Here is a 57544-nt window from a genome sequence, read left to right as displayed (position 1 = left end):
TCTTGTAGTTCTTCATGCGTACTTGCTCCGTGTTTTAGCGATTGCTGGACATGAATTGTTTGCAACGCGCCGAGGTCGGGTTTTCGAACACCTGCTGCGGCGGACCCTGTTCCTCCACCAGGCCCTGGTGGAGGAAGACCACCTCGGTGGACACCTGGCGGGCGAAGTTCATCTCGTGGGTCACCAGCAGCATGGTCCGGCCCTCTTCGGCGAGTGCGCGGATCACGTTAAGCACTTCTTGTACCATCTCGGGGTCGAGGGCCGAGGTGGGTTCGTCGAACAGGATCACTTTAGGCTGCATCGCCAGCGTCCGCGCGATGGCCGCGCGCTGCTGCTGGCCGCCGGAGAGCTGGGCGGGGTAGGCGTGGCGCTTGTCGGCGATGCCGACCTTGGCCAGCAGGGCCTCGGCCACCTCGGTGGCTTCGGCCTTGCTCTGGCCGAGCACGCGGCGCGGCGCCTCGATGATGTTGTCGAGGACCGTCATGTGCGGCCAGAGGTTGAAGTTCTGGAAGACGAAGCCGATCTCGCTGCGCAGGCGATTGATCTGGCGGTTGTCGGCGGCCACCAGTTCGCCGGAGCGGGCGGCCTTCAGCTTGAGTTCCTCGCCGGCCACGATGATCTGGCCCTTGTGCGGGTTCTCCAGCAGGTTGATGCAGCGCAGGAAGGTGGACTTGCCGGAACCGGAGGAACCGAGGATGGAAATGACGTCACCGTCGCGGGCGGTCAGGGAAATGCCCTTCAGCACCTCCAGCTCGCCGTAGCGTTTATGCAGGTCGCGGATTTCTAGCGCGGGCGTGGCCTCGGCCATGGGGGTTCCTCTTATTGTTCGGATGCGCTCCGGCTGCGATCGGCCTTCCTGGCGAGGGGGCAACCTAGCATAGGCCCCAGGGGGCGCCAAGGGCGCTTCCGGGGCGTGACCGGGCGGTTTCGCTGGCTTGTCGCATCATTGCAGGCGATTGTCGCGCGGACGCAAGAAGGCCTGGAAAAGCGGGTGCGGCGCACCCTACGCGCAAACGCCTGGCAATTCCAGTGCCAGGCCGTCGCGGTCAGCGGGCGAGGAGGGCGCTGACCTTGCCGCGCAGTTCCTCGATGCCGAAGGGCTTGGCGATCACGTCCTGGAGGGCGGCGCGGGCGGGGTCGGGGCGGATCGATTCGGCGTAGCCGGTGGCGAACAGCACGCGCAATGCCGGGTGCAGGGTGCAAGCCCGCGTCGCCAGTTCCTGGCCGTTCATCCCGGGCAGGCCGACATCGGTGAGCAGCAGGTCCACCGACTCGTGCTCCAGCAGTGCCAGGGCCTGTGCCGCGTCGCCGGCTTCCAGCGCCTCGTAGCCGAGCTCTTCCAGCACTTCCACGGTGAGCATGCGGACCACCTCGGCATCCTCCACCACCAGCACGCGCCCCAGGGGCGGGGTGCCCTGCCCGAGGGCATCGGCGTGACGTTCTTCTATGGGCAAGGAAACCTCCGACGGGTTCATGGCGGGCGCTTGCCGGCGCCGGGCTGGGCGATATAGCACGGTTGGCGCCGTGGCGCCCCCGTGTCCGCGCCGCATCGGTGCGCGGGGCACCCGGACAGTGCGTGACCGGGTACGGCAGTTTAGAAGAACACGGGCAGAAAAAATTCCCACAATTTATGTGAACCTTTCCCACGCTTAAGGTGCTCCAAGCGAAGCGATAATGCGGCACCCCATCGTCGCCCAGGATTCGATTGGTTAATGCAAAAACTCGCATTACCATGCCGGACCCGCATTTTTACCCTTCATATCGGTGATTTTCGGCGCTAAGCCAGGGAAGCCAGATGACCAATGATCTGACAGACGAGACGCGTTTCCGTCGCATCCTCGCGCGCAACGTTGCGTTGCCGCTGGGGGTGGGCGTCGCCGGGGCCGCCCTGTTCGTGGCCCTGATCTCCTACCTGCTCTATGTCCTCAGCTGGGTCGAGCACACCGACCAGGTGATCAGCAATGCCAACGATGGCCTGCGCCTGTCGGTCGACCAGGAATCCGGCATGCGCGGCTACCTGATCAGCGGCAATGCAGCCTTCCTGCAGCCTTACGAACAGGCGCGGCCGCGGATCAAGGCCGCCATGGAGGGCCTGCGCGAACTGGTGGCGGACAACCCCGCCCAGGTCGAGCGGGTGCGCGCCATCGAAGCCCTGCAGGCCGAGTGGGACCGCTTCGCCACCCAGATGATCAGCCGCAAGCAGAACGGCGAGAACGTCTCCGATACCGTCAGCGAGGGTCGTGGCAAGCAACTGGTAGACGCCATCCGCGAGCAGTACCGCACCTTCATCAACATGGAGCGGCAGCTGCGCCACGAGCGCAACGAAAAGGCCAACTCCACCGCCATCTTCACCATCAGCCTCTACCTGCTGTTCAGCCTGACCTTCGCGGGGGCGCTGGCGTACTTCGGGCGCCGTGAGCTGGTGGCGCTGTCCAGCACCTACGGCGAGTCCCTCGCCCAGCAGCGTGCCCACAGCGAGCACCTCACCCAGCAGCGCTGGCTGGGGGACGGCCAGGCGGCCCTCTCGGAGCGCCTGCTCGGCCAGCAATCGCTGCCGGTGATCGGGCGCAACGCCCTGGAATTCCTTGCCGCCTACCTGGGCATGGCCGTGGGCGCCCTGTACCTGCGGGAAGAGGGTGGCACCCTGCGGCGCGTTGCCAGCTACGGCCTGGAGCGCGACGACCAGGCGCCCGACCAGATCCTGCCGGGCGAAAGCCTGGTGGGGCAGGCGGCCCAGGAGAACCGCCTGATGGCCCTCGATGACCTGCCCGCCGGCTACCTCAAGGTCGCCACCAGCCTCGGCCAGACCGACGCCGAAGGCGTGCTGCTGGTGCCCACCCACAGCGACGGCGTGGTCAACGGCGTGCTGGAGCTGGGCTTCCTGCGGCGCCTCTCCGCCCGCGACCAGGCGCTGATGCCGCTGATCGCCGGCAACCTCGGTACCGCCATGGACGCATCCCGCTACCGCCAGCGCCTGCAGGAAGTGCTCGGCGAGACCCAGCAGCTCAACGAAGAGCTGCAGGTGCAGCAGGAAGAGCTGAAGACCGCCAACGAGGAACTGGAAGAACAGTCCCGCGTGCTGCGCGAGTCCCAGGCCAGCTTGGAGGCCCAGCAGGCCGAGCTGGAGCAGACCAACGAGCGCCTGGCCGAACAGGCCCAGGAGATGGCCGCCCAGCGCGATGACCTGGACGACAAGAACACCGCCCTGCAGCAGGCCCGCCTGGAGCTGGAGGCCCGTGCCGAAGAGCTGCAGCGCGCCAGCCGCTACAAGTCCGAGTTCCTCGCCAACATGTCCCACGAGCTGCGCACCCCGCTGAACAGCTCGCTGATCCTCGCCCGCCTGCTGGCCGACAACCCCGAGGGCAACCTCAACGACGAGCAGGTCAAGTTCGCCGAGTCCATCTATTCCGCCGGCAACGACCTGCTCAACCTGATCAACGACATCCTCGACATCTCCAAGGTCGAGGCCGGCAAGCTCGACCTGCGCGCCGAGAACGCCCCCGTGCGGCGCCTGGTGGAGGGCCTGCGCGAGCTGTTCACCCCGCTGGCCGAGCAGAAGGCCCTGGCCTTCAGCGTCGAGGTGGCCGACGACGTGCCCGACCAGCTCTGCACCGACCGGCAACGGGTGGAGCAGATCATCAAGAACCTGCTGTCCAACGCCATCAAGTTCACCGACCAGGGCGCCGTGTCCCTGCGGGTCGAGCGGGTTCCGGAGGGCATCGCCTTCGCCGTGCGCGACAGCGGCATCGGCATCCGCGCCGACCAGCTGGACCTGATCTTCGAGGCCTTCCGCCAGGCCGACGGCACCACCAACCGCCGCTACGGCGGCACCGGCCTCGGCCTGTCCATCTCCCGCGACCTGGCGCAGCTGCTTGGCGGCAGCATCCAGGCCAGCAGCGAGCCGGGCCGGGGCAGCCTGTTCACCCTGGTGCTGCCGGAACACTGGACGCCGGCCGACGAGCCCCCGGCGCCCTTGCCAGCGCCCAAACCCAGTGCGCCGACTCCGCCGCCCGCCCGCCCGGCCGTGGCTGCGACCCTGGCACCGGCCACCCACGCGCCGATCCCCACCTTCCCCGACGACCGTGACCAGGCCCCGTCGGATGAGCGCTGCGTACTGGTGATCGAGGACGAGCCCAAGTTCGCCCAGATCCTCTACGACCTGGCCCACGAACTGGGTTACCGCTGCCTGGTGGCCCACGGTGCCGATGAAGGCTTCCACCTCGCCGAGCGCCATGCACCGGACGCCATCCTGCTGGACATGCGCCTGCCCGATGAGCCGGGCCTCTCGGTGCTGCAGCGCCTCAAGGACACGCCCCGCACCCGCCACATTCCCGTGCATGTCATCTCGGTGGAGGACCTCAGCGAGGCCGCGTTGCACCTGGGCGCGGTGGGCTACGCGGTCAAGCCCACCACCCGCGAGCAGCTCAAGGACGTGTTCGCCCGCCTCGAAGCCAAGCTCACCCAGAAGGTCAAGCGCGTGCTGCTGGTGGAGGACGACGCCCTGCAGCGTGACAGCATCGCCCGGCTGATCGGTGACGACGACATCCAGATCACCGCCGTCGAGTTCGGCGAACAGGCCCTGGAACTGCTGCGCAGCACCCTGTTCGACTGCATGATCATCGACCTCAAGCTGCCCGACATGCAGGGCAACGAGCTGCTGCGGCGCATGGGCAGCGAGGACATCTGCTCCTTCCCGCCGGTGATCGTCTACACCGGGCGCAACCTCTCCCGGGACGAAGAGGCCGAGCTGCTCAAGTACTCCCGCTCCATCATCATCAAGGGCGCGCGCTCGCCGGAGCGCCTGCTGGACGAGGTCACCCTGTTCCTGCACAAGGTCGAGTCGGAACTCTCCAGCGAACGGCAGAAGATGCTCAAGACCGCCCGCAGCCGCGACCGTGTGTTCGAAGAGCGGCGGATCCTGCTGGTGGACGACGACGTGCGCAACATCTTCGCCCTCACCAGCGCCCTGGAACAGAAGGGCGCGCGGGTGGAAATCGCTCGCAACGGACGTGAGGCGCTGGACAAGCTCGAAGCCGTGGACGATATCGATCTGGTGCTGATGGACGTGATGATGCCGGAGATGGATGGCTACGAAGCCACCCGGCGCATCCGCCAGCAGCCGCGCTGGGCCAAGCTGCCGATCATCGCCGTCACCGCCAAGGCGATGAAGGACGACCAGGACCTGTGCATCCGCGCCGGCGCCAACGACTACCTGGCCAAACCCATCGACCTGGATCGCCTGTTCTCGCTGATCCGTGTCTGGCTACCGCGTCTGGAGCGCATCTAGATGGCCGACCGCACCCAGGAAATCGAGCTGCGCCTGCTCATCGAGGCGATCTACCTCAAGTACAGCTACGACTTCCGCGACTACTCGGGCGCTTCCCTCAAGCGCCGGGTGCTCTACGCCCTGCGGCAGTTCGACTGCGCCACCATCTCGGCCCTGCAGGAGCGCATCATCCACGACCCGCAGGCCTTCCACGAGCTGCTGCAGTACCTGACGATCCCGGTCAGCGAGATGTTCCGCGACCCCTCCTACTACCTCGCCCTGCGCCAGGAGGTGGTGCCCATCCTGCGCACCTACCCCTCGCTCAAGGTGTGGATCGCCGGCTGCAGCACCGGCGAGGAAGTGCACTCCATGGCCATCCTGCTGCACGAGGAAGGGCTGCTGGAGCGCACCCTGATCTACGCCACCGACATCAACCCGCGCTCCCTGGAGAAGGCCCGGCGCGGCATCTACGCCCTCGACGACATGCGCAAGTACAGCGAGAACTATCGCCTGGCCGGCGGCCAGGGCTCGCTGTCGGACTACTACACCGCCGCCTACGACGGCGCCCTGTTCGACAAGCTGCTGCGCGAGAACGTGACCTTCGCCGACCACAGCCTGGCCACCGACAGCGTGTTCTCCGAGACCCAGCTGATCTCCTGCCGCAACGTGCTCATCTACTTCAACAAGCAGCTGCAGGACCGCGCCCTCGGCCTGTTCCACGAATCCCTCTGCCACCGCGGCTTCCTCGGCCTGGGCAGCAAGGAGAGCCTCGACTTCTCCGCCTATGCCGGCCACTTCGAAGCCCTCAACCGCCCGGAACGGGTGTTCCGCAAGCTATGAACGGGCCCGAGCGCACGGCCGTTGTGGTGGGCGCTTCCGCCGGAGGGGTGGAGGCCCTGCTGCAGGTGTTCGCCGGGCTACCGGCGGGCTACCCGCTCACCCTGGCCTGCGTGCTGCACCTGCCCGAAGGGCGCGAGAGCCTGCTGGCCGACCTGTTCGCCCGGCGCCTGGCGGTGCGCGTGCGCGAGGCCCGGGACAAGGAGAGCCTGGCCCCCGGCACCCTTTACGTCGCCCCGCCGGGCTACCACCTGTCCATCGAACGCGACGCCAGCTTTTCCCTCAGCCGCGAGGAGCCGCTGCACTTCTCCCGGCCTTCCATCGACATCCTCTTCGAGTCCGCCGCTGACTGTTACGGCGAGCGTCTGGTGGGGGTGCTGCTGACCGGCGCCAACGAAGACGGTGCCCGCGGGCTGGCCTATATCCAGCAACAGGGCGGCCTCAGCGTCGTGCAGGACCCGCACGACGCCCAGGTGCCGACCATGCCCGAGGCCGCGCTGGCCACCCACCGTCCCGACCACATCCTCCCGTTGCGGGGCATCCGCGACCTCCTGGCACGACTGGACCCATCCCATGCCGAGTAATCCACCAAGCAAGCTGCTGATCGTCGACGACCTGCCGGAGAATCTGCTGGCCCTGGAAGCCCTGATCAAGGAGGCCGGCCGCGAGGTGCACCAGGCCGCCTCCGCCGACGAGGCCCTGGCCCTGCTGCTGGAGCACGAGTTCGCCCTGGCCATCCTCGACGTGCAGATGCCGGGCATGAACGGCTTCGAGCTGGCCGAGCTGATGCGCGGCACGGAGAAGACCAAGCACATCCCCATCGTCTTCGTCAGCGCCGCCGGCCGCGAGCTGAACTACGCGTTCAAGGGCTACGAGAGCGGCGCGGTGGACTTCCTCTACAAACCGCTGGACACCCACGCCGTGCGCAGCAAGGTGGCGGTGTTCGTCGAGCTGCACCGCCAGCGCAAGCTGATGGCCCAGCAGCTGGAAGCCCTGGAGGCGGCGCGCCGCGAGCAGGACACCCTGCTGGCCGAACTGCGCGCGACCCAGGCCGAGCTGCAGCGCGCGGTGCAGATGCGCGACGACTTCATGTCCATCGTCTCCCACGAGCTGCGCACCCCGCTCAACGGCCTGATGCTCGACACCCAGCTGCGCCAGAACCACCTGGCCAAGGGCAACATCGCGGTGTTCACCGAGGCCCGCCTGCGCACCCTGTTCGACCGGGACGAGCGGCAGATCCGCAGCCTGGTCCGGCTGATCGAGGACATGCTCGACGTCTCCCGCATCCGCACCGGCAAGCTCTCCATCCGCCCCGAGCCCTGCGAGCTGGGGCAGCTGGTGCGCCATGTGGCGGAGAACTTCGCCGCGCAGATGGAAGCCGCCGACTGCGCGCTGGACCTGCAGGTGGAGGACGGCGTGACCGGCGTGTGGGATGCCTTCCGCATCGAACAGGTGGTCAGCAACCTGTTCAGCAACGCCCTGCGCTACGGCACCGGCAACCCGGTGCAGGTGGTGGTGCGGCGTGACGGCGAGTGGGCGCGGGTGGAGGTGCGCGACCAGGGCATCGGCATTTGCGCCGAGGACCAGAAGCGCATCTTCCAGCAGTTCGAACGGGCCGGCGGCGCCGACAAGGTGGCGGGGCTGGGGCTGGGGTTGTTCATTTCCGAGCAGATCATGCTCGCCCACGGCGGCCGCATCGAGCTGTGCAGCACGCCGGGGGTGGGTTCCACCTTCAGCCTGCTGCTGCCGACTGCCTGAGGCGGTTCAGGCCGGCAGCGGCCGCGCCAGGGGCAGGTGCAGGGTCGCTACCAGGCCGCCTTCCGGCTTGTTGTGCAGGCTGGCGTTGCCGCCCAGGCGCTCCATGATCATCGCCACGATGGACAGGCCGAGGCCGGCGCCGTGGCTGTTGCCCTCGCTGTAGAAGCGCTGGAATACCCGCTCCAGCTTGTCCGGCTCGATGCCCGGGCCCTGGTCGTCCACGGCCAGCAGCAGTTCATCCCCTTCGCGCCGCAGCGACACCCGGATCAGCCCGCCGGGGGGCGAGTGGTTGACCGCGTTGGCCACCAGGTTCTGCACGGCGATGCCGATCACCCCGGCATCGCTGTCCAGGTGGTAGTCGCCGGGCTCGATCTCCATGGCCGGCTCCATGCCCTTGCCGATGATCCAGGGGGTCAGTTCGGCCAGGGTGTCGGTGACCACCTTGGCCAGGTCGATGGGGGTGCAGGGGCGCTGGGCCAGCAGCGGCTCGACCCGGGCCATGGTCAGCAGCTGGTTGACCACCCGGCTGAGCCGGTCCACCCCGCCGATGAGGAAGTCCAGCGCCTTGCGCCGGTCCTGTTCGTTCTCCGCCTGCAGGGCGTTCTGCGCGTGCAGCCGGAGGATGGCCAGCGGCGTGCGCATTTCGTGGGCGGCGTCGGCGATGAAGCGGTGTTCACGGCGCAGCAGCGCGTCGATCTGCCCGAGCAGGCGGTTCAGGGCTGCCTGCATGGGTTCCAGCTCCCGGGGCAGCGGCACCAGTTGCAGCGGTTCGAGGGATTCGGCGTGCCGTGCGCGGATCACCCGGGCCATGTTCTGCAGCGGCTTCAGGCCCCAGCCGATGGCCAGCCAGACCAGCAACGCCAGGGCCAGGCTGCCCACCAGGAAGGGCGCCAGGGTGTGGCGGACGATGCGCGAGACCAGGTCGCCGCGCACGTCATTGCGCTCGCCGACCCAGATCAGCACGTGCTGCTCCGGCACCGGCAGGAGGAAGCCGCGCCACTGGCGGCCGTCCAGGGTCAGGTTGCTGAAGCCCGGCTCGCGCAGCGGCTGGTCGAACTGCGGGGCGCTGGGGGTGCGCACCAGCACGTCGCCGTTCTCCCGCCACACCAGGAAGGCCAGCTTGCTCTCGTAGGGGTGGCCGACACGGTGCTTGCCGGCCTTGGCCAGGGCGTCGTTGTAGGCGGCGTAGAGGGCCTGCCGCTCGGGGTCGGCCAGCGGCATGCTCATCACCCCCTGCAGCAGGCGGGCGTTCTGCGCCAGGTGGGCGTCGTAGATCTCGGCGATCTCGTGGCTGCTGTCGTGGTGGTTGTACAGGGCGAGCAGGCCGGTGCCGAGCAGCAGCAGCGCCATGACCCGCCACAGCGTGCGCTGGCGCAGTGAACTCATGCCTGCCCTTCCACCAGGTAGCCGATGCCACGCACGGTGCGGATCAGCTCGCTGAAGAGCTTCTTGCGCAGGTGGTAGATGTGCACTTCCAGGGTGTTGCTCTCGGCCTCTTCCTCCCAGCCATAGAGCAGCTGGGTCAGGCGCTCGCGGGTGAAGACCTTGCCCGGCTGGGCCAGCAGTTCGTGCAGCAGCAGGTATTCCTTGGGCGTCAGCACCACGGTCTGGCCGTTGTAGGTGACCTGCTGGCTGGAGGGGTCGAGGGTGATCCCGGCGTGCTCGATCAGCACCGTGGCGCGGCCGGTGCTGCGGCGCAGCAGGGCGCGCAGCCGGGCCTTCAGTTCGTTGAGGTCGAAGGGCTTGACCAGGTAGTCGTCGGCGCCCGCGTCGAGGCCGGCGATGCGGTCCTCGGTGGCGTCGCGGGCGGTGAGGATGAGCACCGGCAGGGTGGCGCCGCCGCCGCGCAGGCGCTTGAGCAGCTCGATGCCGTCCAGGCGCGGCAGGCCGAGGTCGAGCACCACCAGGTCGAATTCCTCGGTCTGCAGGGCGTGCAGCGCGCTGGCGCCGTCCTGCAGCCAATCGATGGTGTAGCCCTCCTGGCGCAATCCGGTGCGCACCCCTTCGCCGAGGGCGGGGTCATCCTCTACCAGCAGCAGACGCATGCTCAGTCCTGTTTGTCCTTGATGTCCTTGAGTAAAGCATCGATCTCGGCGCGGCGGCCCTTGTCGGCCAGCTCGCGGCCGGGGCGCGGCGCGGCCTGCAGGGCTTTCTGCAGGGCAGCGCGGGCCTCGCTGTAGCGGCCCTGGCGTGCCAGGTGGTCGCCCCAGAAGTAGAGACTGTCGATGCCCTCGGGGTTGATTTGCAAGGCCTTGTTGAGCAGCGCCTCGGCCTTGTCGGCATCGCCGAAGCCGATGGGCCAGCCGGGCACGCGGTCATACAGGGCGGCGAGGCTGGTGTAGGCCGAGCCCTGCAGGGCATTGGGGTCCACGGCCAGGGCCTGTTCCAGGCTGGCGCGGGCGTCCTTCACCTTGCCGAGGGCGCCGAGTCCGCCCTGGGCGCCGGCCCAGCTGCTGGTGACGATGCCGTTCCAGATCCACGCTTCGGCGTCCTTGGGCTGCTCGCGGGTGAAGGCCTGGGTCTCCACCGCCAGCTTCTCGAAGGCGTTGGCGCGCTCTTTCTCGGGCAGGTTGTACTGGATCTCCGCCCAGCGCTGCTGGATGGTGGCCAGGCGCTGGGTGCTGGCGGGGTCGAGGGCCCAGGCCAGCGGGGTGGCCAGCAGCAGGCCGATCAGCATCAGGCGTTTCATTTCGCGTGTTCCTTGTGGTTGGCGTCGCTGTAGCGGCGGATCAGGGGAAGCTGCTTGCGCAGGGCACGGTCGACCAGGCCGGGCAGCATGCCGTTGAGGCGCACGAAGAGCTTCTCCGGCCAGCCCAGGTAGAGCTCGCTGCGGTTGTTCTGGATGGCCTGCAGCACCGCCGAGGCGACGTCGCGCGGGTCGTCCATGCCCACCTTCAGGGCATCGTTGAGGGCCACGGCGGCATCGCTGTTCATGCTGGTGCGGGTGGCGCGCGGGGCAACGTAGAGCACGTCCACCGGGGTGTCCGCCAGTTCCCGGCGCAGCGCTTCGGAGAAGCCGCGCAGGGCGAACTTGGTGGCGCAGTAGGTGGCGTAGCCGGGGTAGCCGATGGAGCCGTAGGTGGAGCCGACGTTCACCACCAGCGCCTGGCTCTGCTCGCGCAGCAGCGGCAGCATCTGCCGCGTGAGGTGCAGGGTGGCCTTGAGGTTGAGGTCGATCAGGTCGTCCAGGGCGGCTTCGTCGAGCTGGTCGAGCAGGGCGAAGCGGTTGATCCCGGCGGCGTTGATCAGCAGGTTGGCGCCGCCCATGGCGCGCGCCTTCTCGACGATCCGCTGGCGGGCCTCGGGCTCACGCAGGTCGGCGCCCAGCCAGCGCAGCTTGTTGGGGTAGCGCTTGAGCAGGTCGGCCAGCGCGTCGCTCTGACGACTGACCGCGATCACCAGGGCACCGGCGGCGCACAGTTGCTCGGCCAGCTGCAGACCGATGCCACCGCTGGCACCGGTCAGCACCACGCGGCACTCAGGCAAGCGCATGTCGCACCTCGTTCGGGCTCACCTGGGCACGCGGCAGGCCGAGGAACATGTCGGTGTAGAGGCGGTAGACCACCTTGGCGGCGTGGATCACGGCGTCCTGGTCTTCCGCGCGGTCCAGGCGGTTCATCAGGCTGCGGTAGGTGGCCATGTGGTCGATGTCCAGGGCGCCGTGGGAGCTGAGGTAGCTGAAGGCGGTGGGCGGCAGGCTCAGGCTCTCGCGGATGGTGCCGGCCGCCTGGGTGGCCAGGGCGATGCTGGTGCCTTCGAGGACGTTGACCATGCCGAACAGGCCCACCGGGTTGTCACGGGCGATCAGGTCGTAGAGGAAGGCCACCATCAGTTCGATGGACAGGGCCGGGCGGCTGTTGCGCACCTGCTCGGCGTCGCCGCCGCAGGCGGCGATGTCGTTGAGGATCCACTGCTCGTGGCCGTACTCCTCCTCGATGTATTCGCATACGGCACCGCGCAGCCATTCCAGGCGGCCCGGCAGCTTGGCGCCGCAGGCCATCATCAGCGGTACGGTGTGGCGCACGTGGTGGTAGGCCTGGGTGAGGAAGGCGACGTAGCCCTCCAGGCTGACGACGCCGGAGAGGGCGTCACGGATGACCGGGGCATTGAACAGGGCCTGGCGTTCCTGGGCGGTGGCGTCTTGCAGGGTGTCGAAGAAAGACATGGTGTCGAACCTCATTCGTTGACGAGTTCAAAAAGGGAATCGCGGTAGTGGGCGAGGATCTCGGCGCGGCGTGGGCGGCCGTTGGCGGTGAGCATCCCGTTGGCGGTGCTGAAGGGTTCCGGCAGGCGCTGCCAGCTGTGGATCCGGGCGTAGTCGGGGAGGGCGGCGTTGCTGCGCTGCACGGCCTGCTCCAGGGTGTCGTCGCTGGCCTTCGGGTCCAGCGGCCAGAGCAGCGCCAGGTTGTGGTCCAGGCCTTCGCCGTAGACGAATGCCTGGAGGATCACGCCGCCCTGGGTCAGCTCGGCCTCGATCCACTCGGGGTTCACGTTGCGGCCGAAGCTGGTGATGAACTGGTTCTTCTTGCGCCCGGCCAGGTACAGGTAGCCGTCTTCGTCGAAGCGGCCGAGGTCACCGGTGGGCCACCACTGGCCCTGGAACGGCGGCTCGCCCAGGTAGCCGAGCAGGGTGCTGCCGCTGACCAGCACTTCGCCGTCCTCGGCCAGCATCACCTGCACGTGGGGCAGCGGGCGGCCGACGCTGCCGGCACGGTGGGCTTCGGGGCGGTTCAGGCACACCACCGAGGCGCATTCGGAGAGGCCGTAGCCCTCGAACACCGGCAGCCCCACGGCCTCGGCACGCTCCAGCAGGCTCGGGGCGACCCGGGCACCGCCGACGGCGACGAAGCGCAGCGGGCCGACCTTCATCAGGCCGCGCTCGATGGCGGTGACCAGGCCCAGCAGCAGTTGCGGCACCAGGATCATGCTTTCCGCGCCGCTGAGGGCGATGCAGCCCAGCAGGCGCGTCCAGTCGACGCCGCTGGCGCCGTTGATGCCCATCTGTGGTTGCGGCAGCACGGTGAGGCTGGCCCCGGCGATCAGCGCCGCGTAGAGCCCGAGGTTTTCCAGCAGCACCGCCAGGGGCAGCACCGCCAGGTACTTGCCCGGCTCGGTGGAGCGGCTGGCCTGCTCCAGCTGATGGGCCACCCGCAGCATGGCTTCGGCCGAGAGGCACACGCCCTTGGGCGAGCCGGTGCTGCCGGAGGTGTAGGTGATCTTCGCGGTGCCGGCCGGCAACTGGCTGGCGCCCGCAACCGGGCGGTGCCAGAACGGCTGGCCCCAGGTGAAGCCGGCGCTGCGCAGCTCGTCGCTCAGATCGTCACCGGCGAGCACCAGGCTGGCCTGGCTCTGGGCGAGGCAGTGGGCACGCTGGGTGGCGCTGAAGAAGGGCGGCAGGATCACGCAGGGACGCTCGGCGAACAGCGCCGCCAGGTCCCAGAACAGCGCTTCGGGGCCGTTATCCAGGGCGAAGGCGAAGACACCAGCGGGCTGCTCGTGCAGCAGTGCGACGCGGCTGTCCACTTCGTCCAGCAACTGGGCGTAGCTGTAGCTGCGCTTGATGCCGCGCACTGCCACCTGGTGCGCCCGCTCGTGGGCGTGCTGGCTCAGGAGGTCGTGGAACTGTCGGACTTCAGGCTGCATGGCCGGCCTCCGCGAGGAGCAGGGGAAACCCCAGGCGCTGGAACACCCCCTGGCGCTCCAGTTCGTCGTGGCCGTAGCGGATGTCGCCGGCATAGACGCGGGGCTGCAGGGCGTAGTAGCTGCCCCAGGCAGCTCCGTCATCGCCCAGCCGTTCGGGGTCGGCTTCGGCCAGTTGCACCGGCTCCAGACCGAGGCGGCGGAAGCTGTTGATCAGCCCGGCGGCCCCGGTGAAGGAGACCCAGCGCAGGTCGCGTGCGGCCAGCAGCCAGGTGACGGCGATGATGATCAGGCGGGCGTTACCGGCGTTGAGCGAGCTGAGGTTGCCCACCTCCACCAGTTCGACGCGGTCGATCGGGCGGCCGACGGCCTGGGCCACGGATTGCTCCAGGGACGCATCCAGGTAGCGCTCGAGAAACAGCGGCCCGCTGGCGGCGACGCGCATGCCGGCCACGGCGGTCAGTTGGCCGGCGCCGTCACGCAGGGCCAGCAGCTCGGGCAGGAAGTGCTGCACGTCGGCATCGTGGGCCTGCTCGAAGCGGTCGTGGACGAAGGCTTCCAGTTCGGCACGGGCCGGGTCGCCGGCCTGGTGCAGGGTCAGGCTGTAGCGGCGCTCGCCCAGCCCGAAGTGAAGGGGGAACAGGGCATTCCATTCCAGCTCAGTCATGTGGCGCACCCATCGGTTCGTTGGATGGTGCGCAGTATCGGCAGGGATTCTGAAGGCAGTCTTAAGGTGGCTTAAGGCTGGAAGAGGTTTTTTCGAGGGCGGGGAATGGGTTGCCGGGCCAAAACGCAGACAACAAAAAACCGGCGCTAGGGCCGGTTTTCCGTGTGTTCCTGATGATGCCTGGCACCACCTGGAACTGAATGGTGGTGCCCAGGGACGGAATCGAACCGCCGACACGGGGATTTTCAATCCCCTGCTCTACCAACTGAGCTACCTGGGCAACGGGGCGCTATTAAACGGATTTCGAAGGGGGGAGTCAAGCGTGTCCTGAAAAATTTTTTCAGCCTTTACGGGCGCTTACGCGCTCGGGGGGACATAGCCCTCGGCCTGGGCGTATTCCTCGCCGGAGAGGAACTTGTCCATTTCGGCCTGGAGGAACTTGCGATCCTCGGCATTCATCATGTTCAGGCGACGCTCGTTGATCAGCATGGTCTGGTGCTTCTGCCACTCTTCCCAGGCTTTCTTCGAGACGTTGTTGAAGATGTCTTCGCCCTTGGCGCCGGGGTAGGGCGGTTTGTCGAGGCCGGGCAGTTCCTCGTGGTACTTGCGGCACTGGACGGTACGGGTCATGGCGAATCTCCTGCATTCAATACGTCGGCGGCGCGCTTGAGCAGCTTCTTGACCGGAGCGGCCAGGCCCAGGCGCGGCGGGGTGGCGAGGTTATACCAGAGCCAGTCGGCATCGGCCATTTCGCGGTGGCTGCCCTCGACGGGCACCAGCCAGGGTTCGATGGCGAGCTGGAAGTGGCTGAAGGTGTGGGTCAGGCCGGGCAGTTCGCGGGCCTGGCCGAGCTGCAGGGCGTGCTGCGTGGCCAGGGGGGCGAGGGCGTCGAGGTCGTCCAGCTCGGGCAGGCTCCACAGGCCGCCCCAGAGGCCGCTGGAGGGGCGCCGGTAGAGCAGGATGGCGCCCTCCTGGTTGGCCAGGATCGGCATCAGGGTGCGCTTCTGCGGCAGGGCCTTGCGCGGCTTGGGCACCGGGTAGCGGATCTCCAGCCCCAGCAGGTGGGCCTGGCAGCCTTCGCGCAGGGGGCAGAGCAGGCAGCTGGGCTTGCTGCGGGTGCAGAGGGTGGCGCCCAGGTCCATCATCGCCTGGGTGTAGTGGTTGACCCGTTCGTGGGGGGTGAAGCGCTCGGCGACGGCCCACAGCTGCCTGGCCACCTTGGGTTCGCCGGGGTAGCCCTCCTGGGCGACGTAGCGGGCCAGGACGCGCTTGACGTTGCCGTCGAGGATCGGGGCGCGCAGGCCCATGGACAGGCTGGCGATGGCGCCGGCGGTGGAGCGGCCGATGCCGGGCAGCTCGGCGAGCTGTTCGACGTCGCGGGGGAATTCGCCGCCGTGGCGCTCCATGACGATCTTCGCGGTCTTCTGCAGGTTGCGTGCGCGGGTGTAGTAGCCGAGCCCGGTCCACAGGTGCAGCACTTCGTCCTCGGGCGCCTCGGCCAGGTCGCGCACGGTGGGCAGGGCGGCCATGAAGCGGTCGAAGTAGCCGAGCACGGTGCTGACCTGGGTCTGCTGCAGCATGATTTCCGAGACCCACACCCGGTACGGGGTGATGCCCTGTTGCCAGGGCAGGTCGTGGCGGCCGTGGAGGTCGTACCAGGCGAGTACGGCGCTGGAGAACTGCTCGGGTGTCATCGCTTGAACAGCCCCTTCAGTGCGTCCTTGAGTTCCGGGCTGACCTTGTCACCGAGCTTTTCTTCGAGCTTCTCGCTGAGCTTGTCGCCGGCCAGCTTGGCGGCGATCTTGCCCATGCCGTCCTTGTCCAGGCGGCAGGCCTTGGCGCCGATCTCCAGCGGGCCACGGCAGTGCAGCGGCCATTCCAGTCCGACGTAGCGCTGGTTGACCTGGCAGGCCGGGTCGGCCATGGCGCTCTTGTCGCCTTCGATGACGATGCCGGCGCGGTAGTCCATGCCCAGCACGCGCAGGTCGACGTCGCCGTTGCCGTTGAGGGTCAGGCCGGGGATGCGCGCCTTGAGGTCGGGGTTGCTGGCCACGCCATTGGTGAAGGTGAGGCTGCCGCGCAGTTCCTGGAAGGGGGTTTCCTTGCCTTCGTAGCTGGTGGTGAGGGTCTTGCGGTTGAGCAGGGCGATGCCTTGGCAGAGCTGTTGCTCCAGGTTGGCGTCGAGCAGGGCGCCGTCGTTGAGGACGAAGCTGGCGGTGCCGTTGAGGGCGTCGATCCAGGCCTTTTCGCTGTTGCCACGGGTGCGCAGGTCGGCGTTGAGGTCCAGGGCGCCGCGAACCGGCGGTTTCTGATCGAGGGCCTTGAGGATCTTCTCCACCGGCACGTGGCTGATGCGTTTGCGGGCGCTGAGCTGGGGCACGTCGCTGCGCACGTCGAGCTGGGCGCTGGCGTCGAATTCACCGCCATAGAGGCCGCCGCGCAGCTGCTCCAGGGTGATCTGGCCGGCCTTGCCACGGGCCTTGAGGCGGGCGTCGGTGATCGGCAGCTTGTCCAGCGTCAGCTGGCCGAAGGCCAGGTCGGCTTCCAGGTCGAGCTTGCGCAGGCTGTCGAGGGGCAGCAGCGGGGCTTCGCTCCAGGCCTGCTGGGTGGGCTTCTCGGGCAGCGGGGTGGTGCCCTGGCCGGCGCTGGCAACGGTGCCCTGGATTTCGGCCTGGCGGGCGCTGGCGTCGTCCTTCTTCTTCGGCGGCAGGTAGCGGTCGAGGTCGAGCTTGTCAGCCTTGAGCTGGGCGCGCAGGGCCTGGCGCTCGATGTCGGCCACGGCCAGGCGGCCGTTGAAGCTGCTGTCGTCGAGCTTGAGGGTCAGCTGTTCCAGGGCGAGGTCGCTGGGGCTGCCCTTGAGCTGGGTGGCCAGTTCGAAGCGCTTGAGGGTGTTGGCGTCCTGCATGGCCGGCAGTTCGACGCCGAGGCCGGTGAGGAATTCGCGCAGGTCGAGCTGGGCGATGGACAGGCCGCCTTCCAGGCGCGGGGTCTTGTCCAGGTCGTGGACCTTCAGTTCACCCAGTGCGCGCAGCTGGTTGGCGGAGAGCTTGAGGCTGTTCCACTCGGCGATGTTGGCGCCGAGGTCGGCCAGCAGCTGGCCCTGGGCGCTGAAGGTGAGGGTCTTGCCCTTGAACGGCTCGCCCGAGGCTTCGCCGCCGAGCTTGGCGTCTTCCAGCTGGTAGCGCTTGAGGGCGCGGTCGAAGCGCAGGCTGGCGGTGAGTTCGGTCTTGGCGCGCAGCACCGGCTTGTTGGTGCCGAAGAAGGCGCTGAGCTTGAAGGGGATGGCGGCGCCTTCGCGGATGGCGCCGGTGGTCAGTTCGATGCCTTCGGCGCTGTACTGCTGGCCGGTCTTGGCGTCGGTGTAGTCCACGCGGGCGTTGTTGACGGTGAGGCTGTCGATGTCCAGCTTCAGCGGCCGTTCGTTGCCGGCGGGCTTGGGCTGTTCCGCCGGTGCGGGGGTGCCTTCGGCGGCGGGGGCCGGCGTGCTGGCGGCCTGGGCCGGGCGGCCGATGTCTTCCCAGTTGCCACGGCCCTTCTCGTCACGGGCCAGGGTCAGGTCGAGGCCTTCGACGCGGATGTCGCTCATCTGCACTTCCTTGCGCAGCAACGGCATGACGCGCACGGAGAGGCCGAGCAGGGCCAGGTTGGCGAAGGGCTTATCGGGGCTGGCGGCGCTGGCCAGGGTGGTGTCGTGCAGTTCCAGGCCGAGCCAGGGGAACAGGCTCCAGCCGATGTCGCCCTTCAGGTCCAGCTCGAGGTTGGCCTTGTCGCGGGCGATCTGGCGGATTTCATCCTTGTAGTCGTTGGGATCGAACAGGTGGGTCAGGGCGAAGCCCAGGGCCACGATGATCAGCAACAGCCCGAGGAGCAGCAGGCCCAGGAGTTTGCCGATGGATTTCATGGACGAGTCCTTGTGATGAGTGCCGGAGGAAGGGCGCGAGTATAGCGCCAGCGGTTGTGCTGTTTGATGGCCAAACGCGGCGGCGGTTCACCGGGCTGGCGCCTGCGGCCCGTCTGACTGGCGCGTGCCGTCGCGTGACGGGGGCGGCGGCTGGTCTAGGCTGCGCTGCACAACGACAAGAACGGGAGATGCGCCATGAACGTGGCGGTGCTGGCCTTTCCGCTGTACATCCTGCTGATCCTGCTGGAGCTGGCCTACGAGCGGCACAGCGGGCGCTCCACCTACCGCCTGGCCGACGCGGCCACCAGCGTCAACACCGCCGTGCTGCGGGTGGTGCTGGAGGGGCCGCTGCGCCTGTTGCTGGTGCTGCCCTACGCCTGGCTCTACGAGCACGCGCGCCTGCTGGAGCTGGACCCGACTTCGCCCTGGGTGTGGCTGGGGGGCTTCGTGGCGGTGGACTTCTGCTTCTACTGGGCGCATCGCACCCTGCACCGCTACAACCTGCTGTGGGGCGCGCACCAGCCGCACCATTCCAGCGAGGACTTCAACCTGTCGACGGCGCTGCGCAAGGGCGCGTTCCAGACCGCCTTCGACTGGCCCTTCTACCTGCCCCTGGCACTGCTGGGGCTGCCGTTGCCGCTGTTCCTGGTGCTGCTCGGGGTGCAGCTGGCCTACCAGTTCTGGATCCACAGCCAGCACATCGGTCGCCTCGGCTGGCTGGAGAAGGTGCTGGTGACGCCGTCCCTGCACCGGGTGCACCACGGGCAGAACCCGCGCTACATCGATCGCAACCACGGTGGGGTGTTCATCTTCTGGGACCGCCTGTTCGGCACCTGGCAGGAGGAGGACGAGCCGGTGGTGTACGGGGTGACCACGCCGGTGCGCACCTTCGACCCGCTGCGCCTGCAGTTTAGCTGGTGGCGCCTGCTGTGGGCCGATGCGCGGGCGACCCGCTCCTGGTGGGACAAGCTGCGGCTGTGGTGGATGCCCACCGGCTGGCGCCCGGCGGACGTGCGCCAGCATCCCTGGCCGTCGATGGACGGGCCCCGTCATGAGCCGCGCCACGGGGCGAGCCTGACGGGTTATGCGCTGGCGCAGTTCCTGGTGATCAACCTGCTGGCGCTGGCGTTTCTGCTCAGTGTGCGCCAGGCCCTGGCCTGGGAACCCTGGCTGCTGGTGCTGGCGATCCTCTGGGGCTGCGTGAGCTTGGGGCTGCTGTTCGACGGGCAACGCCTGGCCCCCCGGCTGGAGGGCGCGCGGCAGCTGGGGCTGGCCGTGCTGGCGATGGGCTGGGCGCTGTGGGCGGGCGGCCCGGCCTGGGTCGGCTGGGCGCTGGCGGGGTTCCACCTGGCCAGCCTGCTCTGGCTCGGCTGGCTGCTGCGGGAGCGCCCGTCGGGGGTGCCGGCCTAGCAGGCCGGGTCGAGGGGCAGGTGCAGCCGGGCGGCCAGGGCCTGGGCTTCCAGATGGTCCTGGGGGCCCTGTAGGCGCAGTTCGCAGCCGGCCTCGCGGGCCAGGCGGGTGGCCTCGTCCAGCAGGCGGCGGGCTACGCCCCGGCGACGGGTGACGCTGCGCACGCACAGGTGGGAGAGCCGCCAGGCGTCACGTTCGCAGCGCAGCAGGGCGGCGCCCAGCAGGCGGTCGTTGAAGCGGCCGGTCAGCAGCCGGCCCTCCGCCAGGCCTTGCGCCACCAGGTCCCCGGCGTCGGCATAGGGCGGCAGCAGCCAGGCCGGGGCGTCGGCATAGATGCGGCCCAGGTCGGTGCGGTCCTGCTCGCTGAGCTGGGTGGGGCGTTCGACGATGACAGGCATGGGTGTCCTTGTTGAGGCCAGGGGGTGGGGTCCGGATAATACGCGCCGCAGGCCGAATCATCGTGGGATTGTTTCGCCTGCTAGTGTGAGTTTGTGGGCGGTGCGTGGGGAGACTGTGCGCACTGCCCGACCCACCTGCGTGCATATCAAAAAAACAGGATAACGACACAATGAGCAGTACCCTGAGCTTGGGCGGCGATGCCGTCCGGCCCGCGTTCCTTTCCAAGGAACGCACCATCGCCCGACCGGGCTTCAACCGCTGGCTGGTGCCGCCGGCGGCCCTGGCCATCCACCTCTGCATCGGCATGGCCTATGGCTTCTCGGTGTTCTGGCTGCCGCTGTCCAAGGCCATCGGCATCACTGCGCCGGTGGCCTGCTCCCCGGAGATGAGCTTCATCGCCCAGGTGTTCTCCAGCAACTGTGACTGGCCGATCTCCATGCTGGGCTGGATCTACACCCTGTTCTTCATCTTCCTCGGCTGCTCGGCCGCCATCTGGGGTGGCTGGCTGGAACACGCCGGCCCGCGCAAGGCCGGCCTGGTGTCGGCCTTCTGCTGGTGCGGTGGTCTGCTGATCTCGGCCTTCGGCGTCTACATCCACCAGATCTGGCTGATGTGGGTCGGCCTGGGGGTGATCGGCGGCATCGGCCTGGGCCTGGGCTATATCTCGCCCGTTTCGACCCTGATCAAGTGGTTCCCGGACAAGCGCGGCATGGCGACCGGCATGGCCATCATGGGCTTCGGTGGCGGTGCCATGGTCGGCGCGCCGCTGGCAGCCGAGCTGATGAACCACTTCGCCAGCGCTGAAAGCGTCGGTGTGTGGCAGAGCTTCGTGGTGATGGCAGTGGTCTATTTCATCTTCATGGTGGGCGGCGCCCTGGCGTACCGCGTGCCGCCGACCGGCTGGAAGCCCGAGGGCTGGACCGCGCCGGTTAAGAAGGCCAACAACGCGATGATCACCAAGGGCCACGTCCACGTGAACACCGCGTGGAAGACCCCGCAGTTCTGGCTGGTCTGGGCCGTGCTGTGCCTGAACGTCTCCGCCGGCATCGGCATCATCGGCATGGCCTCGCCCCTGCTGCAGGAAGTTTTCGGCGGCAAGCTGATCGGCAACCACCTGAGCTTCAACCAGCTGGACGCCGCGCAGCTGGCGCAGATCGCCGCCATCGCGGCCGGCTTCACCGGCCTGCTGAGCCTGTTCAACATCGGTGGCCGCTTCTTCTGGGCGTCCTTCTCCGACCTGATCGGCCGCAAGGCGACCTACTTCGTGTTCTTCGCCCTGGGCTTCCTGCTCTACGCGCTGGTGCCCTGGACCGGTCACCTGGGCAGCGTGGCGTTCTTCGTCTTCTGCTTCTGCCTGATCCTGTCCATGTACGGCGGCGGCTTCGCCACCGTGCCGGCCTACCTGGCGGACCTGTTCGGCACCCAGATGGTCGGTGCCATCCACGGCCGCCTGCTGACGGCCTGGGCCTTCGCCGGCATCCTCGGCCCGGTGCTGGTGAACTACATCCGCGAGTACCAGCTGAGCGTGGGTGTCGAGCGCGCTGCCGCGTACGACATCACCCTGTACATCCTCGCCGGCCTGCTGGTGCTGGGCTTCCTGTGCAACCTGCTGGTACGCCCGGTTGCGCCGAAGTACTTCATGACCGACGCCGAGCTGGCCGCCGAGCGCGCCATCGGCCATGACGCCAGCCAGAGCACCCAGGTGCTGGAGTGGTCGGCCGACCCGTCCAGCCGCCCGCTGGTGATCGCCGCCTGGCTGGCCGTCGGCCTGCCGCTGGCCTGGGGTGTTTGGATCACCCTGCAGAAGACCGCCGCGCTGTTCGGCTGATCGTCCCTGCACCGGGCGATGTCGGCGTCTTGCCGGCATCGCCCGGCTTCCTCCGCCGATCGGCTTCAAGCCTGTGGAAAACTCGGCCTATAATGTCGCCCCTTTCGCCCAATGATTTTGCGGAGTTGGTGATGGCCGAACGTAAGGCATCCGTTGAGCGCAACACCCTGGAGACCCAGGTCAAGGTCTCGATCAACCTGGACGGCACTGGCAAGGCCCGCTTCGACATCGGCGTGCCCTTCCTCGAGCACATGCTCGACCAGATCGCCCGCCATGGCCTGATCGACCTCGACATCGAGTGCAAGGGTGATCTGCACATCGACGACCACCACACCGTGGAAGACGTCGGCATCACCGTCGGCCAGGCCTTCGCCCAGGCCATTGGCGACAAGAAGGGCATCGTCCGCTATGGCCATGCCTATGTCCCGCTGGACGAGGCGCTGTCCCGCGTGGTGATCGACTTCTCCGGCCGCCCCGGCCTTCAGATGCACGTCCCCTTCACCCGCGCCACCGTCGGCGGTTTCGACGTGGACCTGTTCCAGGAGTTCTTCCAGGGCTTCGTCAACCACGCCCTGGTGACCCTGCACATCGACACCCTGCGTGGCCACAACACCCACCACCAGATCGAGACCGTCTTCAAGGCCTTCGGCCGCGCCCTGCGCATGGCCATCGAGCTTGACCCGCGCATGGCCGGCCAGATGCCGTCCACCAAGGGCGTGCTCTGATGCAGACCGTCGCAGTCATCGATTACGGCATGGGCAACCTGCACTCGGTTGCCAAGGCCCTGGAGCACGTTGGCGCCGGCCGTGTGCTGGTCACCAGTGACGCCAGCGTGATCCGCGAGGCGGACCGCGTGGTGTTCCCCGGCGTGGGTGCGATCCGCGATTGCATGGCCGAGATCCGCCGCCTGGGCTTCGACAACCTGGTGGCCGAGGTCAGCAAGGACCGCCCGTTCCTCGGCATCTGCGTCGGCATGCAGGCGCTGCTGGAGCACAGCGAGGAGAACGACGGCGTCGACTGCATCGGCCTGTTCCCGGGCCAGGTGCGCTTCTTCGGCAAGGACCTGGCCGAGGCCGGCGAGCCGCTGAAGGTGCCGCACATGGGCTGGAACGAGGTGCAGCAGAGCGTGGCCCACCCGCTCTGGCACAACATCCCGGACCTGGCGCGCTTCTATTTCGTGCACAGCTACTACATCGAGGCCGGCAACCCCAAGCAGGTGGTCGGTCGCGGCCACTACGGCAAGGACTTCGCCGCCGCGCTGGCCGAGGGCTCGCGCTTCGCCGTGCAGTTCCACCCGGAGAAGAGCCACACCCACGGCCTGCAGTTGCTGCAGAACTTCGCCGCCTGGGACGGCCGCTGGTAAACCCATGAGCCGCGGGAAGAAGGCCCCCAGCCTGCAACTCGACGCGACCCAGACCCAGGACGCCGTGCTGGCCATCAAGCGTTTCATGGCCGACCGCTTCGAACTGGAGCTGGGTTCCTTCGAGGCCGAGGAAGTCCTGGACTTCTTCGCCCGCGAATTCGCTCCGCATTTCTACAACAAGGCGATCTCCGACGTGCAGGCGCACCTGAAAGACAGGTTCGACAGCATCGAGAGCGACTTGTGGGCGCTCGAGAAAGCCTGAGCGCACCGCCGACCCCACTGACTTCGAACAGGTTGAACCGATGCTGATTATCCCCGCTATCGATCTGAAGGACGGTGCCTGCGTGCGCCTGCGCCAGGGCCGCATGGAAGACTCCACGGTGTTCTCCGACGACCCGGTGAGCATGGCCGCCAAGTGGGTGGACGGTGGCTGCCGCCGCCTGCACCTGGTGGACCTCAACGGCGCCTTCGAAGGCAAGCCGGTGAACGGCGAGGTGGTCACCGCCATTGCCAAGCGCTACCCGAACCTGCCGATCCAGATCGGCGGCGGCATCCGCTCCCTGGAAACCATCGAGCACTACGTCAAGGCCGGCGTCAGCTACGTGATCATCGGCACCAAGGCGGTGAAGGAGCCCGAGTTCGTCACCGAGGCCTGCAAGGCCTTCCCCGGCAAGGTCATCGTCGGCCTGGACGCCAAGGACGGGTTCGTCGCCACCGACGGCTGGGCCGAGGTGAGCAGCGTGCAGGCCGTGGACCTGGCCCGCCGCTTCGAGGCCGATGGCGTCTCCGCCATCGTCTACACCGACATCGCCAAGGACGGGATGATGCAGGGCTGCAACGTCGAGGCCACGGCGGCCCTGGCCGCTGCCAGCCGCATCCCGGTGATCGCCTCCGGCGGCATCCACAACCTGGGCGACATCGAGAAGCTGCTGGCCGCCAAGGCCCCCGGCATCATCGGTGCCATCACCGGTCGCGCCATCTACGAAGGCACCCTGGACGTCGCCGAGGCCCAGGCCTTCTGCGACAGCTACAAGGGTTAATCACGCGCAACGGTGCGCGCGGCGCAGCCGGCACCAGAGGATTCCAGTATGGCTTTGGCTAAACGCATCATCCCCTGCCTCGACGTGGACAACGGCCGCGTGGTGAAGGGCGTCAAGTTCGAGAACATCCGCGACGCCGGCGACCCGGTGGAGATCGCCCGCCGCTACGACGAGCAGGGGGCTGACGAGATCACCTTCCTCGACATCACCGCCAGCGTCGACGGCCGCGACACCACGCTGCACACCGTCGAGCGCATGGCCAGCCAGGTGTTCATCCCGCTCACCGTGGGCGGTGGCGTGCGCACCGTGCAGGACATCCGCAACCTGCTCAACGCCGGTGCCGACAAGGTCTCCATCAACACCGCTGCGGTGTTCAACCCCGAGTTCGTCGGCGAGGCGGCCTCGCGTTTCGGCTCCCAGTGCATCGTGGTCGCCATCGACGCCAAGCGGGTCTCCGCACCGGGCGAGACGCCGCGCTGGGAAATCTTCACCCACGGCGGTCGCAAGCCCACCGGGCTGGATGCAGTGGCCTGGGCGGCGAAGATGGAAGAGCTGGGTGCCGGGGAAATCCTCCTGACCAGCATGGACCAGGATGGCGTGAAGAGCGGTTACGACCTGGGCGTTACCCGCGCCATCAGCGAGCGTGTGCGCATCCCGGTGATCGCCTCCGGTGGCGTCGGCAATCTCGAGCACCTGGCCGCCGGCATCCTCGACGGCAAGGCCGATGCAGTGCTGGCCGCGAGCATTTTCCATTTCGGCGAATACACTGTTCCGGAGGCGAAGGCCTACTTGGCCAGCCGGGGCATCGTGGTGCGCTGAGCACGATTCTTGCCTTCATTTATGCTTTGGCTGCAACCGTGATCCGGTTCGCAGCCTGGGCAGCCGAGGCCGATACCCTGTACCCGGGGTCAGGCCCGTTGGTTTTACCCATCCTCCTTACAAGGTAGTTGCATATGTCGAAACGCCTCCTGCTCGCCCTGGCGAGCACTCTCCTGGTGCTCGCCGGGACCGTTCGCGCCGAAGTGGACGAGAACTACACCGTGGTGCTCCTGACGGAGAACTTCCCGCCGTACAACATGGCGATCAATGGGAAGAACTTCGCCCAGGAAGACAACATCGACGGGATCGCTGTCGACATCGTGCAGGCAATGTTCAAGCGCGCCGGGGTCAAGTACACCATGACCCTGCGCTTCCCCTGGGACCGCATCTACAAGCTGGCGCAGGAGAAGCCCGACTACGGCATCTTCGTCACCGCCCGCCTGCCGGAGCGCGAGGCCTCCTTCAAGTGGGTCGGCCCCATCGGCCCGGACGACTGGGTCCTGCTGGCCCGTGGTGACAGCACCATCAGCGTCAGCAGCCTGGACCAGGCCAAGCAGTACAAGGTGGGCGCCTACAAGGGCGATGCCATCCACCAGGCCCTGACCGAGAAGGGCATCGAGGCGCAGGCCTCCCTGCGTGACCAGGAAAACGCCAAGAAGCTGGAGAAGGGCCAGATCGACCTCTGGGCCACCGGCGATCCCGCTGGCCGCTACCTGGCCAAGCAGGAAGGCATCACCGGTCTGAAGACCGTGCTGCGCTTCAACCAGACCCCGCTGTACCTGGCGCTGAACAAGAACGTGCCGGACGAGGTGGTCAAGAAGCTTCAGGACGCCCTGGAGCAGTTGCGCAGCGAAGGCTTCGTGGACAAGACCATCAACAGCTACCTGTAAGAACCTCGCGACCGGCCCAACAGCCGGTCGCTTGCCATTGGATGGCGGGACGGGCTGAGTGAACGTCTGTGGGACCGTGCCCACGCAGGGATGCCGCTGGCCATAATCACAACACCAACGCGAGCGGTAGAACGATGCACAAGCTATTCAGACCTCTTCTGGCCCTGGGCCTGATCACCCTCTCCCTGGCGGCTCGCGCCGAGCTTCCGGCCGACTACAAGGTGGTCCTGCTCACCGAGAACTTCCCGCCCTTCAACATGGCGGTCGATGACAAGAACTTCGCCCGTGACGACGGCATCGATGGCATCAGCACCGATATCGTCCGCGAGATGTTCAAGCGCGCCGGCATCTCCTACAGCCTGACCCTGCGCTTCCCCTGGGACCGCCTCTATCGCCTGACCCAGGAGAAGCCCAACTACGGCCTGTTCTCCACCACCTACACCGAAGAGCGCAAGCCGCAGTTCAAGTGGGTCGGCCCGCTGGCCAAGAGTGGCTGGGTGCTGCTGGCCGCGCCGGGCAGCACGCTGAGCGTGAAGGACCTCAAGAGCGCCGGGCAGTACCGCATCGGTGCCTACAAGAACGACGCCGTCAGCCAGTACCTGGAGACCCAGGGCCTGAGCCCGCAGAACGCCCTGCGTGACCAGGAGAACGTGAAGAAGCTGGAGAAGGGGCAGATCGACCTGTGGGCGACCACCGACCCGGTGGGACGCTACCTGGCCAAGCAGGAAGGCGTGACCGGGCTGCAGACCGTGCTGCGCTTCAACGAGGTCGAGCTGTACCTGGCCTTCAACAAGGACACCCCCGACGAGGTGATCGAGCGACTGCAGAAGGCCCTGGACCAGATGCGCGCCGAAGGCTTCGTCGAGGAAGCGACCAAGAACTACCTCTGAGTAGCACCTCCCAGCCGGCGCGCCGTAATGGTGCGCCGGCTTCGCCTTACTTCAGTCCGTAGCGATAGATGCGCCGGTCGTTGCTGTCGTACCAGTTGCCCTTGGCCCAGAACACCTGGTCCTGATTGCGGTCCAGCCCGAGCACGCCCAGGTAGCCGGCGATGGCCAGGCGCGACCAGGAGCGGCCGCCGTCGCGGGAATAGAACACCGCATCCGCTGAAATACGCGCCGACTCGCCATCCTCCGTGGGGTACAGCCACTGGGGCACTTCGTAGCGGCTGTCGGTGTTGGCCAGCAGCACGCCGTTACCCGCCAGGAACCCCCGCAGCCCGCTGGACGCCGGGAGCGGCCAGAAGGGTGTGGGCAACGTGCCGTTGACCTGCCAGGTGCCGCTGTCCCGCTGCCACTCGGCCACCTCCGTGGCCCGTTCGCCCTCCCGGCTGATCACGCCGTACACCTGGCCCTGGCCGGTGCCCACCAGCTCTTCCACCAGCACGCCGGTGTCCCGCCGCAGCGGGCCGATGCGCCATTGCCCGCCTTCGCGGACCAGCTCCGCGCGGGTGGTGACGAACAGCGGGGTGTCGAGGTAGCGCCCGCCGGGCTTGCCATAGAGGAAGGACTGCCCGATCCACAGCGCCGCGTGGTCGTCGTCGTACTGCCAGACGTGCGGGGTGATGGTGCCGAAGGTCCCGGCGCTGTCGCCCCACTCGGCGTCGGCGGGCGCGCGTTTGCGGATCTCGTCCAGGCCTACCAGCAGGTTCTCCGAAGCGGCCAGGGCCTGGCGGGTGTGCCCGCGATCGGGGGAGTAGTAGAGGCCGGCACGGTTGTCGGCGACGGTGTCGGGCTCGTAGTCGTACGCCGCGCTGGGGGTGGCGCTCTGCGGCAGGGTGGCCCAGGTCCAGACCTGGTCGGCATCGTGGAAGTAGGGCTTGAGGGACCAGGCCAGGTTGTCGGCCTCGGGGAAGAAGCCGTCCGGCAGCACCTGCCAACTGGCGCCCTGGTCATCGCTGCGCAGCACCACGGTCTGCTGCAGGCCTTCCAGCGGGTCCTTGCCGGGGCGATCCACGCCGGTCAGCAGGAACAGGCTGCTGCCGTCGGCATTGGCCACCAGGCAGGCGGTCTCGTCCAGGCGGGCGACCTGGACGAAGCGGCCCTGCTCATCCAGCCGCGACAGGTAGGTGGTCTGTGCTTCACGGGAAAGGCCGCCGAAGAACGGGGTGAAGGTGCTCGGTTCGTCGCCGTCGTCGGGCTTCTTCTCGCCACGGATCAACTGGCCGAGGTCCTGGCCTACTGCTTCGTCCTCGGAGCGGTCGCCTTCCATGCGCCCCACCAGCCAGGTGTTGCGCGGCGTGGCCACGACGCCGGTGCAGTACTGCTCCATGGCGCGCTGCTCGATGCGTTCGACGCTGCCGACCACGGCCTCGTCGGGGCTGGCGCCGCCCAGTTCCAGCTTGGCGCTGGTGATGATCCAGATGAAACCGAGGGGCACCACGGCGGCAAGGGCCACGGCGGCGAGCGGTACGAAGTGGTCACGGCGGAGGGGCATTGGTGGGCTTCCATTCAGGGCGGGCGGCCAGCCTATAGCCCTGGCGCGCGCTTGCCCAGGCTGGCGCGGTGCTAGCGGTACTGGCCGCCCTTGCCGTGGGCGGCCATGGCGCGGTTGCTGCGCAGGGCGATCATCTGCGGCACGCTCACCAGCTCGAAGCCGCGGGCGGCCAGGCGCGGCAGCTCGCGTTCGAGCAGGGCGAGGGTGGCCGGGTGAGGGTGACCGATCATCACGGCAGTGCCCTGCTTGCGCGCCAGGCTGAGGGCGGCCTCGAACTGCCGGGCGATGGCCTCGGGGTGCTGGTCGTCATCGAGGAACACATCCCGGGAGAGGCTGGCCAGCCCGACCTTCTGCGCTTCGGCGGCGGCGACGGTGGTGGCGCTGGTGCGGCTGTCGACGAAGAAGCGGTGGTCGGCCTGCAGGCGCTTCATCAGCCAGGCCATGGCCCCGGGCTGGGCGGTCATGCGGCTGCCCATGTGGTTGTTCACGCCCTGGCTGTAGGGCACGGCGGCGAAGGCTGCGTCCAGCCGCCGGGCCAGCTCGGCCTCGGGCAGGCCGGGGTGCCAGGCGAAGGGACCGCCGGCGGGGTCCATCGGCAGGTGCAGCATCACCGTGCGGCGGGCGTCGTGGGCGCGCCGGGCCAGGTCGGTGGCGTGAGGGGTATCGGGGATGATCGCCAGGGCGACGGTGGCCGGCAGGGCGAGGACGCGGCGGTCGCGCTCAGGGGTCTGCCCCAGGTCGTCGATGATCAGCGCCAGGCGGGGGCGTGCGTGACTGGCCGGTGCAGCGGGCTTGGCCGAGGGTTTGGCCGGAGGTGGCGTGGGGTTTGCGGGAGCGGGAACAGGAACAGGTGCGTGGGCGGGTGCCGGTGAGGCACCGACAGCGGGAGCCCGCGGATTGAGGACCAGCGGGCCCGGCCGGATCGGCTCCGGCTGGGCCATCGGCGCCTGCTCCGGCGCCGCCAGGGGCAGCCGGGGCAGGGGTGGCAACGGCTCGCGGGCCTCGGCCACCAGCGCGCCGAACAGCAGCGCGAGCAGCCAGGCACGGCGACGCACCCTACTCTCCGCGGGTGACGTTGAGCCCTTTGAGCAGGTTGAGGGCCTGGTTCAGCTGGAAGTCGTCGTCCTGCGGGCGCGCGGCGGCAGCCTTGCCCTTGCTGGAGCTGGGACGGTCGGCGCCGCCGTTGCCGTTGCCGAGGTGGCCGGCCAGGTCCGCTTCCTTGAAGTTCTCGGTGTCCTGCTCGCGGGTCACCTTGGCGCGGCTGACCTCGATGTCCGGGACGATGCCCTGGGCCTGGATGGAGCGGCCGTTGGGAGTGAAGTAGAGCGCGGTGGTGAGCTTCAGGGCGCGGTCGTTGTTCAGCGGCAGCACGGTCTGCACCGAGCCCTTGCCGAAGCTGTCGGTGCCCATCAGCACGCCCCGCTTCTGGTCCTGCAGGGCGCCGGCGACGATCTCGGCCGCCGAGGCACTGCCGCCGTTGATCAGCACCACCAGCGGTACGCCTTCGCTGGCATCGGCCGGGTCGGCGGAGAAGCGCAGCTCGGAGTTGGCGATGCGGCCCTTGGTGTAGACGATCAGGCCCTTGGTGAGGAAGTGGTCGGCCACTTCCACCGCGGCCTGGAGCACGCCGCCGGGGTTGTTGCGCAGGTCCAGCACGAGACCGGCGAGCTTCTTGTCGCCGTTGTCCTTGCGCAGCTTGGCCAGGGCCTTGCCCACTTCCTCGCCGGTGTTGACCTGGAACTGGGTGATGCGGATGTAGCCGTAGTTCTTGTCCAGCAGCTGGCTCTTGACGCTCTTGACCTTGATCACCGCGCGCTTGAGCTCGACGTCGAAGGGCTGGCCGCCCTCGCGCACGAGGGTCAGGACGATGGGGCTGCCGGCCTTGCCGCGCATCTTGTCGACCGCTTCCATCATCGACAGGCCCTTGGTGGGCTGGCCGTCGATCTTGACGATCAGGTCGCCCGGCTGGATGCCGGCCTTGGAGGCGGGGGTGTCGTCGATGGGCGAGACGACCTTGATGAAGCCGTCCTCGGTGCCCACTTCGATGCCCAGGCCGCCGAATTCACCGCTGGTGCTCTCCTGCAGCTCCTGGAACGCCTCGGGCTCGAGGTAGGCGGAGTGCGGGTCGAGGTTGCTGAGCATGCCCTTGATGGCGTTCTCCAGCAGGGTCTTGTCGTCCACCGGCTCGACGTAGGCCGATTTGATGCGGTCGAGCACCTCGGCGAAGGTGCGCAGCTCGTCGAGGGGCAGGGGCGCCTTGCCGGGGGCCGGGGCCGGTGCGGCTGCAGCGGGCGCGGCGGCTTTGGACTCCTGGGCGGCGTGGATGAGCGGCGAGCCCACGAGCAGCGCCAGGGCCATGGCCAGGGGGGTAAGGCGGGACAGATGCGGCATGCGTATCAACTCCTACGGGATTGGGTGGCGCTTATCCTTGCGCTCGGCACCACTGCGCGGGGTCGCTGGGGCGCCCCTGCTGGCGGATGGCGAAATACAGCGCGGGTGTGTCCTGGCCGCCGGTGGTGCCGACGGTGGCGATGGACTCACCGGCTTTGACGACGTCGCCGGCGTTCTTCAACAGGCTCTGGTTGTGGCCATACAGGCTCAGGTAGCCGTTGCCGTGGTCGAGGATGACCAGCAGCCCGGCGCCGCGCAACCAGTCGGCGAACACCACGCGCCCGCCATGGATGGCGCGCACCTGACTGCCGGCGGAGGCTCCGATGAGCACACCGTCCCACTTGGTTCGTTCGTCTTCGCCGCGCGGAGTTCCAAATCTCGCCACCAGGCGACCATTCACCGGCCAGGGCAGCTTGCCCCGGGCGCTGGAGAACGGGCCGCCGTAGGAGGTGCCGGCGCTGGAGACCAGCGGGCCTTCGACGGTGCGCGGCGGGGTGCCGGGGGTGCGCTTGAGGGCTTCTTCCTGGCGCTGGCGCTCGGCCAGTTCGCGCTTGCGCGCTTCCTCGGCTTCACGGGCCTGGCGGGCCAGGGTTTCCTCGATGGTCTTGAGCACGCGGCCGAGCTCGGCCTGTTCCTGCTCGCGGGCCTTGAGCTTGCGGTCGCGGTCGCTGACGTCGCGGTTGAGCTTGGCCAGGGCCAGCTGGCGCTCCTTGCGCAGGGCAGCGAGCTGCTCGCGGCGGCCGTCCAGGGCGCTTTTCTGCTCGACGAGGGCGGCCTGCTGGGTGGCGATGTCGCGCTCGACGTTGGCCAGCTGGCGCAGGGTCTCGTTGAAGGTGGCCAGCTGCTCCATGCGCGCCTGGCTGAGGTAGTCGTAGTAGGTGAGGGTGCGGGCGAACTTCTCGGGGTTCTGCTGGTTGAGCAGCAGCTTGAGGTATTCCTGCTGGCCGCTCTGGTAGGCGGCGCGTGCCTGGATGCCGATCAGCCGCTGCTGTTCAGCGCGCGCGCCCTGGAGTTTTTTTTTCTCCTGATCCAGGCGCTTCACCTCGCCTTCGCCCTTGTCCAGCTCCTGCTGGAGGTCCTTGACCTGCTTCTCCAGCTGGCCCATGTCGGACTCGGTCTTCTTCAGGTCGGCCTGGACGCCGGATTTCTCCTCCTGCAGCTGCTTGAGCAGCTTCTTCAGCTCGGCGACGTCCTTGGCGGCCTGGTCCAGCTGCTGCTGGGTCTGGGCGCGTTCGTCGGCGAAGGCCGGTGCCAGGAGGCAGGCGCAGAGGAGGAACGTGAAGGCGCGGAACATGAGGGGTGCGTCACCAGGCGGGAGGACCGGCCTAGTATGCCCGTCACGCTCTGTAAAAAAAACGCCCCGGGGCCTGCGCACCGGGGCATTCGGACCAATCCGAGGGGCCGGCGGTCGGCCCCGGGGTCATTTCAGCTCGACGATCGGGGTGCCGGTCATCTCGGGTGGCACCGGCAGGCCCATCAGGGTCAGCACGGTGGGGGCCACATCGGCGAGGACGCCGCCTTCGCGGATGCGGGCGGGGCGCTTGCCGTAATAGATGAAGGGCACGGGCTCGCAGGTGTGTGCGGTGTGGGCCTGGCCGGTGGCTTCGTCTTCCATCTGCTCGACGTTGCCGTGGTCGGCAGTGATCAGCGCTTCGCCGCCGACCTTGTCGAGGGCGGCGGTGATGCGGCCCAGGCACGTGTCCAGGCACTCGACGGCCTTGACCGCAGCCTCGAACACGCCGGTGTGGCCGACCATGTCGCCGTTGGCGTAGTTGACGATGATCACGTCGTAGCGCTGGTGCTCGATGGCGTCGACGATGCGGTCGGTGACCTCGGGGGCGCTCATCTCCGGCTGCAGGTCATAGGTGGCGACCTTCGGCGAGGGGATGAGGATGCGCTCTTCGCCGGCGAAGGGCTCTTCGCGGCCGCCGGAGAAGAAGAAGGTGACGTGGGCGTACTTCTCGGTCTCGGCGATGCGCAGCTGGGTCTTGCCGTTGTTGGCCAGGTATTCGCCGAGCACGTTGTTCAGGGATTCGGGCTTGAACGCGCTGGGGGCGGGGATGCTGGCGGCGTACTGGGTCAGCATCACGTAGCCGGCCAGGGCGATTTCGCGGGCACGGGCGAATTCCTTGAAGCCCGGCTCGACGAAAGCGCGGGACAGTTCGCGGGCGCGGTCGGCGCGGAAGTTCATGAACACCACGGCATCGCCGTCTTCCACCCGCACCGGCGCGCCGATGGTGGTGGCCTTGACGAACTCGTCGCTCTCGCCGCGCTCATAGGCGGCGGCCAGGCCTTCGGCGGCGGTGGCGGCGGTGAACTCGCCACGGCCTTCGGTGATCAGGTTGTAGGCGGCTTCGACGCGGTCCCAGCGGTTGTCGCGGTCCATGGCGTAGTAGCGGCCGATCAGGCTGGCGATGCGGCCCTTGCCGAGGCGGGCGAAGGCGGCGTCGAGCAGTTCGATGGAGGGCTGGGCGCTCCTAGGCGGGGTGTCGCGGCCGTCGAGGAAGGCGTGCAGGTAGATCTTCTCGGCGCCGCGCTGGGCGGCCAGTTCGGCCATGGCGACCAGGTGGTCCTGGTGGCTGTGCACGCCGCCATCGGAGAGCAGGCCCATGAAGTGCACGGCCTTGCCGGCGGCGACGGCCTTGTCCACGGCGTCGACGATCACCGGGTTGGCGAAGAACTCGCCGTCGCGGATGGCCTTGGTGACGCGGGTGAAGTCCTGGTACACGACGCGGCCGGCACCCAAGTTCATGTGGCCCACCTCGGAGTTGCCCATCTGCCCGTCGGGCAGGCCCACGTCCATGCCGGAGCCGGAGATCAGCCCGTTGGGCTGGGTCGCGCGCAGGTGGTCGTAGACCGGGGTGCGGGCGGCGTGGATGGCGTTGTAGTCCGGGCTGTCACTGTGACCGAAGCCGTCCAGGATGATCAGGACCAGGGGTTTGGGCGTGGCTGTCATGGCGTCCGACTCGCAAGGGGGCGTGAGCAAAAAGGGAGCGGCATTTTACGTACAAGTTCCTTGTACGTCACCGCTGGCCGGGGTTTGGTGGACCTGTGGCGCTGTGTATACTGGCCGGCATTTTACCGCCCCGGGACCCGTCGATGCTTGCCCACCTGATTGAATTTGCCACTAACCACTATGTGCTGAGCGCTATCTTCGTCGTCCTGCTGGTGTTGCTGATCGCCCATGAACTGCGCCGCAGCGGTCGTGCGGTGAGCACCCGCGAGCTGACCGCGCTGGTCAACGCCGGCCAGGGCCTGGTGCTGGACGTGCGCTCGGTGAAGGACTTCGGCACCGGCCACATCGTCGACTCCCTGAACATCCCCTTCGAGAAGCTCGCCGCCCGCATGGCCGAGCTGGAAAAGCACAAGGACAAGGCCATCATCGTGGTCGATGCCATGGGCCAGCACGCTGGCACCGTTTGCCGTGACCTGAAGAAGGCCGGTTTCAATGCGCTCAAGCTGTCCGGCGGTATCGGCAGCTGGCGCGGCGAAAACCTGCCCCTGGTGAAGTGAAATGCCGAACGTCGTCATCTATTCCAGCGACTGGTGCCCCTACTGCATGCGAGCCAAGCAGCTGCTGCAGAGCAAGGGCGTCCAGTACGAAGAGATCAAGGTGGACGGGAAGCCCGATGTACGCGCCGAGATGACCCGCAAGGCGGGCCGCACCTCGGTGCCCCAGATCTGGATCGGCCCGACCCATGTGGGCGGCTGTGACGACCTCTATGCCCTGGAGCGGGCCGGGAAGCTGGATGCCCTGCTCGAGGCTTGACCCTCCGGTAACGGACGAACAAGAAGGTTCTGCCAAATGACTGAACAAGCAAACGGCGCTTCCCAGGAAGCCGCACCGCAATTCTCCCTGCAGCGCATCTACGTGCGTGACCTGTCCTTCGAGGCCCCCAAGAGCCCCGAGATCTTCCGCCAGGAGTGGTCCCCCAGCGTCGCGCTGGACCTGAACACCCGCCAGAAGAACCTGGACGGCGACTTCTACGAAGTCGTGCTGACCCTGTCCGTGACCGTGAAGAACGGCGAGGAAACCGCCTTCATCGCTGAAGTGCAGCAGGCCGGCATCTTCCTGATCAAGGGCCTGGATGCGGCCTCCATGAGCCACACCCTGGGCGCCTTCTGCCCGAACATCCTGTTCCCCTATGCTCGCGAAACCCTGGACAGCCTGGTGGTGCGCGGCTCCTTCCCGGCGCTGATGCTCTCCCCGGTCAACTTCGATGCCCTGTACGCCCAGGAAATGGCGCGTATCCAGGGAGGCGAAGCCCAGGCCTGAGCCGTTCCGGCTCCATGAAAAAGCGCCCTTCGGGGCGCTTTTTTGTTGGCGGCGACCGGCCGGGGTCAGTCCAGGCAGAAGCCGTGCTGGCGCCAGGCCTCGTAGACCGCCACGGCGACGCTGTTGGAGAGGTTCAGGCTGCGGCAGCCCGGGCGCATCGGCAGGCGCAGGCGCTGGGATTCGGGCAGTGCGTTGCGCACGTCGTCCGGCAGGCCGCGGCTCTCCGGGCCGAAGAGAAACGCGTCGCCCTTCTCGAAGGCGACATCGTGGAACAGCCGGCTGCCCTTGGTGGTGAAGGCGAACACCCGGGGGTGGCCGAGGCTGGCCAGGCAGCTGTCCAGGTCGGGATGACGCCGCAGGGTGGCGTACTCGTGGTAGTCCAGCCCGGCACGGCGTAGGCGCTTGTCGTCCAGCTCGAAGCCCAGGGGCTCGATCAGGTGCAGGTCGCAGCCCGAGTTGGCACACAGCCTGATAATGTTGCCCGTGTTTGGCGGGATTTCCGGTTGAAAGAGGATGACGTGGAACATGCGTGGCCCCGAGCCCGAAACAGGGCGGCATTCTAGCGCCGAAAAGGACGAGCGTAGGCGTCTGTTGCCGCGCTTCATCGGCTCGCTGGCGATCTTCGGCCTGCTGCTGGGAATGATGATCGGCCGCCTCACCGAACCCGAGCCCACCCGCCTGGAGCGCATCGAGGTGGCCGAGGGTGGCCTGGTGCTGTGGTTCAACCGCACGCCGCGCCAGACCGCCGAGCACCGTGACGGCGCACTGGCCTTCGTCTTCGAGGCGCGTGCCCAGTCGGCCCAGGGGCGCCTGCAGATGGCGGGGCGACCGGTGAACTGGCGATTGCAGATGACGCCCGCCGGGGCGGTGCTGCACTTCGTGGCCATGCGCCCGTTGAAGGGCGAGTGGCAGGGGGCTTGGGTGGACGGCCAGTGGCGCCTGTCCATCGACCTGCACGAAGGGTAGGGAAAAGAAAAGGGCTCCGGGCCTGCCTGTACCCGAAGCCCCTGAAGGCTGCTCGCCACGGTGCGTGGCTGGAGCGCTACAAGAAAGGGGATTCCCCGGCCTGCCTGTACCAAGGTCCCCGAAAGGGTCTGCCCGTTGTCGCGCCTGGGGCGGCGGCTGCGAGCGGCTGTAAGAAGGGGGATTCCCCGGCCTGCCTGTACCAAGGTCCCCGAAAGGGTCTTGCCCGTTGCCGTGCCTGGGGCGACGGCGGCGAGCGGTTGTAAGAAAGGGGAATCCCCGGCCTGCCTGTACCTGGGCCCCCGAAAGGGTTTGCCGCTGTTCGGTCGCGGAGCGGGGCTCGACGCGGGACCGGGCAGCGGGTGGTGCATATAAAGAGGGGGCTTCTCGGCCTGCCTGTACCAAGGGCCCCTGAAACTGTACGTACCAGGAACAATGCAGAGGCTGTGCCAAGTTGCGTTCCGGCGTGGCTCTGTTGGCTGTGGATAACGCTGAAAGCCAGTGGATACGCGGCTTGTAGCCTTTCAGGCAGTGCCTTTGCGGAGGGCTGAAAGGGGTTCTGACAGGTAGACGCTGAGCCCGCGCTTCGGCACAGGGCTGGGGCATCCGATCGAGCGGTTGCACAGGTGCGGGGCAAGGGCCTGTTGCGCTGAAAGACCTGTTGCAGAGCGATTGCCAATGAAAAGGCCGCCCGCAGGCGGCCTTGGAGGCGGGGAGGGGTCAGGCGTCGTCGCCGTCGTCCTCGTCGGCACCGTCCACTTTCATGCCCAGCTCCTTGATCTTGCGGGTCAGGGTGTTGCGCCCCCAGCCCAGCAGCACGGCGGCGTCGCGGCGGCGGCCGGCGGTGTGCTTCAGGGCGGTCTCTATCATGATCCGCTCGAAGGCGGGTACGGCGGTGTCCAGCAGGCTGGACTGGCCACGGCCCAGGGCCTGGTCGGCCCATTGGCGCAGGGCCTGCTCCCAGTTGGTGACCGGGGCGGCGTCCTGGGGCTGGGTGAGCAGTTCCGGCGGCAGGTCGTCGACATGCACCTCGCGGCCCGAGGCCATCACGGTGATCCAGCGGCAGGTGTTCTCCAGCTGGCGCACGTTGCCCGGCCAGGGCAGGTTCTTCAGGTATTCCTCGGTCTCCGGCTTGAGCAGCTTGGGCTCCACGGCCAGCTCCTGCGCTGCGCGGGCGAGGAAGTGGCGGGCCAGGGCGGGGATGTCCTCGCGGCGGTCGGACAGCCGGGGGATGTGGATGCGGATGACGTTGAGGCGGTGGAACAGGTCCTCGCGGAACTTGCCGGCCTGCACCAGGTTTTCCAGGTTCTGGTGGGTGGCGGCGATGATGCGCACGTCCACCTTCACCGGGGTGTGGCCGCCCACGCGGTAGAACTCGCCATCGGCCAGCACCCGCAGCAGGCGGGTCTGGGTGTCGGCGGGCATGTCGCCGATCTCGTCGAGGAACAGGGTGCCGCCGTCGGCCTGCTCGAAGCGGCCACGGCGCTGGTTGGCCGCGCCGGTGAAGGCGCCTTTCTCGTGGCCGAACAGCTCGGATTCCATCAGGTCCTTGGGAATCGCCGCCATGTTCAGGGCGATGAAGGGCGAGGCGGCGCGTGGGCTGTGGCGGTGCAGCGCATGGGCCACCAGCTCCTTGCCGGTGCCGGATTCGCCGTTGATCAGCACGGTGATGTTGGAGTGGCTGAGGCGGCCGATGGCGCGGAACACCTCCTGCATCGCCGGCGCTTCGCCGATGATTTCCGGGGTGCGCGGCTGGTTGGCCGGGGCCACCAGGTTCTGCTGTTCCTGGGCGTGCTGGAAGGCGCGCTTGACCAGGGAAACGGCCTCGTCGACGTCGAACGGCTTGGGCAGGTACTCGAAGGCGCCGCCCTGGTAGGAGGCGACTGCGCTGTCCAGGTCGGAATGGGCGGTCATGATGATCACTGGCAGGCGCGGGTGCATCTCGCGGATGCGCGCCAGCAGGTCCAGGCCGCTGGCTCCGGGCATGCGGATATCGGAGATGATCACGTCCGGCTGCTGCCGGGTCAGGCGGCTGAGCACGCTGTCGGCGCTGTCGAAGCTCTGGGTGGTCATGCCTTCCTGCTGCAGGGCCTTTTCCAGCACCCAGCGGATGGAGCGGTCGTCGTCGACGATCCAGACGGTTTCACTTCGGGTCATGAGGATGCGGCTCCTTGTTCCAGCGGCAGGAAGAGCGAGAAGACGGTGTGGCCGGGGTGGCTCTCACACTCGATCAGGCCCTGGTGCTGGCTGATGATGTTCTGGGCGATGGCCAGGCCGAGGCCGGTGCCGTCCGGGCGCCCGCTGACCATGGGGTAGAAGATGGTGTCCTGCAGCTCGGGGGGGATGCCCGGGCCGTTGTCGATGATCTCGACCTTGGCCACCAGGCGATGGCGGGTGTGGCCGATGGTGAACTGGCGCAGGGTGCGGGTGCGCAGGGTGATGCGGCCCAGGCGCAGGTCGTTCTGGCCGGACAGGGCCTGCATGGCGTTGCGCACGATATTGAGCACGGCCTGGATCATCTGTTCCTTGTCGATGAACACGTCCGGGATGCTCGGGTCGTAGTCGCGCACCAGGTTGACGCCGCCCTGGCTCTCGGCCTCCACCAGGCTGCAGACGCGCTCCAGCACCTCGTGGACATTGGTCATGGCCAGCTGCGGCAGCTTGTTGGAGCCGAGCATGCGGTCCACCAGGTTCCGCAGGCGGTCGGCCTCTTCGATGATGACGTTGGTGTAGTCCTTCAGGCTTTCCTCGGGCAGCTCCCGGGCCAGCAGCTGGGCAGCGCCACGGATGCCGCCCAGGGGGTTCTTGATCTCGTGGGCGAGGCCGCGCACCAGCAGCTTGGTGGTCTCCTGCTTGGAAAGCTGGGCCTCTTCCTTGGTGATGCGCAGCAGGCGGTCGCGGGGGTGCACTTCCAGCAGCAGCAGGGTGGCGCCCTTGTTGAGGATGGGCGTCACCGCGTAGTCCACCGTGATGGTCTGCCCGGAGAGCGAGGTCAGCATGGCCTCGCGCTTGGTGAAGGGGTGGGCCTGTTCCACGGCCTGGCGCAGGGACGCCAGGGCCTCGGGGGACTCGGTGAACAGCTCGCTGATGAACTGGCCGTGGCTGCGCTGCCCGCTGACGGCCAGGAGCATTTCCGCCGCCGGGTTCATGTACTCAAGGCGCAGGTCGGCATTGAGCAGGATCACCGCGGTGGTCAGGTTGTCGAGCAGCAGTCGATGCAGGGCGTCGTTGATGGTCATGGGTCGGTCATCTCGGCGATGCGCGGGAAAATGCAAGAAGCAAACCAAGCCCTGAAAAGACGCGCGGAATGCCGCCCACAGCGGTGCCCGGCCACGCGACGGCGCATGCCGGGGCGCAGCGGGCGAACCAAAATGGGGAGAGTATAGAAAGTGGTGCGCCTGCTCGCACCGAAATGGTGCGAGGTGCGATCAGAGGAACGGCAGGATGCCGATGATGCCCTTGTCCGGCTCTTTCGGCTTGTCCTTCAGCGGGCATTCGGGGCGCACGCCCCAGTCGGCTTTCTTGCAGGGTTTCACGCGGCGCTTCTGGTCGAGGGACACGCGCTTCACGTGCACCGGCTGGTTGGGGGTGCGCTCCACCACGCGGCCCTGCGTGTCGATGATCTCCACCGCCAGCTGGTGGGTGCCCCGGTCCAGGTTGCTGAGGGGGAAGACCGGGCTGCGACCGGGTTCGCCCTGGACGTTGCCGTCGAGCACCAGGCGGTAGTTGTGGCCGTCGCGCAGTACCGGATCGCTGGTGGCGGTGACGATCAGGCCGCCGTCGCCGGTAACGGTGGCATCAGGCTCGGGGATCAGGATGCGCAGCACCTGGTAGCCCTGTTCGCGGGGGATGGGGGCCGGCGGCGCCACCAGCGGCGCGCCGCGCTGCGGGGTCATGGCGTTGGAGGGTGCCAGTTCGATGCGCTTGGCATTGCCGGGCTTGGGCTGGTCGGTGAAGACGCGGTTTCCCTCCTCGTCGACGTAGGTGTAGACCTGGGCTACGGCGGGCAGGCTGGCGAGAAGCAGGCAGAACAGGAGCGTGCGCATGACTAGGGTTTGGGAGTGGGTTTGGGAATAGGTTTCGGGCGAAGGGCCGGGCTATGGGTATTGACCCGCTGCAGGGTGAAGGTCTGGGCATCGCTCTGCTGCACCACCTTGTCACCCTCCAGCACCTGGACAGCCAGGCTGTGCTCGCCCCGGTCCGCGCTGACCACCTGCAAGCGGGGCACATTGGCTGGCTCGCCGTAGGGTTGTCCGTCCATCACCAGGCGCAGGCTGTGGCCAGGCTGCAGGCGTGGCTTTATGCGTACCGGAACGCTGAAGGTACCGTTATTGGCGCGCAGGGCCTCTTCATCCGGCAATTCAAGGCTCAGTTGTTCGTAGGCGGCACTGGCCTTCTTCTCGGGCGTAACCGGCGGCGGGGCAACGGGTTTCTGGGCCTCGACGGTGTTGGTCGGCGGCAGGTCGACCGTTTCCACCTTGCCCCCTTCCGGCGGCTGGTTGGTGAACACGGTGTGGCCGTTGGCGTCGGTGTACTTGTAGATCTGCGCGCTGGCGGGCAGGGCGAGCGTCAGCAGCAGGCAGGCGAGCATGGGGCGCATGGCCGGTCTCTCCGGATGGGAATGGCGCTAAGCCTTGCACCGGTGGGCGGTGCTGGCAAGTTCGGGCTGCCGGTGCTGTGCGGTGTCGCTGAAAACCCGGGCCGGGAACATGGTTGCAGGGATGAAAAAAGGCCTCCCGAAGGAGGCCTCTCGAAACGTGCCGCTGGTGCGGCACGCTGCCTGGGCAGGCGACTGGATCAGACGCTGTAGTACAGGTCGTATTCCAGCGGGTGCACGAAGGTGCGCACCTTGATCTCTTCTTCGCTCTTCAGCTCGATGTAGGCATCGATGAAGTCGTCGGAGAACACGCCGCCCTTGGTCAGGAAGGCACGGCCCTTGTCCAGCTCTTCCAGGGCTTCCTTCAGGCTGCCGCACACCTGCGGGATCTCTTTCGCCTCTTCCGGCGGCAGGTCGTACAGGTTCTTGTCGGCGGCATCGCCGGGGTGGATCTTGTTCTGGATGCCGTCCAGGCCGGCCATCAGCAGGGCTGCGAAGCACAGGTAGGGGTTGGCAGCCGGGTCCGGGAAGCGCGCTTCGATGCGGCGGGCTTTCGGGCTGTTGACGTACGGGATGCGGATCGAGGCGGAACGGTTGCGGGCGGAGTAGGCCAGCATGACCGGGGCTTCGAAGCCGGGCACCAGACGCTTGTAGGAGTTGGTGGACGGGTTGGTGAAGCCGTTCAGCGCCTTGCCGTGCTTGATGATGCCGCCGATGAAGTACAGGGCGGTATCGGACAGGCCGGCATAGCCTTCGCCCGCGAAGGTGTTCTTGCCATCCTTGGAGATGGACATGTGAACGTGCATGCCCGAGCCGTTGTCGCCGTACAGGGGCTTCGGCATGAAGGTCACGGTCTTGCCGTAGGCGTCGGCGACGTTGTGCACGCAGTACTTCAGGGTCTGGACTTCGTCAGCCTTGGCAACGAGGGTGTTGAACTTCACACCGATCTCGTTCTGGCCGGCGGTGGCCACTTCGTGGTGGTGAACTTCGACCACCAGGCCCATTTCTTCCAGGGCGTTGCACATGGCGGTACGGATTTCGTGGTCGTGGTCGACCGGCGGTACCGGGAAGTAGCCGCCTTTCACGCCCGGACGGTGGCCCTTGTTGCCGCCTTCGATGTCGGCGTCGGTGTTCCAAGAGGCCTGCTCGGAGAAGATCTTGAACATGGAGCCGGAGATGTCGGACTTGAACTTCACTTCGTCGAAGATGAAGAACTCGGGCTCCGGACCGACGAATACGGTGTCACCGATACCGGTGGACTTCAGGTATTCCTCGGCGCGACGGGCGATGGCGCGCGGGTCGCGGTCGTAGCCTTGCATGGTGCTCGGCTCGATGATGTCGCAGACCAGGATCAGGGTCGGCTCTTCGGTGAAGGGGTCCAGGACGGCGGTGCTGTCATCCGGCAGCAGGATCATGTCGGAGGCTTCGATACCTTTCCAGCCGGCGATGGACGAACCGTCGAACATCTTGCCGTGTTCGAAGAAATCGTCGTCGGCGTCACGGGCCGGCATGGTCACGTGCTGCTGCTTGCCTTTGGTGTCGGTGAAGCGCAGATCAATCCACTTCACGTCGTGTTCTTTAATCAGTTGAAGCGACTTCGACATGTTGTCCTCCAGGTGGATGAGGGCGGCATTCATGCGACCCCCAATAAAGGTGAAGCCGGGGCGGGATAGTCCGCCAGGGCGACCTGCCTCACAAGGGAGCAATTTGCGTGCCAGTGCCCAGGAATGGGCCGGAGCCCCACAGCTCAGGCGGGGCGGGGACTGCGGCCGGTTTGTGCACAGTTTTGCGCACCATAAACGTGCCGGTTTGATGTGTCGTGCACCTTATTGGTGCTCGATTGTGGTGCGTGATTGATTTTGGTCAAAGCTTGAACAATTTCCGCTATAATCCGCGCCCCTCTTTTTCCGTCGCCTTTGCGGGCGCAGTTTTTCCATGAAACTCATCATCAAGGTCTTCCCAGAAATCACCATCAAGAGCCGGCCGGTGCGCAAGCACTTCATCCGCCAGCTCGCGAAGAACATCCGGTCCGTGCTGCGCGACCTCGACCCGGATGTCGAGGTGTCTGGCGTCTGGGACAACCTGGAGCTGGTGACCCAGTGCACCGAGCCCAAGCTGCTGGCCGAGATGATCGAGCGCCTGAGCTGCACGCCGGGCATCACCCATTTCCTGGAAATCAACGAATACCCGCTGGGTGATTTCGACGACGTCTTCGAGAAGTGCAAGCTGCACTACGCCGACCAGCTGCCCGGCAAGATCTTCGCCGTGCGCTGCAAGCGTGCCGGCAAGCACGGCTTCAGCTCCATGGAGCTGGAGCGCCACGTCGGCAGCCGCCTGCGTCGCGAATGCGGTGCCGCCGGCATCTCGCTGAAGAACCCGGAAGTGGAAGTGCGGATGGAAGTGCGCGACCAGCGCCTGTTCGTCATCCACCACCAGCACGAAGGCCTCGGCGGCTACCCGCTGGGCTCCCTGGAGCAGACCCTGGTGCTGATGTCCGGTGGCTTCGACTCCACCGTCGCTGCCTTCCAGATGATGCGCCGCGGCCTGATGACCCACTTCTGCTTCTTCAACCTCGGCGGCCGTGCCCACGAAGTGGGCGTGATGGAAGTGGCCCACTATCTGTGGGAGAAGTACGGCCGTTCCCAGCGCGTGCTGTTCATCAGCGTGCCCTTCGAGGAAGTGGTCGGCGAGATCCTCGGCAAGGTCGACAACAGCCAGATGGGCGTGGTGCTCAAGCGCATGATGCTGCGCGCCGCCACCCACATGGCGAAGAAGCTGCACATCGACGCCCTGGTGACCGGCGAGGCCATTTCCCAGGTGTCCAGCCAGACCCTGCCCAACCTCTCGGTGATCGACTCGGCCACCGACATGCTGGTGCTGCGCCCGCTGATCGCCAGCCACAAGCAGGACATCATCGACACCGCCACCCGCATCGGCACCGCCGAGTTCGCCAAGCACATGCCCGAATACTGCGGCGTGATCTCGGTGAACCCCACCACCCGCGCCAAGCCGGGCCGCATCGAGCACGAGGAAGAGCAGTTCGACATGGCCGTGCTGGAGCGCGCCCTGGAGCGCGCCCGCCTGGTGGCCATCGACCGCGTGATCGACGAGATGGGCCAAGACCTGCAGGTGGAGGAAGTGCGCGAAGCCTTGCCGGGGCAGATCATCCTCGACATCCGCCACCCCGACGCCCAGGAAGACGAGCCGCTGGCGCTGGAAGGCATCGACGTGCAAACGCTGCCCTTCTACGCGATCAACAGCCGCTTCAAGGACCTGGACGCCAACCGCCAGTACCTCCTGTATTGCGACAAGGGCGTCATGAGCCGCCTCCACGCCCACCACCTGCTCAGCGAGGGGCATACGAATGTGCGCGTTTATCGCCCGGCTTAAACAGCCCGGGCTCTACGGCGGCAGCATCCGTCACCGCCCCCCCGACCGGCGGCCGCGCCGAATCGACTGATCTTCATACAGGCCGCCTAGACTCAGCGGCACACCGAATCCCCTGATCGAGATACACCCGTGATCGAAAAACTGCGCAACATCGCCATCATCGCCCACGTCGACCATGGCAAGACCACCCTGGTAGACAAACTGCTGAAGCTCTCCGGCACCCTCGACCGCAAAGAAGCGGAATCCGAGCGCGTGATGGACTCCAACGACCAGGAGAAAGAGCGCGGCATCACCATCCTGGCGAAGAACACCGCCATCAAGTGGAACGGCTACAACATCAACATCGTCGACACCCCCGGCCACGCCGACTTCGGTGGCGAGGTGGAGCGCGTGATGTCCATGGTGGACTCCGTGCTGCTGGTGGTCGACGCCCAGGACGGCCCCATGCCGCAGACCCGCTTCGTGACCCAGAAGGCCTTCAAGGCCGGCCTGCGTCCGATCGTCGTGGTCAACAAGATCGACCGTCCGGGTGCGCGTCCTGACTGGGTCATCGACCAGATCTTCGACCTGTTCGACAACCTCGGCGCCACCGACGAGCAGCTCGACTTCCCGATCGTCTACGCCAGCGCCCTGAACGGCATCGCCGGCCTCGACCACGAGAAGATGGACGACAACATGGACGCCCTGTTCCAGGCGATCATCGACCACGTCCCGGCCCCGGTGGTGGACACCGAAGGCCCGTTCCAGATGCAGATCTCCCAGCTGGACTACAACAGCTTCCTCGGCGTGATCGGCATCGGCCGCATCGCCCGCGGCAAGATCAAGACCAACACCCCGGTGGTGGCCGTCAGCGACGACGGCAGCAAGCGCAATGGCCGCGTCCTGAAGATCATGGGTCACTCCGGCCTGCAGCGCGTCGAAGTCGCCGAAGCCGAAGCCGGTGACATCGTCTGCGTCAGCGGCATGGACGAACTGTTCATCTCCGACACCCTGTGCGACCCGCAGAACGTCGAAGCCCTGCCGCCGCTGACCGTCGACCAACCCACCGTGAGCATGACCTTCCAGGTCAACGACTCGCCCTTCGCCGGCAAGGAAGGCAAGTTCGTCACCAGCCGCAACATCAAGGACCGCCTGGAGAAGGAACTGCTGCACAACGTCGCCCTGCGCGTCGAAGCGGGCGATTCCGCCGAGAAGTTCAAGGTCTCCGGTCGTGGTGAGCTGCACCTGTCCGTACTGATCGAAACCATGCGCCGTGAAGGCTTCGAGATGGGCGTAGGCCGTCCGGAAGTGGTGATCATCGAGAAGGACGGCGAGAAGCAGGAGCCCTACGAGAACGTCACCATCGACATCGAAGAGCAGCACCAGGGCTCGGTGATGGAGCAGATGGGCCTGCGCAAGGGCGATCTGACCAACATGATCCCCGACGGCAAGGGCCGTGTACGCCTGGAATACACCATCCCGGCGCGTGGCCTGATCGGCTTCCGCAACAACTTCCTGACCCTGACCTCGGGCACCGGCATCCTGACCTCGACCTTCAGCCACTACGGCCCGATCAAGGCCGGCGAAGTCACCAACCGTCAGAACGGCGTACTGGTCTCCATGGCCACCGGCACCGCCCTGACCTACTCGCTGGAAACCCTGCAGAGCCGCGGCAAGCTGTTCCTCGCCCCGGGCGACGAGATCTACGAAGGCCAGCTGTGCGGCATCAACAGCCGTGACAACGACCTGGTGATCAACCCCACCAAGGGCAAGAAGCTCGACAACATGCGCGCTTCCGGCAAGGACGAAGTCATCGCCCTGGTTCCGCCGATCAAGTTCACCCTGGAACAGGCGCTGGAATTCATCGCCGACGACGAACTGGTGGAAGTGACGCCGAAGTCCATCCGCCTGCGCAAGAAAATGCTGAACGAGAACGACCGCAAGCGCTACGAGCGCAGCAAGGTCTGATCTCCGATCAGTAACTGAAAAGCCCCCGCCGGAGCGATCCGGCGGGGGCTTTTTGTTATCGGCTGCCAGATACGGAAATTTCCATAGGTTCGGTCGGACGTCTTGCTGTTTGTTGGCACTTTGCCTGCTGTTTTCATTGCCGCTCTCGATCATTCAATCGTTCAGGAGCGGCACGGCGTGCGGAGTTGGACATTATTTCCCTTCTTGTGGGGATGTTGGTGGCCCTTGCAGGTTGCCCTCGCCGCCGATCCCGTGGTGCCGTCCCCCGGCGACCGCGACCTGATCCGCGACCGTCAGGAACGGCTGCTGGAAGAGCAGCGCAAGCGCCTGCAGGAACTGCAGCAACTGCCCGGCCGTGCCGAGCCGGTGGCGCCCAGCCAGCCCCAGGCACAGGGTCCGTGCTTCGACATCCAGCGCATCCGCCTGCAGGGCGTGCACCTGATCAGCGAGGTGCGCCAGCGCGAACTGCTCAAGCCCTTCGAACACCAGTGCCTGGACAGCGGGCGCCTCAACGACCTGCTCAAGGCCATCACCCAGCACTACATCGACCGCGGCTACGTCACCTCCCGCGCCTACCTGCCGCAGCAGGACCTGGCCGACGGCGAACTGGACGTCATCGTCGTCGAAGGTCGCCTGGAGGGCGTTGAAGGCTCGGCGATCGCCAGCGACCGCGAACTGGCCCTGGCCTCCCCGGCGCAGACCGGCGAGCCGCTGAACCTGCGGGAGCTGGAGCAACTGGTGGAGCAGATCAACCGCCTGCCCTCGCGCCCTGCCGAACTGGAACTGGTGCCCGGCAGCGAAGTGGGCGGCAGCCGCGTCCAGCTCAAGGGCGAGCCCGGCAAGCCCTGGCGGGTCGGCGTCAACCGCCACAACGACGGCCAGCGCAGCACCGGCGAACAGCAGTGGGGCGCCAGCCTGGAATGGGACAGCCCCCTGGGCCTGGCCGACCAGCTCAGCCTGCGCGCCGGCGGCGACGCCGTCAGCGACCGCTGGCGCCACTCCGCCAACCAGAGCTTCTCCTACAGCCTGCCGTATGGCTGGTGGAGCTTCAGCTACGCCTACAGCCAGAGCTACTACCGCACCCGCACCCAAGGGCAGGGCTTCCCCTTCGTCTCCGACGGCGAAAGCAAGACCCACCAACTGCGCGCCGACCGCGTCCTGCACCGCGACAGCGTCAGCAAGACCGGCCTCAGCCTCGGCCTCGCCCACCTGGAAACCCGCAACTACATCGAGAACGCCCTGCTGGACAGCTCCAGCCCGCGCATCACCGAAACCCAGCTGGGCTTCAACCACGGCCGCCGGCTCGGCAGCGCCTTCGTCAACCTCGACCTCGGCTGGCAACAGGGCATCGGCGCCCTGGACGCCAAGAACAGCCGCATCGACGGCAAGAGCGGCACCAACGCCCGCTACGACAAATACAGCCTCACCGCCAGCTACCTGCAGCCTTTTCAGCTGCTCGGGGAAAACCTCAGCTTCGACAGCCTCATCAACTACCAGCGCAGCGAAGACGAACTCAACAGCCCCCAGCGCATCAGCATCGGCGGCCTCAGCTCGGTGCGCGGCTTCAAGGACCAATCCCTGTCCGGCAACAGCGGCGGCTACTGGCGCAACCAACTGCGCTGGACCCGCCCCGTGGACTGGGCCCCCTTGCAGCCCTTCGTGCGCCAGTACGGCCTCGCCTTCGCCTACGACCTGGGCCAGATCCAGGGCGACCGCAACAACGCCCGCAGCCATGGCCGCCTGAGCGGCAACGCCCTCGAATTCAGCGCCCGCGGCCCGAACCTGGCCGTCTCGCTCACCTTCGCGCGGTCCCTGGAACGCCCTGACGTCATCGAACGCCAGGAGCACCCGATCTACGCCCGCATCGACCTGTTCTACTGATTTCGCGTTACCCGGAGCCCCACCACATGGACGTTCGCAGCCCCTTCTTCCAGAACATCGCCACCGTGCTCATCGGCGTCATGTTCCTCAACCCCATCGTCAGCACCGCCGCCGACCTCGCCGTGGACGCCGCCGCCGGCGGCAACACCAGCCTCGGCGCCGCCGCCAACGGCGTACCCGTGGTCAACATCGCCACGCCCAACGGCAACGGCCTGTCGCACAACAAATTCAGCGACTACAACGTCGGCGAACAGGGGCTCATCCTCAACAACGCCACCAACAAACTGCAGAGCACCCAACTGGGCGGCTACATCCTCGGCAACCCCAACCTCAACGGGCGCGCCGCCGGCGTCATCCTCAACGAAGTCACCGGCACCAACCCCAGCCAGCTCAAGGGCTACACCGAAGTGGCCGGGCAGGGCGCCCACGTCATCGTCGCCAACCCCCACGGCATCACCTGCGACGGCTGCGGCTTCATCAACACCCCCCGCGCCACCCTCAGCACCGGCGCCCCCGTGGTCGAGAACGGCGCCCTCAAGCGCTACGACGTCGACGGCGGACAGATCCGCATCGAAGGGCAGGGGCTCAACGCCAGCAACGTCGACCAGTTCGAACTGATCACCCGCAGCGCCCAGATCAACGCCGAACTGCACGCCCGGCAACTGGCAATGGTCACCGGCCGCAACGACGTCGACGCCACCACCCTCGCCGCCACCGCCAAGGCCGACGACGGCACCGACAAACCCCAACTGGCCATCGACAGCAGCGCCCTGGGCGGCATGTACGCCGGCGCCATCCGCCTCGTCGGCACCGAACAGGGCGTCGGCGTCAAACTGGCCGGCGACATGGCCGCCAGCGGCGGCGACATCCAGATCGACGCCAATGGCAAGCTGACCCTCTCCCAGGCCGTCGCCAGCCGGGATATCGCCCTCAAGGCGCAATCGATCGAACTGGGCAACAAGACCTACGCCGGCCGTAACGTCAAAGCCGAAGCGGCCCAGAGCCTGACGCTGGAAAAAGACCGGAGCCTGGCGGCCGGCGCGCAGATCGACCTGAAGGCCGAGCAGCTCGGCAACCAGGGCGTGATCGAAGCGGGGGTCAATCGCGACAACAGCCGCAACACCACGGGTGATGTGAAGCTCAGTGGCGGCTCCCTGCGTAACCAGGGCACCGTGGTGGCCAGCCGAGACCTCGAGGCTGCGCTCACCGGCACGCTGGATAACCGCGCAGGTGCCATCAGCGGCAAGGCCAACACCCGGGTGGCGGCCAAGGCGCTGGACAACCGCGACGACGGCCTGCTGCTGTCCAAGGGCAGCGTCACGGTGGATGCCGAATCACTGGACAACCGCAAGGGCGCGATTGCCGCCGACCAGTCCCTGAACATCAAGGTCGCCCAGCGCCTGGACAACCAGGGCGGCGAGCTCTCCAGCCGAGCAGCGACCACCATTGACGCCGGACAGCTGGACAACCGGGGTGGCCAGCTCAGCGCAGACCGCACCCTGACCGTCAGCGCCGACGCGCTGGACAACAGTGCAAAAGGCACCTTGAGCAGCCGCGGCAGCCTGGTGGTGCAGAAGGCGGCCCTGAATAACCAGGGCGGTACCGTCGTTGCCGATCAGCGCGTGGACATCACCGGCCAGCGCCTCGACAACCGGGGTGGCGTGGTCAGCAGCAAGGGCGATGCGAGCATTGCGGTAGAGGGCGTTCTGGACAACGCCGGGCCGGGCCGTGTCGTGGCCGAGGGTGCGCTCCAGGTCACTGCCCGCGAGCTGCGCAACAGCGCCGCCGGCCAGGTGGGGGCAAAGGGTGATGTCGAGATCAAGGTCGACACCCTTGCCCAGCAGGGCGGCGAGTTGCTCAGTCAGGGCCATTTGAGCCTCGAAGCACGGCAGCTGGACAACCTCAGCGGTGGCCTGATTGCGGCTCGCCAAGGCATCGATGTGCGCGTCAGCGAGCGCCTGCGAAACAGCGGCGGAGAAATCTCCACCCAAGGCCAGGCCGACATCCGCACCCAGGCCACAGCCGGACAAGCCCCCGCCGTACTGGACAACAGCCAGGCCGGCCTTATCTCGGCCGACCAGGGCCTGACCCTCACCGTCCAGCGCCTGCTCAACCACACCAAGGGCGTACTGACCGCACGTGATCGGCTGGTGGTCCGGGGTGAAAGCCTGGACAACAGCGCCGGTGGCGTGGTCAACGGGCAGGGCAGTCTGGGCCTTACCCTCCAGGGCGGGCTGGTCAACCAGCAAGGCCTGATCACCAGCACCGCCGGCCTGCACCTCGAGGCGGCCAGCCTCGACTCCAGCCAGGGAGGCGAAGTGTCCTCCAAGGGCGACCTGAGCCTGAGCGTGGCTCGCCTGATCCAGCAGCAGGGCCGCCTGATCGGCGAAGCCGCCGTGCACCTGGACCTGCAAGACGGCGACCTGGACAACCGTGGCGGCCTGCTCAGTGCCAAGGGGCCGCTCACCCTCGAACACCTTGCCAAACTGGACAACCGGGGAGGCGAGCTATCCAGCCGCCAGGGTTACAACCTGACGGCGCAGGCCATCGACAACGGCGACCAGGGCAAGCTGATCAGCACGGGCCAGCTCGGCATCGACCTGGGGCAAGGCGCGCTGCGCAATGCCGGAGCCGGACTGGTCTCCGGCTGGAAAGGGCTGACGGTCAAGGCCGGCAGCCTCGACAACCGCAGCCAGGGCACCCTGTCCAGCCGTGATGGCGACCTGCAGATCACCCTGAGCGGCGCGCTGGACAACCGCGATGGCGGTGCCCTGGTCGGCAAGGGCACGGTCTCGGTCGACGCACAGAGCCTGGACAACCGCACAGGGGGTGTCGTCTCCAGCGTGGGCGATCTCAACCTCACGCTCGCCGATACCCTCGACAACCGCACCGGCCAGATCAGCAGCCAACAGGCGGCCAGCATCCACGCCAACCGCCTGGACAACAGCGCGGGTGAGCTGACCAGCAAGGCCGCAATGACCCTCTCCCTGACCGGGCAGTTGCTCAACGCGCAAAAGGCCCGCCTGGCCAGTGGCGGCCCGCTGGTGCTCCAGGCTGCCGCCCTCGATAACCGCGGCGGCAGCCTGATCAGCCAGCAGCTGATGAAGCTGACCACCGGCGACCTGAACAACGCAGTTGGCACCCTGGCAGCCCGCAATGGCCTGGACCTGCTGCTCAGCGGCGTGCTGGACAACAGCGCCGATGGCCTGGTGCACAGCCAGGAAGGTCTCATCGACCTGCAGGCGCAACGCCTCGACAACCAGGGCGGCAACCTCAGTGGCCAGCAGGGCGTGGTCGCCAGGCTGGAGGGCGCGCTCAACAACCGCAGTGGCCGCATCGAAACCGCACAAGGCGAGCTGGACCTGCACAGCGCGGGCGACCTGGACAACCACGGTGGCGTCCTCAACAGCGTGCAGGGCGGGCTGACCGCCACCAGTGGCGGAGCGTTCGACAACGCCTCGGGCACCGCCCAGGCGCAAGCCGTGACCGTCACCGCCAAGGCCCTGGACAACCAGGGTGGGCATCTCTCTGCACTCAGCGGCGAAACCCGCATCGACCTGGGCACTGGCACCCTCCAGAACCAGGGGGGCGGCCTCTACGCCCACCAACTGCTGAGCGTGATCGCCGGCGATTTCGACAACCGGGCCGACAGCGGAGGCGAGGGCGGCAAGGTGGCCGCCGAGCGCATCGACTTCACCCTGTCCGGCGCCCTGCGCAACGGCAACGGCCTGCTCGAAAGCAGCAGCACCCTGCGCCTTGCCGCCGCTCGCATCGACAACCAGTACGGCCGCCTGCGGGCACTGGGCCAGGCGGGGAGCACCCGGATCCTCGGCAGCGCGCTGGACAACCGCAACGGCACCCTGGAAACCGCCAACGCCGAACTGGCGCTGGACGTCGATGACCTCTACGGCACCGGCGGCAGCATCGTCCACACCGGTGCCGGGCGTTTCGGCCTCAGCACCGCCCAGGTCATGGGCGGCGGGGGCAACCTCAGCACCCAGGGCAGGCTGAACCTCAGCGCCAGCAACTGGACCAACAGTGGCGTGCTGGAAGCGGACCAACTGGTCCTCGACATCGGCACCTTCACCCAGACCGCAAGCGGCAAGCTGGTCGCACGACAGTCCTTCAGCGGCAGCGGGGAGAACTGGACCAACCACGGCGTGCTCGCCAGTGACGGCAGCTTCACACTCAACCTGAGCGGCGCCTACACCGGCCAGGGACAGCTCTCCAGCCTGGGCGAGCTGACCCTGAACACAGGCAGCCTCGATATCGCCAGCAGCGCCCGGATCGCAGGAGGCGCGGCCAGCACCCTCACCGTCGGCGGACTGCTGGCCAACCAGGGACGCATCACCTCTGCCGGCAGCCTGACGGCCCGCGCCGGCACCCTCGACAACTACGGCACCCTCGGCAGCGCCGGCCTGCTGCGCCTCGAGACGCCATCGCTGCTCAACGAAAAAGGCCTGATCTTCAGCGGCGACGACATGGCGTTGCGGGTCAAGCGCTTCACCAACCGCTATGCCGATGTGTACAGCCTGGGGGCCTTGAGCATCGCCAGCAATGACCAACTGGCACGCAGCGACCTGCTCGAGAACCTGTCCGCTACGCTGGAAAGCGCCAAGGACATGCGCCTGGCTGCAGCCACCCTGCTGAACGCCAAGGACGAGTTCGCCATGGAGGGTAAGCTGCTTTCGGCCCGGGCGTACCTGATCTGCGTTCAGCACTGCAAGAAGAGCTGGGGCAACAAGCGTGGCCAACTGACCCTGAACGAAGAATGGGCGGCGGTCATCTCCAAGGACTCGCCTGCGGGCCAGATCCTGGCAGGCGCCAACCTGCAGATCGAAGGTGATCAGGTCACCAATCGCTACAGCACCCTGTCCGCCCGCGACGATATTGCCATCAAGGCCAGTGACATAAAGAACATTGGCGCCCAGGCCATGTCCGGGAGCGTGCAGAAAGTCATCACCGCCAACACCAAGGAATCCAACAGGGTCTACAACGGCCACCAGGCACGCGTACAGAGCTTCATGGTCCAGCACGGCACGGCTGCCACCTTCAGTGAGGCCGCCTACCTGGCCATGAAGGCGGGCTTCAGCCCGGCCTACTACGTGGGAATCGATGCGCCTATCAACGCCTCCGGAAATGGGCAGGTGCTCGCACCCGCAGTGATCCAGGCTGGCGGCAACGTCACCCTCCAGGCCAGCAATAACCTGGACAACCTGCAAACCTACCCGAACACCGCCATCAACCATGGCCAGGCCCGCGGGGCAGATGTCTCGCTGAACCGAGCCGCACAGCCCGTGGTCGTGCTGAATGCCCAGCTGCCGCCCGACCAGCAGCAACGGCAGGTCAACCCGCTCACCCTGCCTGGCTTCGTCCTGCCGCAAGGTGATAACGGGTTGTTCCGCCTGAACACCCAGGCAGCCAATGACGATGGCGCCAGCCAGGCGCAAAGCCTCGCCAACAGCGGCGGCTGGCAGGTGCAGGGCAGTCAGGCTGCAGGCAGCAACCCGACGGATACCGGCACACGAGTCCCCTCGGGGGTTGGCCAGGTCTCCCTGGGCGAGGTGCCCGTCAAGGGCCACAAGTACCTGATCGAAACCAACCCGGCTTTCGCCGATCTGACGCGCTTCCTCAGCTCCGACTACCTACTGGGCAAGCTGGGATATGACCCGGACAAGGCCCAGAAGCGCCTGGGCGATGGCCTTTACGAACAGCGATTGATCCGCGAGGCAGTGGTGGCTCGTACGGGCCAGCGTTACCTCGCCGGTCTAGGCAGTGATGAAGCACTGTTCCGCTACCTGATGGAAAACGCCATCGCCAGCAAGCAGGCGCTCAACCTCGCCCTGGGCGTGAGCCTGAGTGCCGAGCAGGTCGCGGCCCTGACCCACGATATCGTGTGGATGGAAGAGCACGAAGTACGGGGCGAGAAGGTCCTGGTGCCGGTGCTCTACCTGGCCCAAGCACAAGGCCGCGTGGCACCTAACGGCGCCCTTATCCAGGGCCGTGATGTCACCCTCATCAGCGGCGGCAGCCTGAACAACCAGGGCACCCTGAAGGCCAGCCAGAACCTCAGCGCCAGTGCCGTCAACCTCACCAACAGCGGATCGATGCAGGCCGGTGAACGCCTGAGCCTCCTGGCCACCGAGAGCATCCGCAATGCCCAGGGCGGGATCATTGCCGGGCGTGATGTCTCGGTGAAAGCCCTCAGCGGCGACATCATCAATGAGCGCAGCGTCACCACCTTCGAGTCCGGCGCAAGCAACTACACCTACCGCAAGGACTACGTCGACGGTGCTGCGCGTATCGAAGCCCTCAACGACCTGGACCTGGGGGCAGGACGCGATGTGCAGAACGTCGGTGGCGGCCTCAGCGCGGGGCGAGACCTGCGGATCGATGCCGGTCGGAACCTGCTCATCGTCTCGGCCGAGCAGCACGACCTGAGCACCCAGAAGAACCGCAAGGGCAGCAGCCGCCGCGAGCAGATCACGCAATACGGCTCCGACGTCAGCGCCGGGCGTGATCTGACCTTCTCCAGTGATCGCGACCTGGCCGTGGTAGCCAGCCGCGTGAAGGCCGGCGAGGATCTGGCCGTAAAATCCGACGGCAACGTCCTGATCGGCTCAGCCGCCAATGAGAGCCACTACGAATCCCACCGCAAGAGCCGCGGTAAGAAAGAGAATATCGAGCAGAGCCGGGTGACCCAGCAGGGCGCTGAACTCATCGCTGGCGGCAATCTATCGGTGAAGGCCGGCGAAGACCTGGGCGTCGTCGCCAGCCAGATCAAGGCTGGCGACGAGGCCTACCTGTACGCCGGAGGCGATCTCGAGCTGCTGGCTGCGCAGAACAGCGAATACAGCCTCTACGACAAAAAGAAGAAAGGCAGCTTCGGCGCCAAGAAAACCCGCCGCGACGAAGTGACCGACGTACGCAACGTCGGCAGCCAGATCACCAGCGGAAGCGACCTGACCCTTGCCAGCGAAGGCGACCAGCTCTACCAGCGCGCCCGCCTCGAGAGCGGCGGCAACCTGACCTTGGACAGCGGCGGCGAAATCGCCTTCGAAGCGGTGAAGGACCTGCACCAGGAGAGTCACGAGAAGAGCAAGAGCGACCTCGCCTGGAACTCCATGAAGGGGAAGGGCAGCACGGACGAAACGTTGTTGCAAAGCCAGCTTATTGCCCAAGGTGAAATCGTCATCAAGGCGGTTGAAGGCTTGAAGATCGACATCAAGCAGATCGATCAGAAGACTGTCAGCGAGACCGTGGACGCCATGGTGGCCGCTGATCCGCAACTGGCCTGGCTGAAGCAGGTCGAGCAGCGCGGCGATGTCGACTGGCGCCGGGTGAAGGAGATCCATGACTCCTTCAAGTACAGCCATTCGGGGTTGGGTGCAGGGGCACAGTTGGTTATTGCGATTGTAGTGGCCTATTTTGCGGGGCCGATGCTTAGTCAGGGTATTGGTTCTTTAGGTGGTGCCAGCGCTGCAGCGGGTTCAGGAACTGCAATGGCTGCATCAGGAACAGCTACTGCGTCGGCTGTGGCTGCTGGTGCTACTGCGGGATCAACAGTTGCGGCCGGCTGGGCCAACGTAGCGCTTACAGCAGCGGCTACGGGTGCAACCAGCAATGCAGCTATCAGCACCATCAATAATCAGGGCAATCTCGGGGCAGTGCTGAAGGATGTGACCTCCAGCGATAACCTAAAAGGCTACGCTACCTCGGCGATCACTGCTGGCTTCACATCGGGGATGCTGGACAGTGCCTTTGGGGTTAAGGGCGATAACATCAATAAAGTCACTAAAGGCTTTGATCTGAGCAAGGCCAGTGATCTAGCCAAGTTCGGCTCCTATCTCGGTGCACAGGGGGCGGTGCAGGCCATCGCGCAAACGGCGATCCAGGGTGGCAGCCTTGGCGGCAACCTGCAAACAGCCTTGACTAGTCAAATGCAGCACCTACTGCAGGCGGGAGTCTTCAAAGGTGTGGGCGACTTTGCAAAAGACGCCAGCTGGGCTGACGGCAGTCCCGCGAAAATCGCTCTGCATGCAGTCATGGGTGGTTTGCTCAGTGAGGCGACGGGGGGCGACTTCAAGACAGGTGCGCTGGCTGGAGGTGCCAACGAACTGCTGATCGAACAGCTTGCCGGTGTGATCAAAGGTGACAAAGGCCTGGAGCTGATGGTGTCGCAACTGATCGGTGTTGCGGCAGCCACTGCCACTGGCGGCGATCCAGCCAAGGCTGCGGAGCTGGCGAAGAATGCGACGGCGTATAACCGGCAGTTGCATGATGATCAGATCAAACTCATCCAGACACTGAGCGATGATCCTGAGAAACAAGGCCAGTTAAAAGCCGCACTGTGTGTCATGCAAAACTGCGATATCAATGGGTTGGGGGGCTATGACGCAAATGGGCAGGCCATTTATGAGGCAGGTATACAGCTTCGGGCCAGCAACCCAGAGTTATTTGCGCAGCTAAAGAACGAAATAAATAGCGCAGGATTGCTCAGCGGAAAGTTCGTCTACAACCCAGGCGGCATTGATTTCGCAAAAGATAGCTTAGGCAGAGAGTGGAATGACAAGACACGGGCGCTCGGAAAAGCGTGGGACACCGCGAAACAAAAACCGGATGATCTTGGTGATGTTGCTAAAGGTGTAGCTAAAGGTTTGGCCAGCAGTGTTAAAGGCGGGCCGCAATATCCGATTGACAATGCCGATGAAGCACAGGGTGCGATCCTTGCCAATGCAGCTTTGGTGGTGGCGCCAGTTGTCAAAGGTGCCGGAGTTGGCTCACTCAATGCGATGGGGCGGGCGTGGGAACGCGGTAAAGTGCTCAATGCGGGTGAAATTGCCATGTCCAGTGGTGGCAATATCTCGGCACAACAAGTCACTCGTGTGGGAACTCCAGCAGGATTGAACACAAAAGAGATAAATGCGTTGAGCAAACTGGACTCACTGAGCAGCGGCGCAGCAGGTGTGGTGCGAGAAACGGTCTCCAACAGCTATTTTGAGCGCAATGGTTTTAAAGCGCTTGATGGTAAGTGTGGGACCAACTGCTTTGATGGAGTTTATATCAAGGGTAATCAGGTGATCGTCAATGAGGTGAAGCCGCTGCAGGCGAATGGTTCGATTAAGTTGAGCAGTGGTAATGAAGGAACTGGATTGAAGACACAAATGTCCGATGACTGGATAAAAAGTCGGATTCAGGCACTCAGAGATACAAAAGATCCGGTTAAGGTAAAAGTGGCAGATCAAATCTTGGCAGCCAAAGAAGCAGGAAAGCTAACGACCGTTGTTTCTGGTGTTAACAGCAACGGCATGGTCATCGTGAAGGTGAAGCCATGAGCGAAATCAAGGAAACGCGTGAAGAGTGGCTAACTAGCGTTTTGGCCATTTTGCATGATTCGACGAATGAGCGGGTGCACCGATATCTGAATGAGTATCACAAACTCAAGAAGGGATCTGTTCTTCGAAACATTGCACCACTCTTGGAGTTTCGAGGGTTGAAGTCCTATTTTATTGATGATGACTTGCGTGGCCTAAAGCAGAGTTTCTATGTTTACTGCAAACTCTTGATGGCCGCTGAGCAGGAGGCAGAACCTTGCGGAGATGCCTTTGCTGGTTACGAGTCATTTTTGTATGGCTTGCTCAGCGACAGCCCAGAAATCTTCGACTGGCTGACCCATGCTGAACTCAAAGAAAAAGATGACGTCAAGACGCCGCATTTCCATTGGCATCAATTCCAACTGGTGCTTCGCCGTGACGACGAAGCTCTGCGCCAAACCATCGCCGTAGTGGCCAAAAAAGGCCGCAAACATGACAAAGCACTTGCTCAAGCTGGGCAAGATTTTTTCT

Annotated in this window: 47 protein-coding genes and 1 tRNA gene (1 of these 48 cut by a window edge); 22 read left to right on the top strand and 26 right to left on the bottom strand. The window is 66.5% G+C overall.

The features are described from left to right. The 3 genes from BM198_RS27325 to BM198_RS27315 all read right to left on the bottom strand — a co-directional run. Window positions 1-16, bottom strand: the 5' portion of a protein-coding gene (locus BM198_RS27325; RefSeq protein WP_074973880.1) for an ABC transporter substrate-binding protein. It extends 737 nt beyond the left edge of the window; the window shows 16 of its 753 coding nt (coding positions 1-16); the start codon lies at window positions 14-16; its stop codon lies beyond the left edge, outside the window. Window positions 17-34: 18 nt separating this feature from the next. Continuing rightward, window positions 35-808, bottom strand: a complete 774-nt coding sequence (locus BM198_RS27320) for an ABC transporter ATP-binding protein (RefSeq protein ID WP_044405371.1) — start codon at window positions 806-808, stop codon at window positions 35-37. A 238-nt stretch (window positions 809-1046) separates the two neighbouring features. Beyond that, window positions 1047-1454, bottom strand: coding sequence for a response regulator (locus tag BM198_RS27315; RefSeq protein WP_279626065.1), 408 nt, complete (start codon window positions 1452-1454; stop codon window positions 1047-1049). A gap of 341 nt (window positions 1455-1795) precedes the next feature. On the opposite strand from BM198_RS27315, the gene BM198_RS27310 reads away from it, so the two are divergent. The 4 genes from BM198_RS27310 to BM198_RS27295 are packed head-to-tail and all read left to right on the top strand — an operon-like array spanning window position 1796 to window position 7861. Further along, window positions 1796-5287 (top strand): response regulator, encoded by a 3492-nt coding sequence (locus BM198_RS27310; RefSeq protein ID WP_074973878.1) that lies wholly within the window; start codon window positions 1796-1798, stop codon window positions 5285-5287. Then, a complete protein-coding gene (locus BM198_RS27305) occupies window positions 5288-6106 on the top strand; it encodes a CheR family methyltransferase (protein ID WP_044405374.1) in 819 nt (272 codons plus the stop codon). Further along, window positions 6103-6687, top strand: coding sequence for a chemotaxis protein CheB (locus tag BM198_RS27300; protein ID WP_074973876.1), 585 nt, complete (start codon window positions 6103-6105; stop codon window positions 6685-6687). Before BM198_RS27305 ends, BM198_RS27300 begins: the two co-directional genes overlap by 4 nt. Continuing rightward, window positions 6677-7861, top strand: coding sequence for a hybrid sensor histidine kinase/response regulator (locus BM198_RS27295; RefSeq protein ID WP_074973874.1), 1185 nt, complete (start codon window positions 6677-6679; stop codon window positions 7859-7861). The genes BM198_RS27300 and BM198_RS27295 overlap by 11 nt, the downstream gene beginning before the upstream one ends. Window positions 7862-7867: 6 nt before the next feature. Here the strand turns inward: BM198_RS27295 and BM198_RS27290 are convergent, their stop codons facing one another. The 11 genes from BM198_RS27290 to BM198_RS27240 form a co-directional block, all read right to left on the bottom strand. After that, window positions 7868-9247 carry a sensor histidine kinase gene (locus tag BM198_RS27290; protein WP_074973871.1) on the bottom strand — a complete coding sequence of 460 codons (1380 nt, stop codon included), beginning with the start codon at window positions 9245-9247 and terminating at the stop codon, window positions 7868-7870. Further along, on the bottom strand, window positions 9244-9906 hold the full coding sequence (locus tag BM198_RS27285; protein ID WP_044405381.1) for a response regulator: 663 nt from the start codon (window positions 9904-9906) through the stop codon (window positions 9244-9246). Before BM198_RS27285 ends, BM198_RS27290 begins: the two co-directional genes overlap by 4 nt. 2 nt (window positions 9907-9908) lie before the next feature. Further along, the gene (locus tag BM198_RS27280; RefSeq protein WP_074973869.1) at window positions 9909-10550 is read right to left on the bottom strand and encodes a tetratricopeptide repeat protein; all 642 of its coding nucleotides are present in this window, start codon (window positions 10548-10550) and stop codon (window positions 9909-9911) included. Continuing rightward, the gene (locus tag BM198_RS27275; protein ID WP_044405385.1) at window positions 10547-11353 is read right to left on the bottom strand and encodes an SDR family oxidoreductase; all 807 of its coding nucleotides are present in this window, start codon (window positions 11351-11353) and stop codon (window positions 10547-10549) included. Before BM198_RS27275 ends, BM198_RS27280 begins: the two co-directional genes overlap by 4 nt. Continuing rightward, a complete protein-coding gene (locus BM198_RS27270; RefSeq protein ID WP_044405387.1) occupies window positions 11340-12026 on the bottom strand; it encodes an iron-containing redox enzyme family protein in 687 nt (228 codons plus the stop codon). The genes BM198_RS27275 and BM198_RS27270 overlap by 14 nt, the downstream gene beginning before the upstream one ends. 11 nt (window positions 12027-12037) lie before the next feature. Continuing rightward, window positions 12038-13504 carry an AMP-binding protein gene (locus BM198_RS27265; RefSeq protein ID WP_074973867.1) on the bottom strand — a complete coding sequence of 489 codons (1467 nt, stop codon included), beginning with the start codon at window positions 13502-13504 and terminating at the stop codon, window positions 12038-12040. Next, a complete protein-coding gene (locus BM198_RS27260) occupies window positions 13494-14168 on the bottom strand; it encodes a thermostable hemolysin (protein ID WP_074973865.1) in 675 nt (224 codons plus the stop codon). The genes BM198_RS27265 and BM198_RS27260 overlap by 11 nt, the downstream gene beginning before the upstream one ends. 204 nt (window positions 14169-14372) lie before the next feature. Beyond that, window positions 14373-14448: transfer RNA gene (locus BM198_RS27255), tRNA-Phe, on the bottom strand. Window positions 14449-14525: 77 nt separating this feature from the next. Then, window positions 14526-14798, bottom strand: coding sequence for an oxidative damage protection protein (locus tag BM198_RS27250; RefSeq protein ID WP_044405395.1), 273 nt, complete (start codon window positions 14796-14798; stop codon window positions 14526-14528). After that, complete coding sequence (mutY, locus tag BM198_RS27245; RefSeq protein ID WP_074973863.1) at window positions 14795-15862, bottom strand: A/G-specific adenine glycosylase; 1068 nt, start codon at window positions 15860-15862, stop codon at window positions 14795-14797. Before mutY ends, BM198_RS27250 begins: the two co-directional genes overlap by 4 nt. Continuing rightward, on the bottom strand, window positions 15859-18069 hold the full coding sequence (locus BM198_RS27240; RefSeq protein ID WP_074973861.1) for an AsmA family protein: 2211 nt from the start codon (window positions 18067-18069) through the stop codon (window positions 15859-15861). Before BM198_RS27240 ends, mutY begins: the two co-directional genes overlap by 4 nt. Window positions 18070-18264: 195 nt before the next feature. Between BM198_RS27240 and BM198_RS27235 the strand changes: the two genes are divergently transcribed. After that, the gene (locus BM198_RS27235; RefSeq protein WP_074973858.1) at window positions 18265-19479 is read left to right on the top strand and encodes a sterol desaturase family protein; all 1215 of its coding nucleotides are present in this window, start codon (window positions 18265-18267) and stop codon (window positions 19477-19479) included. On the opposite strand, the gene BM198_RS27230 is transcribed toward BM198_RS27235, so the two are convergent. Beyond that, window positions 19476-19877 (bottom strand): acetyl-CoA sensor PanZ family protein, encoded by a 402-nt coding sequence (locus tag BM198_RS27230; RefSeq protein WP_074973856.1) that lies wholly within the window; start codon window positions 19875-19877, stop codon window positions 19476-19478. The genes BM198_RS27235 and BM198_RS27230 overlap by 4 nt on opposite strands. Before the next feature lie 170 nt (window positions 19878-20047). Between BM198_RS27230 and BM198_RS27225 the strand changes: the two genes are divergently transcribed. From BM198_RS27225 to BM198_RS27190, 8 genes are all read left to right on the top strand, one after another. Next, the gene (locus BM198_RS27225; protein WP_074973854.1) at window positions 20048-21706 is read left to right on the top strand and encodes an OFA family MFS transporter; all 1659 of its coding nucleotides are present in this window, start codon (window positions 20048-20050) and stop codon (window positions 21704-21706) included. A 131-nt stretch (window positions 21707-21837) separates the two neighbouring features. Next, window positions 21838-22431, top strand: coding sequence for an imidazoleglycerol-phosphate dehydratase HisB (gene hisB, locus BM198_RS27220; protein ID WP_069559962.1), 594 nt, complete (start codon window positions 21838-21840; stop codon window positions 22429-22431). After that, the gene (gene hisH, locus BM198_RS27215) at window positions 22431-23069 is read left to right on the top strand and encodes an imidazole glycerol phosphate synthase subunit HisH (RefSeq protein WP_074973853.1); all 639 of its coding nucleotides are present in this window, start codon (window positions 22431-22433) and stop codon (window positions 23067-23069) included. The genes hisB and hisH overlap by 1 nt, the downstream gene beginning before the upstream one ends. A gap of 4 nt (window positions 23070-23073) precedes the next feature. Continuing rightward, window positions 23074-23331, top strand: a complete 258-nt coding sequence (locus BM198_RS27210) for a DUF2164 domain-containing protein (protein WP_044405403.1) — start codon at window positions 23074-23076, stop codon at window positions 23329-23331. Between the two features lie 40 nt (window positions 23332-23371). Further along, a complete protein-coding gene (gene hisA / locus BM198_RS27205) occupies window positions 23372-24109 on the top strand; it encodes a 1-(5-phosphoribosyl)-5-[(5-phosphoribosylamino)methylideneamino]imidazole-4-carboxamide isomerase (RefSeq protein ID WP_044405404.1) in 738 nt (245 codons plus the stop codon). Window positions 24110-24157: 48 nt separating this feature from the next. Continuing rightward, on the top strand, window positions 24158-24928 hold the full coding sequence (hisF, locus tag BM198_RS27200; RefSeq protein ID WP_044405405.1) for an imidazole glycerol phosphate synthase subunit HisF: 771 nt from the start codon (window positions 24158-24160) through the stop codon (window positions 24926-24928). Between the two features lie 134 nt (window positions 24929-25062). Further along, complete coding sequence (locus BM198_RS27195; RefSeq protein WP_074973850.1) at window positions 25063-25818, top strand: substrate-binding periplasmic protein; 756 nt, start codon at window positions 25063-25065, stop codon at window positions 25816-25818. A gap of 134 nt (window positions 25819-25952) precedes the next feature. Beyond that, a complete protein-coding gene (locus BM198_RS27190) occupies window positions 25953-26708 on the top strand; it encodes a substrate-binding periplasmic protein (RefSeq protein WP_074973848.1) in 756 nt (251 codons plus the stop codon). A 46-nt stretch (window positions 26709-26754) separates the two neighbouring features. Here the strand turns inward: BM198_RS27190 and BM198_RS27185 are convergent, their stop codons facing one another. The 5 genes from BM198_RS27185 to gpmI form a co-directional block, all read right to left on the bottom strand. Beyond that, window positions 26755-28254, bottom strand: coding sequence for a hypothetical protein (locus BM198_RS27185; protein WP_074973845.1), 1500 nt, complete (start codon window positions 28252-28254; stop codon window positions 26755-26757). Window positions 28255-28325: 71 nt separating this feature from the next. Beyond that, window positions 28326-29309, bottom strand: a complete 984-nt coding sequence (locus BM198_RS27180; protein ID WP_244165745.1) for a divergent polysaccharide deacetylase family protein — start codon at window positions 29307-29309, stop codon at window positions 28326-28328. Window position 29310: 1 nt separating this feature from the next. Then, window positions 29311-30645: a S41 family peptidase gene (locus BM198_RS27175; protein WP_074973843.1), complete on the bottom strand. Its 1335-nt coding sequence runs from the start codon at window positions 30643-30645 to the stop codon at window positions 29311-29313. Between the two features lie 31 nt (window positions 30646-30676). Further along, the gene (locus tag BM198_RS27170; protein WP_074973840.1) at window positions 30677-31939 is read right to left on the bottom strand and encodes a murein hydrolase activator EnvC family protein; all 1263 of its coding nucleotides are present in this window, start codon (window positions 31937-31939) and stop codon (window positions 30677-30679) included. Window positions 31940-32065: 126 nt separating this feature from the next. After that, a complete protein-coding gene (gene gpmI / locus BM198_RS27165) occupies window positions 32066-33601 on the bottom strand; it encodes a 2,3-bisphosphoglycerate-independent phosphoglycerate mutase (RefSeq protein WP_074973838.1) in 1536 nt (511 codons plus the stop codon). Between the two features lie 143 nt (window positions 33602-33744). Between gpmI and BM198_RS27160 the strand changes: the two genes are divergently transcribed. Genes BM198_RS27160 through secB form a run of 3 tightly spaced genes read left to right on the top strand, consistent with a single transcriptional unit; the run spans window position 33745 to window position 34921 of the window. Next, complete coding sequence (locus BM198_RS27160; protein ID WP_044405412.1) at window positions 33745-34158, top strand: rhodanese-like domain-containing protein; 414 nt, start codon at window positions 33745-33747, stop codon at window positions 34156-34158. Between the two features lies 1 nt (window position 34159). After that, window positions 34160-34414, top strand: coding sequence for a glutaredoxin 3 (gene grxC, locus BM198_RS27155; RefSeq protein ID WP_044405413.1), 255 nt, complete (start codon window positions 34160-34162; stop codon window positions 34412-34414). 36 nt (window positions 34415-34450) lie between these two features. Beyond that, window positions 34451-34921, top strand: a complete 471-nt coding sequence (gene secB / locus BM198_RS27150) for a protein-export chaperone SecB (RefSeq protein ID WP_044405414.1) — start codon at window positions 34451-34453, stop codon at window positions 34919-34921. A 65-nt stretch (window positions 34922-34986) separates the two neighbouring features. Here the strand turns inward: secB and BM198_RS27145 are convergent, their stop codons facing one another. Next, on the bottom strand, window positions 34987-35448 hold the full coding sequence (locus tag BM198_RS27145; protein WP_044405415.1) for a tRNA (cytidine(34)-2'-O)-methyltransferase: 462 nt from the start codon (window positions 35446-35448) through the stop codon (window positions 34987-34989). A gap of 64 nt (window positions 35449-35512) precedes the next feature. Here BM198_RS27145 and BM198_RS27140 point away from each other — a divergent pair, with 64 nt between their 5' ends. Beyond that, entirely contained in the window at window positions 35513-35887 is a 375-nt protein-coding gene (locus BM198_RS27140; RefSeq protein WP_232060772.1) for a hypothetical protein, read from the top strand. 717 nt (window positions 35888-36604) lie between these two features. Here BM198_RS27140 and ntrC read toward each other — a convergent pair. The 5 genes from ntrC to glnA all read right to left on the bottom strand — a co-directional run bounded on the left by ntrC (window position 36605) and on the right by glnA (window position 42085). Then, window positions 36605-38041: a nitrogen regulation protein NR(I) gene (ntrC, locus tag BM198_RS27135; RefSeq protein ID WP_044405418.1), complete on the bottom strand. Its 1437-nt coding sequence runs from the start codon at window positions 38039-38041 to the stop codon at window positions 36605-36607. Beyond that, complete coding sequence (glnL, locus tag BM198_RS27130) at window positions 38038-39123, bottom strand: nitrogen regulation protein NR(II) (RefSeq protein WP_044405420.1); 1086 nt, start codon at window positions 39121-39123, stop codon at window positions 38038-38040. The genes ntrC and glnL overlap by 4 nt, the downstream gene beginning before the upstream one ends. Before the next feature lie 189 nt (window positions 39124-39312). Then, window positions 39313-39930, bottom strand: coding sequence for a DUF4124 domain-containing protein (locus BM198_RS27125; protein ID WP_074973834.1), 618 nt, complete (start codon window positions 39928-39930; stop codon window positions 39313-39315). A 2-nt stretch (window positions 39931-39932) separates the two neighbouring features. Continuing rightward, window positions 39933-40484, bottom strand: coding sequence for a DUF4124 domain-containing protein (locus tag BM198_RS27120; protein ID WP_074973832.1), 552 nt, complete (start codon window positions 40482-40484; stop codon window positions 39933-39935). Window positions 40485-40681: 197 nt separating this feature from the next. Then, a complete protein-coding gene (glnA, locus tag BM198_RS27115; protein ID WP_044405511.1) occupies window positions 40682-42085 on the bottom strand; it encodes a glutamate--ammonia ligase in 1404 nt (467 codons plus the stop codon). A 331-nt stretch (window positions 42086-42416) separates the two neighbouring features. On the opposite strand from glnA, the gene thiI reads away from it, so the two are divergent. The 5 genes from thiI to BM198_RS29960 all read left to right on the top strand — a co-directional run. Beyond that, complete coding sequence (gene thiI / locus BM198_RS27105; protein WP_074973827.1) at window positions 42417-43871, top strand: tRNA uracil 4-sulfurtransferase ThiI; 1455 nt, start codon at window positions 42417-42419, stop codon at window positions 43869-43871. A gap of 129 nt (window positions 43872-44000) precedes the next feature. Then, complete coding sequence (typA, locus tag BM198_RS27100) at window positions 44001-45818, top strand: translational GTPase TypA (RefSeq protein ID WP_044405428.1); 1818 nt, start codon at window positions 44001-44003, stop codon at window positions 45816-45818. A 225-nt stretch (window positions 45819-46043) separates the two neighbouring features. Further along, a complete protein-coding gene (locus BM198_RS27095) occupies window positions 46044-47699 on the top strand; it encodes a ShlB/FhaC/HecB family hemolysin secretion/activation protein (RefSeq protein WP_244165744.1) in 1656 nt (551 codons plus the stop codon). A gap of 122 nt (window positions 47700-47821) precedes the next feature. Further along, window positions 47822-57034 carry a two-partner secretion domain-containing protein gene (locus BM198_RS27090; RefSeq protein ID WP_167368497.1) on the top strand — a complete coding sequence of 3071 codons (9213 nt, stop codon included), beginning with the start codon at window positions 47822-47824 and terminating at the stop codon, window positions 57032-57034. Beyond that, a partial coding sequence (locus BM198_RS29960) for a hypothetical protein (protein ID WP_139233719.1) occupies window positions 57031-57544 on the top strand: 514 nt, incomplete at its 3' end. The genes BM198_RS27090 and BM198_RS29960, both read left to right, overlap by 4 nt.

Origin of the sequence: Metapseudomonas otitidis, from assembly GCF_900111835.1 — a bacterium.
Taxonomy (GTDB): Bacteria; Pseudomonadota; Gammaproteobacteria; order Pseudomonadales; family Pseudomonadaceae; genus Metapseudomonas; species Metapseudomonas otitidis.
The sequence above is the reverse complement of the archived record's forward strand: the minus strand, read 5'-3'. Positions and strand labels throughout refer to the sequence as shown.

Coding starts and splice junctions, on each gene's coding strand:
- grxC (WP_044405413.1), top strand. CDS start 34,160: ATGCCGAACGTCGTCATCTATTCCAGCGACTGGTGCCCCTACTGCATG.
- BM198_RS27185 (WP_074973845.1), bottom strand. CDS start 28,254: ATGCCCCTCCGCCGTGACCACTTCGTACCGCTCGCCGCCGTGGCCCTT.
- BM198_RS27240 (WP_074973861.1), bottom strand. CDS start 18,069: ATGAAATCCATCGGCAAACTCCTGGGCCTGCTGCTCCTCGGGCTGTTG.
- ntrC (WP_044405418.1), bottom strand. CDS start 38,041: ATGACCCGAAGTGAAACCGTCTGGATCGTCGACGACGACCGCTCCATC.
- BM198_RS27125 (WP_074973834.1), bottom strand. CDS start 39,930: ATGCGCACGCTCCTGTTCTGCCTGCTTCTCGCCAGCCTGCCCGCCGTA.
- BM198_RS27300 (WP_074973876.1), top strand. CDS start 6,103: ATGAACGGGCCCGAGCGCACGGCCGTTGTGGTGGGCGCTTCCGCCGGA.
- hisB (WP_069559962.1), top strand. CDS start 21,838: ATGGCCGAACGTAAGGCATCCGTTGAGCGCAACACCCTGGAGACCCAG.
- BM198_RS27275 (WP_044405385.1), bottom strand. CDS start 11,353: ATGCGCTTGCCTGAGTGCCGCGTGGTGCTGACCGGTGCCAGCGGTGGC.
- BM198_RS27235 (WP_074973858.1), top strand. CDS start 18,265: ATGAACGTGGCGGTGCTGGCCTTTCCGCTGTACATCCTGCTGATCCTG.
- secB (WP_044405414.1), top strand. CDS start 34,451: ATGACTGAACAAGCAAACGGCGCTTCCCAGGAAGCCGCACCGCAATTC.
- BM198_RS27190 (WP_074973848.1), top strand. CDS start 25,953: ATGCACAAGCTATTCAGACCTCTTCTGGCCCTGGGCCTGATCACCCTC.
- BM198_RS27225 (WP_074973854.1), top strand. CDS start 20,048: ATGAGCAGTACCCTGAGCTTGGGCGGCGATGCCGTCCGGCCCGCGTTC.
- BM198_RS27145 (WP_044405415.1), bottom strand. CDS start 35,448: ATGTTCCACGTCATCCTCTTTCAACCGGAAATCCCGCCAAACACGGGC.
- BM198_RS27320 (WP_044405371.1), bottom strand. CDS start 808: ATGGCCGAGGCCACGCCCGCGCTAGAAATCCGCGACCTGCATAAACGC.
- BM198_RS27250 (WP_044405395.1), bottom strand. CDS start 14,798: ATGACCCGTACCGTCCAGTGCCGCAAGTACCACGAGGAACTGCCCGGC.
- BM198_RS27305 (WP_044405374.1), top strand. CDS start 5,288: ATGGCCGACCGCACCCAGGAAATCGAGCTGCGCCTGCTCATCGAGGCG.
- hisA (WP_044405404.1), top strand. CDS start 23,372: ATGCTGATTATCCCCGCTATCGATCTGAAGGACGGTGCCTGCGTGCGC.
- BM198_RS27230 (WP_074973856.1), bottom strand. CDS start 19,877: ATGCCTGTCATCGTCGAACGCCCCACCCAGCTCAGCGAGCAGGACCGC.
- BM198_RS27285 (WP_044405381.1), bottom strand. CDS start 9,906: ATGCGTCTGCTGCTGGTAGAGGATGACCCCGCCCTCGGCGAAGGGGTG.
- BM198_RS27170 (WP_074973840.1), bottom strand. CDS start 31,939: ATGTTCCGCGCCTTCACGTTCCTCCTCTGCGCCTGCCTCCTGGCACCG.
- glnA (WP_044405511.1), bottom strand. CDS start 42,085: ATGTCGAAGTCGCTTCAACTGATTAAAGAACACGACGTGAAGTGGATT.
- BM198_RS27260 (WP_074973865.1), bottom strand. CDS start 14,168: ATGACTGAGCTGGAATGGAATGCCCTGTTCCCCCTTCACTTCGGGCTG.
- glnL (WP_044405420.1), bottom strand. CDS start 39,123: ATGACCATCAACGACGCCCTGCATCGACTGCTGCTCGACAACCTGACC.
- BM198_RS27295 (WP_074973874.1), top strand. CDS start 6,677: ATGCCGAGTAATCCACCAAGCAAGCTGCTGATCGTCGACGACCTGCCG.
- hisH (WP_074973853.1), top strand. CDS start 22,431: ATGCAGACCGTCGCAGTCATCGATTACGGCATGGGCAACCTGCACTCG.
- mutY (WP_074973863.1), bottom strand. CDS start 15,862: ATGACACCCGAGCAGTTCTCCAGCGCCGTACTCGCCTGGTACGACCTC.
- BM198_RS27290 (WP_074973871.1), bottom strand. CDS start 9,247: ATGAGTTCACTGCGCCAGCGCACGCTGTGGCGGGTCATGGCGCTGCTG.
- BM198_RS27120 (WP_074973832.1), bottom strand. CDS start 40,484: ATGCGCCCCATGCTCGCCTGCCTGCTGCTGACGCTCGCCCTGCCCGCC.
- BM198_RS27270 (WP_044405387.1), bottom strand. CDS start 12,026: ATGTCTTTCTTCGACACCCTGCAAGACGCCACCGCCCAGGAACGCCAG.
- BM198_RS27280 (WP_074973869.1), bottom strand. CDS start 10,550: ATGAAACGCCTGATGCTGATCGGCCTGCTGCTGGCCACCCCGCTGGCC.
- BM198_RS27175 (WP_074973843.1), bottom strand. CDS start 30,645: ATGCCGCATCTGTCCCGCCTTACCCCCCTGGCCATGGCCCTGGCGCTG.
- BM198_RS27210 (WP_044405403.1), top strand. CDS start 23,074: ATGAGCCGCGGGAAGAAGGCCCCCAGCCTGCAACTCGACGCGACCCAG.
- BM198_RS27265 (WP_074973867.1), bottom strand. CDS start 13,504: ATGCAGCCTGAAGTCCGACAGTTCCACGACCTCCTGAGCCAGCACGCC.
- BM198_RS27310 (WP_074973878.1), top strand. CDS start 1,796: ATGACCAATGATCTGACAGACGAGACGCGTTTCCGTCGCATCCTCGCG.
- thiI (WP_074973827.1), top strand. CDS start 42,417: ATGAAACTCATCATCAAGGTCTTCCCAGAAATCACCATCAAGAGCCGG.
- BM198_RS27160 (WP_044405412.1), top strand. CDS start 33,745: ATGCTTGCCCACCTGATTGAATTTGCCACTAACCACTATGTGCTGAGC.
- BM198_RS27195 (WP_074973850.1), top strand. CDS start 25,063: ATGTCGAAACGCCTCCTGCTCGCCCTGGCGAGCACTCTCCTGGTGCTC.
- gpmI (WP_074973838.1), bottom strand. CDS start 33,601: ATGACAGCCACGCCCAAACCCCTGGTCCTGATCATCCTGGACGGCTTC.
- hisF (WP_044405405.1), top strand. CDS start 24,158: ATGGCTTTGGCTAAACGCATCATCCCCTGCCTCGACGTGGACAACGGC.